The organism is Pseudomonas sp. AL03 (genome assembly GCF_029960815.1).
Lineage (GTDB): Bacteria > Pseudomonadota > Gammaproteobacteria > Pseudomonadales > Pseudomonadaceae > Aquipseudomonas.
The window spans coordinates 1-55,956 of sequence record NZ_JASBRE010000030.1 but is presented as its reverse complement, the minus strand read 5'-3'; the positions used below and the strand labels follow the sequence as shown (position 1 = coordinate 55,956).

The window sequence follows — 55,956 nt, the reverse complement described above, 5'->3', positions numbered from 1 at the left end:
GGTCAACGCAGATTTGAAGGGGTCAATTGTTCACCGCGCCACTCAAACGCCACCGGCGCCAACACCTGATCAATCTGCGCCTCGCGCCACAACATAGCGAAGCTTTTACCTACCCCCGGATGCACTCGATCCGGTGCAATCAGCGACAACGGCCACAGCACGAAGGCATTTTTCAGAATTTCTGCCCGCGGCAAAATCAAACCATCAAAGTTGCCCACCAGATCGCCGAACAGCAGCACGTCGATATCCAGCGGCAAACCCTTGCGGTCCGGTGCATAACGGCCGTTGTCCGCCTCGATGAATTTCAACCGGCGATCCAGTTCCATCAGCGGTAAATCGGTAAACGCCGACACCACAAAATTGAAGAACGGCCCGCTCTTGATCCCCACCGGCTGGCTTTCGAACACCGCCGAGCAGCGTATATCCACCATGAAACCTGCCAAGGCTTCCAGGCCAGCCTGCAAATGGGATTCACGCTCGATATTGCTCCCGAGCCCGAGATACACCTGAGTCAGCGACATCCGCGCTCGATCTCCACGCCCACACCACCCGTGGCAGCCGGGATCGCACCTGGCTTAGTCAGTTTGAGGCGCATCCAGGTGATCTTGAATTCGCTCATCAGCACTTCAGCCAGACGTTCGGCGAAGGTCTCGACCAGCTGGAACTGCGCCTGCTCGGAAAAAGCCTGGATGCGCGACGAAACGCTCGCATAATCGAGCGCCAGCGTCAGGTCATCACCGGCGGCGGCTGGGCGATTATCCCAAGCGAAGCTCAGATCAAGACGCAAGCACTGTCGGATGCCTCGCTCCCAGTCGTAGGCACCAATCACGGTGTCGACTTCCAGGCCCTCGATAAACACTCTGTCCAAGCACTTTTCTCCGCTGCACGACAAGGGCGCATTGCGCCGTTAGAATCAGGGCGTCCTCGCCCGGAATAGTTAGCATGTTTTGGTTATTGGCGATCCTCGCCTACCTGCTCGGCTCTCTGTCCTTCGCCATTTTGCTCAGCCGCCTGACCGGTAACCCCGATCCGCGAATGAGTGGCTCGGGCAATGCCGGCGCCACCAACATGTTGCGCCTGGCCGGCAAGAAACTTGCCGTCCTGACCTTGCTCGGCGACCTCTGCAAAGGCCTGCTGCCGGTGCTGATCGCAGGCATCGCGGGCCTTTCGCTGCAAGAACAGGCCTGGATCGGCGTCAGCGCCGTCATCGGCCACCTGTTCCCGCTGTACTTTCGCTTTCGCGGTGGCAAGGGTGTCGCCACCGCTGCCGGCATGCTGCTGGGCCTCTACCCGCCTGCTGCACTGCTGGCGGTCTGCGCCTGGCTGCTGACGTTCTACCTGACCCGCACCAGCTCACTGGCCGCATTGATCGCCACACCGCTGACCCTGCCGCTGCTGGCCTGGCAAGAACCGGCGGCACTGCTGCCCATGAGCGCACTCACGGGACTGATCGTCTGGCGCCATCGCGGCAATCTACGCGACCTGTTTGCCGGGCGCGAACGGCATTTTTAAATACCGGGCATGAGCGCCGCTCATCCCGCACGTCATCACAGTGCCGACAATTGCTCCATCGGCCAACGCGCCTGCACGCTGATCGCCAGGCTTTCGTGCTGACCGGCCTGCAAGCGCTGGCAGCCGGCAAACGCGATCATCGCGCCGTTGTCGGTGCAGAACTCCGGACGGGCATAAAACACATCGCCCTTCATGTCGCCGAGCATTTTTTCCAGTGAAGTGCGCAGTGCCTTGTTGGCGCTGACGCCGCCAGCGATCACCAGACGCTTCATGCCCGCCTGTTTCAGGGCACGCTTGCACTTGATGGTCAAAGTCTCCACCACGGCCTGCTGGAACGCCAGCGAGATGTCGCAACGGGCTTGCTCGCTGTCGTCCCCGGCGCTGACGCTTTGCTGCCAGGTGTTCAGGGCGAAGGTTTTCAAGCCACTGAAGCTGAAAGCCAGCCCTGGACGGTCGCACATCGGGCGCGGAAAGACGAAACGCCCTGCAACCCCTTGCTCCGCGAGGCGCGCGATTTCCGGGCCACCCGGATAATTGAGGCCCATCATCTTCGCGGTCTTGTCAAAAGCCTCACCGGCGGCATCGTCGAGGGTCTCGCCCAAGAGCGTGTATTGACCGATCCCGTCGACCTGAACCAGCTGCGTATGACCGCCCGACACCAACAAAGCGACGAACGGGAATTGCGGTGGTTGCGGCTCCAGCATGGGCGCCAGCAGGTGACCTTCCATGTGGTGCACACCCAGCGCCGGAATGCCCCAGGCGAAGGCCAGCGCCTGCGCGCAGGAGGCGCCCACCAGCAAGGCACCGACCAGGCCAGGACCCGCGGTATAAGCGATGGCGTCGATCTCGGTCGGCACACAGTCAGCTTCGGCCAACACCTGACGAATCAAGGGCAGCATGCGTTTGACGTGGTCACGCGAGGCCAGCTCCGGCACTACCCCGCCATAGGCGCGGTGCAGGTCGATCTGGCTGAACAGCGCGTCGGCCAGCAGGCCGCGTTCACTGTCATATAATGCGACACCGGTTTCGTCGCAGGAGGTTTCTAATCCCAGTACTAGCATGGGTTTGCGCCTTGTTTAGGCTAAGTTCGAAGGCGCGCATAATAGTCGCCATGGGATGCCCCGACTAGCGGTTTTCGATCAGAGGCTTTGCATTCCGAGCGATGAGGGGTTAACATCCGCAACCCTTAAAAACCGACGTCTTCAAGTGCTCTTTTGCCACGAGGATGTTGACCCCGGTAATGAATGAAGGTAGCTCTGGATGCCAGCCGTCAAAGTAAAAGAGAACGAACCCTTCGACGTAGCTCTGCGTCGTTTCAAGCGCTCCTGCGAAAAAGCCGGTGTACTGGCTGAAGTTCGTAGCCGCGAATTCTACGAGAAGCCTACTTCTGAGCGTAAGCGCAAAGCAGCAGCCGCTGTTAAGCGTCACGCCAAGAAAGTTCAGCGCGAACAGCGCCGCGCCGTTCGTCTGTACTAATACACAGACGTTCGTAGCAAGCTTCTGCCAAGCCCGGCCCTCAGCCGGGCTAATGGCATTTGCGGACAACGCTCGATGCTTCACCGTCAAAGCCGCACACGCGACCGAGACAAATCTGCTTCACAGCGTCAGACCTGGCTCTTTTGCCAGCAGTGCACGTCTTTTCTGACGAGCCTTCCAAGGCTACTGACGAGCACACCCACTGATTCCTCTAACGACGATCAGCCCAAGGCACCTTCTTGCGTGCCAGCTTATGAGCTATCCGAGGCCATCGACAGGCCGCAGCCGGATTCAGCGCAACACTTTCAAATAGTCGAATACTGATTGGTACTAACGTCAGTGGATTTTCGGCAGATACACTTCCCGACAGCGATTACGCAGACGACACTGGTCGAGCCGCATATTTTGCGCGCCTCAAACAACGACCCGCGCTCAGCCGCTCTTCGTTTCGGATTCATTGCAGCGCAGATGACGAGAACGCCATGGCCGGGCTAATTCCCCAGAGCTTCATTGACGACCTTCTGAACCGCACCGACATCGTCGATGTGGTCAGCTCGCGCTTGCAGATGAAAAAGGCTGGCAAGAATTACACCGCCTGCTGCCCGTTTCACAAAGAGAAAACCCCCTCCTTCAGCGTCAGCCCCGACAAGCAGTTTTATTATTGCTTTGGCTGCGGCGCTGGCGGCAACGCCCTCGGCTTCATGATGGACCACGACAACCTGGATTTCGTCCAGGCTGTCGAAGAACTGGCCAAAGCCGCCGGAATGGAAATCCCCCGCGAAGAAAGCGGACGGCCGCACAAACCGCGGCAGCCGACCGATTCGCCGCTCTACCCGCTGCTCACCGCCGCCGCCGACTTTTACCGCCAGGCCCTGAAAAGCCATCCGTCGCGCAAAGCAGCTGTGGATTATTTGAAAGGACGCGGGCTGACCGGCGAGATCGCCCGGGACTTCGGCCTCGGTTTCGCCCCGCCCGGCTGGGACAACCTGTTCAAGCACTTGAGCAGCGATACCCTGCAACAAAAAGCCATGATCGATGCTGGTCTGCTGATCGAGAATGCCGAAACCGGCAAACGCTATGACCGCTTCCGCGATCGCGTGATGTTCCCGATCCGTGACAGCCGCGGACGAATCATCGCTTTCGGCGGCCGGGTATTGGGCGACGACAAACCGAAATACCTGAACTCACCGGAAACCCCGGTTTTCCATAAAGGCCAGGAGCTCTACGGCCTTTATGAAGCGCGCAAGAACAACCGCAACCTCGACGAAATCATCGTCGTCGAAGGCTACATGGATGTTATCGCCCTCGCACAGCAAGGCCTGCGCAATGCTGTCGCGACCTTGGGCACCGCCACCAGCGAAGAACACTTGAAGCGGCTGTTTCGCGTCGTGCCCAACGTGCTGTTCTGTTTCGACGGAGATCAGGCAGGCAGAAATGCCGCCTGGCGGGCATTGGAGGCGGCACTGCCGAGCTTGCAGGATGGGCGGCGCGCACGCTTTCTGTTCCTGCCCGAGGGCGAAGACCCGGACACACTGGTCCGCTCCGAAGGCACTGACGCCTTCCGCGCACGGATTAACCAGCACGCCCAACCGTTAGCGGATTATTTTTTTCAACAGCTGACCGAGGAATCAGACCCACGCTCGCTCGAAGGCAAGGCCCACATGGCCACCCTCGCCGCGCCGCTGATCGACAAAGTCCCGGGCGCCAACCTGCGAATCCTGATGCGTCAGCGCCTGACCGAAATTACCGGGCTCAGCGGTGAGGCCGTGAGCCAACTGGTGCACAGCGCGCCTCAGGAAGCGCCACCGGCTTACGATCCGGGTATCGATTACGACGCCATGTCGGATTACAGCGATTACCATCAGCCGCAGGCACAAGAGATGTACGGGCCGCAGCAGGACTGGACGCCGAAGAAACCCGGTGCGGGCGGCAAGAAGTGGGACAAGAAACCGTGGGACAAGAACGGTAAACGTGGCGGTGATCGCGACCAACACAGCGCCCCACGCACACCGATTGCAGTCGAAGCCCCAACGCTGATAGCGCTGCGCACCCTCATTCATCATCCGGAGCTGGCGGGCAAGGTAGAAACCGCCGATCACTTCGCGAATGAGAGCAACACGTACGCGCAACTGCTGGTAGCCCTCATCGGGGCCGTGCAGAAAAATCCTAAGCTAAACTCTATCCAGCTAATGGCGCGCTGGCATGGGACTGAACAGGGGCGCCTGCTTAAGGCTTTAGCGGAAAAGGAGTGGCTGATTGAAGGCGACAACCTTGAACAACAGTTTTTAGACACCATTACTAGGTTATCGGCAAGTCAACACACAGATAGCCTGGAAGTACTTATCAGAAAAGCAAGGCAGCCAGGATTGACTGCGGAGGAAGCAATTCAGATCGCAAATCAGATGCGCGACCTATTAAAACGCAATATGGCTGTATCAGACCCGACCTCAACTGGCGCGTGAGGTCATAGCTCAGGTATAATCCTCGGCTTGTTTTTTGCCCGCCAAGACCTTCAGTGGATAGGGTGTTATGTCCGGAAAAGCGCAACAGCAGTCTCGTATCAAAGAGTTGATCACACTTGGTCGTGAGCAGGGCTACCTGACTTACGCGGAGGTCAACGACCACCTGCCGGAGGATATTTCAGATCCGGAACAGGTGGAAGACATCATCCGCATGATCAATGACATGGGGATCAACGTATTCGAGGTTGCGCCAGATAAGGATTCCCTTATGCTGGCCGACGCCGATACCGACGAAGCCGCGGCCGAAGAGGCAGCGGCAGCGTTGGCAGCGGTCGAGACCGACATTGGTCGCACCACCGACCCAGTGCGCATGTACATGCGTGAAATGGGTACGGTAGAGCTCCTCACACGTGAAGGCGAAATCGAAATCGCCAAACGTATTGAAGAGGGCATCCGTGAAGTGATGGGCGCAATCGCGCACTTCCCTGGCACGGTTGACCATATTCTCTCCGAGTACACTCGCGTCACCACCGAAGGTGGCCGCCTGTCCGACGTCCTGAGCGGTTATATCGACCCGGACGACGGCATTGCGCCGCCTGCAGCGGAAGTGCCACCGCCTGTCGATCCGAAAGCCGTGAAAGCGGACGACGACACCGAAGACGATGACGCCGAAGCGACGACTGATGACGAAGAAGAAGCCGAAAGCGGTCCGGATCCGGTCATCGCTGCACAGCGCTTTGGTGCTGTCTCCGATCAGATGGAAGTCACCCGCAAGGCGCTGAAAAAGCACGGCCGTGGCAACAAGCTGGCAATTGCCGAGCTGGTGCTCCTGGCTGAGCTGTTCATGCCGATCAAACTGGTTCCGAAGCAATTCGAAGGCCTGGTCGAGCGTGTTCGCAGTGCCCTGGATCGTCTGCGTCAGCAAGAGCGCGCGATCATGCAACTGTGCGTTCGTGATGCTCGTATGCCGCGTGCCGACTTCCTGCGCCAGTTCCCGGGCAATGAAGTCGACGAAAGCTGGACCGACGCACTGGCCAAAGGCAAAAGCAAATACGCTGAAGCCATTGGTCGCCTGCAACCGGACATCATTCGTTGCCAGCAGAAGCTGACCGCGCTGCAAACCGAAACTGGTTTGACGATCGCCGAGATCAAGGACATCAACCGTCGCATGTCGATCGGTGAGGCCAAGGCCCGCCGCGCGAAGAAAGAGATGGTAGAAGCGAACTTGCGTCTGGTGATCTCCATCGCCAAGAAGTACACCAACCGTGGTCTGCAATTCCTCGATCTGATCCAGGAAGGCAACATCGGCTTGATGAAAGCGGTAGACAAGTTCGAATACCGTCGTGGCTACAAATTCTCGACTTATGCCACCTGGTGGATCCGTCAGGCGATCACTCGCTCGATCGCCGACCAGGCCCGCACCATCCGTATTCCGGTGCACATGATCGAGACGATCAACAAGCTCAACCGCATTTCTCGCCAGATGTTGCAGGAAATGGGTCGCGAACCGACCCCGGAAGAGCTGGGCGAACGCATGGAGATGCCTGAGGACAAAATCCGCAAGGTATTGAAGATCGCTAAAGAGCCGATCTCCATGGAAACCCCGATCGGTGATGACGAAGACTCCCACCTGGGTGACTTCATCGAAGACTCGACCATGCAGTCGCCAATCGATGTCGCCACCGTTGAGAGCCTTAAAGAAGCGACTCGCGAAGTTCTGTCCGGCCTCACTGCCCGTGAAGCCAAGGTTCTGCGCATGCGCTTCGGTATCGACATGAATACCGACCACACCCTCGAGGAAGTTGGTAAGCAGTTCGACGTGACCCGTGAACGGATTCGTCAGATCGAAGCCAAGGCGTTGCGCAAGCTGCGCCACCCGACGAGAAGCGAGCATTTGCGCTCCTTCCTCGACGAGTAATAACTAAACCCCCGGCCCAGGCCGGGGGTTTTGCTTTATGCAGATAATATCCCCCGCACTTCGCTCCCGCCGAATTGCCCGTCTACACTCGAAACACTCCCCGAGCCATAACGAGACCGTTATGCCCAGACTGCCGACCGTGCTTTTTTTGCTGTCGCTATTGACCTGGACCGCAACGGCTGGCGCGCTGACTCTGACCGACGAAGAACGTAGCTGGCTGGCGGCACACCCGGATTTACGCCTGGGTGTCGATGCGTCATGGCCTCCCTTCGAGTTTCGCGACGATCAAGGCCGCTATCAGGGCCTTGCGGCAGACTATATCGACCTGATTCGCCAACGCCTGGCCATCAAGCTGACGCCCATCGAGCCCGTTAGCTGGACAGTCGTCCTGGAGCAGGCCAAACAAGCCAAGCTCGACTTGTTGCCGGGCATCATGTCGACACCGGAGCGCCAGACTTACCTGTCATTTACCCGCCCCTACCTGGACTTTCCGATTGTCATCCTTGCCCATGTCGGAGGCCCCCAACCACGCAATCTCGAAGACCTGTACGGCCTGAAAATCGCCGTGGTGGAAAACTACGCCCCCCACGAGCTGTTGCGCACCCACAATCCCGACCTGAATCTGGTGGCGATGCCCAATGTCAGCTCAGCGCTGCAAGCGCTGGCAACCGATGAAGTGGACGCAGTGGTAGGCGATCTCGCCTCCAGCGTCTGGAGCCTGCGCCAGCTCAAGCTCGACGGGCTCTACGTCAGCGGCGAAACCCCCTATCGCTACCAACTGGCCATGGGCGTGCCTCGGGACAACAAATTGCTGGTCGGCATTCTGGATAAAGTCCTGGCCGACATGACCCCGGACGAAATCAATGCCATTCAGGAGCATTGGGTCGGCAACGTTCTCGATCATCGAACCTTCTGGACCGATCTGCTGGTTTACGGTCTACCGGGGTTGCTGGTGCTGATCATCGTGCTGGCAGTAGTTCTCCGGATCAACCGCCGACTGAGTTCAGAAATTGCCCGTCGGGTCGATCTGGAACAAGAACTGCGCAGCAGCGAATACCACTACCGCGGGCTGGTGGAGAGCCTTTCGGCCATCGCCTGGGAAGCGCGGATCAGCGATTTCACTTACAGCTATGTGTCGCCCCATGCCGAGGATCTACTCGGCTACCCCCTGTCTCACTGGCTGATTCCGGGCTTCTGGCGCAACATTATTCACCCGGCCGACCTGACTCGCGCCCAGACCTTCTGCGATCACGAAGTACTGGCCGGGCGCGATCACAGCCTCGATTACCGAGTCATCACCGCCGATGGCCGCTGCATTTGGGTACGCGATATCGTCAGCCTGATTGAGCACGGCCATGAACCGGTGATGCGCGGGCTGATGATCGACATCAGCGAAGCCAAGCGCACTGAAGAGGCGTTGCGCCTGTCGGAACAGAAGTTTGCCTCGGTCTTCCAGCAATGCCCGGACATTCTAGTCATCGCGCGGCTCTCCGACGGCTGCCTGCTGGAGGTCAACGAAGCGTTCGAAGAACAGATCGGCCTCAAGGCCGAAGACGTCATCGGCCAGACGGCCACCGACCTGAACATCTGGGGCATACCCGGCGTCGGGCCGGGTTTGTTGCAGCGTTTGCAGGCCGGCAGCATCCGTAACCTGGAGATGCCCTTTCGCCGCAACAATGGCCAGGTATTTACCGGCCTGATCTCCGCAGAACCTTTCGACCTCGATACAACCCCTGCGCTGGTGGTGGTCGTGCGGGACATCAGCCAACTCAAGGAAACCCAGCAACAGCTGCAGACCTCCGAAGAGAAATTCGCCAAGGCCTTCCATGCCTCCCCCGACGGTTTGCTATTGTCCCGACAGAGCGACGGTTTACTGCTTGAGGTCAATGAGGGTTTCAGTCGCATTACCGGTTTCAATAGCGCGATGTCCGTGGATCGCTCCGTCCTCGAGCTGGGGATCTGGGTCAACCTCAACGAACGCAAACAGATGCTCGATTTGCTTCACCGGGACGGTTTCGTCCGCGACTTCAGTTGCCATATACGCCGCAGCGACGGGCAGATCCGCCTTTGCGAGGTGTCCAGCCGTCCGCTGCCGATCGGCGATGAAGACTGCATGCTGACCATCGCCCGGGACATCACCGAGCGACACCTGATGCAGGAGAAACTGCAACAGGCCGCCACAGTATTCGAGAGCACCGCCGAGGGTGTATTGATCACCGACACTCAACAGCACATCAGCGCGGTCAATCGTGCGTTTACCGAAATCACCGGCTACAGCGAAAGCGAAGCATTGGGTCACACCCCTCGCCTGCTCGCCTCGGGCCTGCACGACAGCGCGTTCTATGCCGCCATGTGGCATCAGCTGACCGCCGAAGGTCATTGGCAGGGCGAAATTTCCAACCGGCGCAAGAATGGCGAGCTCTACCCGAGCTGGCTGACCATCAGTGCGGTGCGCAACCGGGACAAATTTGTCACCCACTTTGTCGCAGTGTTCGCGGACATTTCCAGCCTCAAACACGCCCAGGCCAAGCTCGATTATCAGGCACACCACGACCCGCTGACCGGCCTGCCGAATCGCACGCTGTTCGAGAGCCGATTGCTGACTGCGCTCAACAACCAACAGGAAAACGGCGGCCAGGGCGCGGTGCTGTTCCTGGACCTGGACCGTTTCAAACACATCAACGACAGCTTGGGTCACCCTGTCGGCGACCTGCTGCTCAAGGGCATTGCCGTGCGCCTCAAGGAACAGTTGCGCGACATCGACACTGTGGCGCGCCTGGGCGGCGACGAATTCATCATCCTGCTGCCCGGCCTGCAGCAATCCAGTGACGCCGACAACATCGCGACCAAGTTGCTCAATTGCTTCGGCGCACCGTTCCAGGCCGGCGAACATGAGTTTTTTATCAGCGCCAGTATCGGCACCAGCCTGTATCCCAAGGATGGCTGCGACGTCGCCACGCTGGTTAAAAACGCCGATGCGGCCATGTACCGCTCCAAGGCCAAGGGTCGCAACCGGGTCGAAAGCTACACCCGCGACCTCACCGCTCAAGCCAGCGAGCGAGTGGCACTGGAACATGAACTGCGACGCGCGATCGAGCGCAATGAGCTGCACCTTCATTATCAACCGAAGATCAGCTTGGTCGACCATCGCCTGGTCGGGGCAGAAGCGCTCATTCGCTGGCGCCACCCGACCTTCGGCGATGTGCCGCCGGAGCACTTCATTCCGCTGGCCGAAGAAAACGGCATGATCCTGCAAATCGGCGATTGGGTTCTCGAAACCGCCTGCCGGCAGATGTTTGAGTGGAATCAGGTGTACGAACCCGTCGGCCCGCTGTCGGTCAACCTCGCGGGCGCTCAGTTGCGTCAGCCGAACCTGCTCGGCCGGATCGAACAATTGCTCAAGGACAACCGCCTCAAGCCCGGTTTCCTGCAACTGGAAATTACCGAAAACTTCATCATGAGCCAGGCTGAAGAAGCACTGGCAGTACTGCACCAACTCAAACACCTGGGTGTGCAACTGGCGATCGACGACTTCGGCACCGGTTACTCGTCCTTGAGTTACCTCAAACGTCTGCCGTTGGACATTCTCAAGATCGACCAGTCTTTCGTCCGCGGCCTGCCGGATGATCCCCACGACGCAGCCATCGTTCGCGCCATCATCGCCCTGGGCCGCAGCATGCAATTCACCATCATTGCCGAGGGCGTCGAAACCCTCGCGCAGCAGCAATTTCTCGCTGCCGAAGGCTGTGAACAGATCCAGGGCTACATCGTCAGCCTGCCCTTGCCACCCGACGAATTTTCCGCGACGTTTCTTCGTATAGCCATTTCAGACTTTTCGGATAGCACAGCGGAGAAACCGTCGCTATAATCCGCGGCCTACTGAGGGCCTATAGCTCAGTTGGTTAGAGCAGGGGACTCATAATCCCTTGGTCGTAGGTTCGAGTCCTACTGGGCCCACCAAACAAGAAAGCCGCGCAATGCGCGGCTTTTTCGTACCTGACGTTTTAATTCAGTTTGCTTCGCGTGTCGCTAAGTCGGATGACGCCCGCAGACCTTGTAGGCAAGCTCTGAAACTTGCATTTTGGCGCTTTGCTGCCATGTTGTGCTTTTCTTCGACGGGATACTCTCCGGACGTCGCTGACCATTCAGCGATCGGGCTTGGAAACCCGACGAGCGAATCGCAACAACGCGCCCAACATGACCGCAGACGTTTTACGGCTGCAATCCCTGTGTCATGGCGGCTGTGCGTGGGACGTCTTCGGACGTGCCGGTTTCCTAGGCTCCCGGTTTCCAACCTGCGCACAGCTGCCACCCATTCGCTTGGAAACGAACGTGGCAGCTCCTCAAGCTTAGGAGATACACCATGAGCAAAACAGACTCGTCCCAACCTTCAGAACTGAAACCATCGGCTTCACCCCTTTGATTTATCGCTCGAACCAAGCGCTATTCAACGTCCGCGGCGGCGTCCCTATCAGCTAGCCTGCACGGGCCACATCCGTTCAAGCATTTCCCCCGTCAACACGACCTCATACGTATCCGCCGCCCTACCCCACTGCTCCACGATGACCATGCCGTCCACCAGTGCTCCTGCCAATCCGATAATCGTATCGGCCAATTCCTCTACGATTTCTTGAGTCCGAAACCACACGCGATCGGTAATCTCTTTCAGCTCAGCCGTTACGCGATCAGACGACGCCAGATCCGTATTGGGGTAGGCAATATTGCGCAGCAAGTGCCTTAATTCCCTTATTTTTGCGTAGTCCTGTTCCGCCCCAAGCTCTCCTTTGAGGATGGCTATCACTTTCGACTTATCGACGCGTTTTTCGGCCGAATGTTTTGAAGGTAATGTCTGCCCCATAGCGCCTGCAAGGAGGACCATCATCCGGGCTTCCAAATGCTCCTTCATCGCGTCTATCGACGAAATGGATCGCACCAAGGTGATGGAAGCGCCCCCTTGATGCCTTAAGTCCATGGTCACTGTCAGGGTCACGCCGCCCGTTACAAACCCCAGGGCTCGGGCCATGACGTAATGCCCCATTTCGTGATGGGCAATCTGCAATGCATGGTCCCGTATAGCGGGGGGCATCTTGTTCGTCATTTCAATCGCCTCGCATCCCTTGATGTCGCATTCGACTACGAGTGCTCTGGTGGTGTCCATGTCTAGTCCTGAAATAGGTTTACACCTGTTTCACCCCCCCCCGAGCGCTGCGCGGGCTGTGCCTGTAACATGCCAACCCATTGATCTGTGCCGCTGGAGACGACCTTTGCCTGACACTCGCCCACCCGTTCTTGACGAAATCGACCGCCAGTTGATTGCAGCCCTGCAAATCAATGCCCGCGAGAGCGTCGCCATGCTCGCGCGACAATTGGGCATCGCTCGCACCACCGTCACTTCGCGACTGTCTCGGCTGGAAAAGGCCAGAGTAATCACCGGTTACGGCGTGCGCTTGGGTCAACGTGTCGTGGATGGCGGCTTGCAGGCGTATGTCGGGATCACGGTGCAACCGCGCTCGGGCAAGGAAGTGTTGCGACGTCTCAGTGCGATGGCTCAGGTGCAGCAGTTGTGTGCGGTGAGTGGCGAATTTGATTATGTGGCGTGGTTGCGCACCGATTCACCTGAGCAGCTGGATCAGTTGCTCGATCAAATTGGCAGCGTGGATGGCGTAGAGAAGACCACGACCTCAATCATTCTCAGCAGCAAGATTGATCGCGGCCAGCCGGTTTAATCCAATTTGCTCGTTGCGCTCGTCAAATTGCAGTATTTACAAGCAAAACGACGACACATTGCGTCTTATTAACGTGTTCTAAGCTCTCTAGAATGGCTGCCATCTTTTCCTATACTCAGATGCGCATCCCGCGTCGGGTCGCCAGCAAGGTCAGCCATGAACAAGAACAATCGCCATCCTGCAGACGGTAAAAAACCAGTCACCATTTTCGGCCCGGACTTTCCTTTCGCCTTCGACGACTGGATCGAACACCCGGCCGGCCTGGGCAGCATTCCTTCGCACAATCACGGCGCCGAGGTAGCGATTGTTGGTGCCGGCATCGCCGGCCTGGTGGCGGCGTACGAATTGATGAAACTGGGCCTCAAACCCGTCGTTTACGAAGCCTCGAAGATGGGCGGTCGTCTGCGCTCCCAGGCATTCAACGGCGCTGAAGGCATCGTCGCCGAGCTCGGCGGCATGCGTTTCCCGGTGTCGTCCACCGCGTTTTATCACTACGTCGACAAGCTAGGCCTGCAAACCAAACCCTTCCCGAACCCGCTGACACCTGCCTCGGGCAGCACGGTGATCGACCTCGAAGGCCAGACCCATTACGCACAGAAACTGGCGGATCTTCCTGCACTGTTCCAGGAAGTCGCCGATGCCTGGGCTGATGCGCTGGAAGCCGGTTCGCAGTTCTCTGACATCCAGCAAGCGATCCGCGACCGCGATGTACCGCGCCTCAAAGAGCTGTGGAACACCCTCGTTCCGCTGTGGGACGACCGCACGTTCTATGACTTCGTTGCCACTTCCAAAGCCTTCGCCAAGCTCTCTTTCCATCATCGCGAAGTGTTCGGCCAGGTCGGTTTCGGTACCGGCGGCTGGGACTCGGACTTCCCGAACTCGATGCTGGAAATCTTCCGTGTGGTCATGACCAACTGTGACGATCACCAGCACTTGGTGGTCGGTGGCGTGGAACAAGTGCCGCTGGGCATCTGGCGTCATGTGCCGGAGCGTTGCGTGCATTGGCCTGAAGGCACCAGTCTCAGCTCGTTGCACAGCGGCGCACCGCGTTCCGGTGTGAAAAAAATCGCCCACGCACCGAACGGCCGTTTTACGGTCACTGACAACTACGGCGACACACGCGAATACGCGGCTGTACTGACCACCTGCCAAAGCTGGCTGCTGACCACCCAGATCGAATGCGACGAAACCCTGTTCTCGCAAAAAATGTGGATGGCCCTCGACCGCACGCGCTACATGCAATCGTCGAAAACCTTCGTGATGGTCGACCGGCCGTTCTGGAAGGACAAGGATCCGGAAACCGGCCGCGACCTGATGAGCATGACCCTCACCGATCGCCTGACCCGCGGCACTTACCTCTTCGACAACGGCGACGACAAGCCCGGCGTGATTTGCCTGTCGTACTCGTGGATGAGCGACGCGCTGAAAATGCTCCCGCACCCGGTGGAAAAGCGCGTGAAGCTGGCACTGGATGCGTTGAAAAAGATCTACCCGAAAGTCGACATCGCCGCGCGGATCATCGGCGATCCGATCACCGTGTCCTGGGAAGCCGACCCGCATTTCCTCGGTGCTTTCAAAGGCGCCCTGCCCGGCCATTACCGCTACAACCAACGCATGTACGCGCACTTCATGCAGACCGACATGCCGGCCGAGCAGCGCGGCATCTTCATCGCCGGCGACGACGTTTCGTGGACGCCGGCCTGGGTCGAAGGCGCGGTGCAGACCTCGCTTAACGCGGTGTGGGGCATCATGAAACACTTCGGCGGTGAAACTCACGCCGAGAATCCGGGTCCAGGAGATGTGTTCAACGAAATCGGTCCGATCGCCTTGCCCGAGTAAGAGGAATCCGAAATGCGCGTAGCCCTTTACCAATGTCCACCGCTGCCCCTGGAGGTTGCTGGCAACCTGCAACGTCTGCATCAACTGGCGCTGGAGGCCAAAGGCGCCGATTTGCTGGTGCTGCCGGAGATGTTCCTGACCGGCTACAACATCGGCCACGACGCGGTCAGCGTGCTGGCGGAGGTGCACAACGGTGAGTCGGCGCAACAGATCGCGCGCATTGCCAAGACGGCCGGGATCGCCATTTTGTATGGCTACCCCGAGCGTGCGGAGGACGGGCAGATCTACAACGCCGTACAGTTGATCGACGCTCATGGCGAGCGGTTGTGCAACTACCGCAAGACTCACCTGTTCGGCGACCTCGATCACTCGATGTTCAGCGCCGGAGGGGATGATTTCCCGCTGGTCGAGCTCAATGGCTGGAAGCTCGGTTTCCTGATCTGTTACGACATGGAGTTCCCGGAAAACGCCCGGCGCCTGGCCCTGGCCGGTGCCGAGCTGATTTTGGTGCCGACGGCGAACATGATTCCCTTCGATTTTGTTGCCGATGTCACCGTCCGTGCCCGGGCTTTCGAAAACCAGTGCTATGTGGCTTACGCCAACTATTGCGGCATCGAAGGCGAGATCCAGTATTGCGGCCAGAGCAGCATCGCCGCACCGGATGGCAGCCGTATCGCCCAGGCCGGGCTGGATGAAGCGTTGATTGTGGGCGAGCTGGATCGACAGTTGATGGTCAATTCCCGCGCTGCCAATCGCTATCTGCTTGATCGTCGTCCCGAGCTTTACAGCGAGCTGAACAAGCGCTGATCCGCTAGCATTAGCGCTTCTCTGTTCTGGAAGTGCTCATGCCTGCGCTGAACCACCCCCACCTTCACACTGAAACCCTGGCCAACGGTCTGCGGGTGACGTTGCGTCATGTGCCCGATTTGAAGCGCAGTGCTGCTGCGTTACGAGTCGCTGTCGGCAGCCATGACGTGCCGCTGGCATGGCCCGGGCTGGCGCACTTTCTCGAACACTTGCTGTTTCTCGGTACAGAGCGCTTTCCCGCTGGCCTTGGGCTGATGGCCTACGTCCAGGGTCATGGCGGTCAGGTGAATGCCAAGACCAGCGAACGCACCACGGACTACTTTTTCGAATTACCGCCTCAGGCGTTTTCCGGGGGACTGGAGCGTCTGTCGGATATGCTCGCTCATGCGCGTATGACTTCGGACGATCAATTGCGGGAACGGGAAGTGCTGCACGCAGAATTTGTCGCATGGTCTCGGGATACGGCCGCTCAGCAGCAATTCGCGCTGTTCGACGGTCTTTCAGCGGCGCATCCACTGCGGGCGTTTCATGCCGGCAACCGCTACAGCCTGCCGGTCCCGCAACCTGAGTTTCAGCAAGCCTTGCAGGATTTCTATCAGCGGTTTTACCAGACCGGGCAGATGACCTTGAGCCTGGCCGGGCCGCAGAGTTTCGATGAGTTGAGGGCGATGGCTGAGAGCTTTAGCGCTGCTATTCCCATAGGGGAAAAGGTCCCGCAACAAGCGCCTCCATCGCTGATGGATTTTACGGACAAAAGTTATCAACAAGCTGGAGCGCGCCGACTGGATCAGCTGTTTACCTTCGAAGCGTTGCCGGATTCATCGTCCGAAGCGCTGGCGTTTCTGTGTCATTGGCTGAACGCCGCGAAACCCGGTGGCCTGCTCGCGCAATTGCGTGAGCGCGGGCTGGCTGACAGCCTGAAAGCCGCGCCGCTGTATCAGTTCGCCGGTCAGGCCTTGTTGCACATTGAACTCACGTTGCCTGCCAAAGCGACGCCCACCGGAATCCGCGAGCAGCTACTGGATTGGCTTGGATTCTTTGCCTCGCAGCAACCCTGGACCAGGTTGCGCGAAGAATACGCCGCCCTGCTGCAACGCCAGCAGCAAGTCAGGGGCGCCCTGCAACTGGCCCGACTGGACAGCGAACAGCGCGAAGCCGGGTTATCCGAATCGGGCGTTACAGCGCTCAAGGAAATACTGAAACAAATCGGCGCTGTGGATAACTTCACCGGCCAATGGCAACTGCCAACACCCAATCCGTTTTTGCGCGCCGAGGCCCCGGCACCGAGTGCCGGACTGATCCGCGGCCAGACCAGTAAACACCGAGGCCTGCGGACCTTTGCCCAGGATCGTTCGAGAGGCCGTCGCGAACGTTCGCCCATGCAGTTCAGTCAGGCGTTGCCGGATAACACTGCCGAAGGTGCCGTTTACCTGCGCTGGCGTCTGCACTCGGCACCTCGTAGCAACCTTCAGGCGAGCCTGGAAAACCGTCTTCAGCCATTACGTGAAGACGCTCGTCAGGCAGGTGTCGATTGTTCCTTCAGCGCATCAGGCAATGAATGGCTACTGAAAATGACCGGGCTACAGGAGCCGATGCCGACCGTCCTCGAACATGCGCTGAAAGAACTGACAAAACCTGATGACGATTTCTCGCAAGAAGAGCCGACGAGCGTTGCGCTGATGCCGATTCGACAGCTGCTTAAAGCGCTGCCCGATCATTGCCTTGTGCGCACTGCCGATTCGGGCGATTTGATGCAGCTTTGGTCGAGCGCGCGCTGGGATGGTCTGGCGACCGGTCTGTCCGCCCAGACACAAGCGGCGATAGGCCTTGTCTTGAGTCGTGTGCCCGGCACTGCGGACAATCAACTGACGCCGCCCTCCCCGATAAGCACGCAGCGTCTCTGGAGCGCTGTCGATACCGAGTCCAGCGAACACGCGCTGTTGCTCTTCTGTCCGACCGCAACCCAGGACATCGCTGACGAAGCCGCCTGGCGCTTGCTGGCTCACCTCTGCCAGACGCCGTTTTACCAACGCCTGCGGGTCGAACTGCAGCTCGGTTATGCGGTGTTCAGCGCCCTGCGGCAGATCCATGGACAGACCGCGCTACTGTTCGGCGTGCAATCTCCAAGTGTCGCGCCTCTGGACCTGCTGGAACACATTGAACATTTCCTGAGCGATTTGGCCGGGATGATCAACGACATCGATGACGTGACCTTAATCGACCAACGCCAGGCACTGGCCGATCAATTCGATAGTGCGGCACTACCCGATGCCCAGGTTGCCGAACTGCTCTGGCAAAGCAAACTGGCTGGCCACTCGTCGGATTACCTGGAGCTTCTGCCGCAGACGATTCTGATGATCGACCGTGAAATGTTACTGGCCGCAGCCCATCGACTGAATCAGGCAGAAGGTGGTTGGCGCTGCCTGGCCAGCGGACCGTGCCCAGCCTCGCTTTGGCAAGCGGTAAAATGATCATTACCGGTGCTGCAATTAGCTTTCTCAAAGATTCCCGGCCAATCGCCCTGTAATTTTGAGTAACATAGCCACCTAACTATCTGAACATCTCCGGCGGGAGGTGGACTATATGTATAGATCTCAACTGTCCCATCACCTGAAGGAGCGCTCCTATGTCCTGGTCCAAACCTGCTTACACCGACCTGCGTATCGGCTTTGAAGTCACCATGTACTTCGCAAGCCGCTAAGTTCTGCCGTTTAGGTAGAAAGCTTGGTTCAGCGCCTCGGTTTGCCGAGGCGTTTTTGTTTTCAGCGTTGAAATGATGGAGCACCCATGTTCGTCCAGATTCTAGGTTCCGCCGCCGGGGGCGGTTTCCCCCAGTGGAACTGCAACTGCGTGAATTGCGCAGGTTTTCGCAACGGCAGCCTGCGGGCCAAGGCGCGGACCCAGTCGTCCATCGCGATTTCCGATAACGGCGTGAACTGGGTGTTGTGCAACGCATCGCCGGACATCCGCGCCCAGCTCCAGAGCTTCGCCCCGATGCAACCGGGCCGCGCCCTGCGCGATACCGGCATCAATGCGATCATCCTGATGGACAGCCAGATCGATCACACCACCGGCCTGCTCAGCCTGCGCGAAGGTTGCCCGCACCAGGTCTGGTGCACCGACATGGTCCATGAAGACTTGAGCACCGGTTTCCCACTGTTCCCGATGCTGACCCACTGGAACGGCGGGCTGACCTGGAACCGCATCGAACTTGACCAAAGCTTCACCATCCCGGCCTGTCCGAGCCTGCGCTTCACCCCCTTGCCGCTGCGCAGCGCCGCACCGCCGTACTCGCCGCACCGCTTCGACCCACACCCGGGCGACAACATCGGCCTGATCGTCGAAGACCTCAACACCGGTGGCAAACTGTTCTACGCACCGGGCCTGGGCAAGGTCGACGCACCGCTGCTGGAGATCATGGCCGGCAGCGATTGCCTGCTGGTGGACGGCACGATGTGGGATGACGACGAAATGCAGCGCCGTGGCGTCGGCACTCGTACCGGTCGGGAAATGGGCCACCTGGCGCAGAACGGCCCCGGCGGCATGCTGGAAGTGCTGGAACAACTGCCCAAGCAGCGCAAAGTGCTTATCCACATCAACAACACCAACCCGATTCTCGATGAGGATTCGCCTGAGCGTGCAGAACTGACTCGGCGCAATGTTGAAGTGGCCTACGACGGCATGAGTATTGTGTTGTAGCGGATGGCCCCTTCGCGGGCAAGCCTCGCTCCTACAGAGGAATGCCTTCCAAATGTAGGAGCGAGGCTTGCCCGCGAAGGCGTCCGAACTGACACCTCAGAATCAACCGGTTGTTCCCGGAGAACCGAAATGACTGACACAGCAATGTCCACCGCCGAATTCGAAGCCGCCCTGCGCGCCAAGGGCGCCTACTACCATATCCATCACCCGTATCACGTGGCGATGTATGAAGGCCGGGCGACGCGCGAACAGATCCAGGGCTGGGTCGCCAACCGTTTCTATTATCAGGTGAACATTCCCCTGAAAGACGCCGCGATTCTAGCGAACTGCCCTGATCGAGAAATCCGTCGTGAGTGGATTCAGCGCTTGCTCGACCATGACGGTGCCCCCGGCGAAGACGGCGGCATCGAAGCCTGGCTGCGTCTGGGCCAGGCCGTCGGCCTCGACCCGGATCAGCTGCGCTCTCAGGAATTGGTACTGCCCGGCGTGCGCTTTGCCGTGGACGCCTACGTCAACTTCGCCCGCCGGGCCAGTTGGCAGGAAGCCGCCAGCAGCTCGCTGACCGAACTGTTCGCGCCGCAGATCCACCAGTCGCGCCTGGACAGCTGGCCGCAGCATTACCCGTGGATCGATCCGGCCGGTTACGAGTATTTCCGCACCCGCCTGGGTCAGGCGCGCCGTGATGTAGAACACGGTTTGGCAATCACTTTGCAGCACTACACGACGCGGGTCGGCCAAGAGCGCATGCTGGAAATTCTCCAGTTCAAACTGGACATTCTTTGGAGCATGCTCGATGCCATGAGCATGGCCTACGAATTGAATCGCCCGCCGTACCACAGCGTGACCGAACAACGGGTTTGGCACAAAGGAATCACCTTATGAGTTTCGATCGCAGCAAGACCCCAACCTGGCGTACCGGCTACCGCTTCCAGTACGAACCGGCGCAGAAAGGTCATGTGCTGCTGTACCCGGAAGGCATGATCAAACTCAACGAAAGCGCCGCGCTGATCGGCGGTTTGATCGATGGCGAGCGTGATGTCGCGGCGATCATCGCCGAACTGGGCGCGCAGTTCCCCGGCGTGCCTGAGCTCGGTGAAGACATCGAGCAATTCATGGAGGTCGCCCGTGCTCAGCACTGGATCGAACTTGCCTGATTCCGCGTCAGACAAGTTACCGCCCAAGCCCGAAATCGGTCTGCCTTTGTGGCTGCTCGCCGAGCTGACGTATCGCTGCCCGCTGCAATGCCCGTATTGCTCCAATCCGCTGGACTTCGCCGAGCAAGGTAAAGAACTGAGCACCGAACAGTGGATCAAGGTGTTCCGCGAAGCACGGGAGATGGGCGCGGCGCAGTTGGGCTTTTCCGGCGGCGAACCGCTGGTGCGCCAGGACCTCGCCGAGCTGATTGCCGAGGCGCGCAAGCTGGGCTTCTACACCAACCTGATCACCTCAGGCATCGGCCTGACCGAGCAGAAAATCAGCGCCTTCAAGAAGGCCGGTCTGGACCACATTCAGATCAGCTTTCAGGCCAGCGACGAGCACGTGAACAACTTGCTGGCCGGCTCGAAAAAGGCCTTCGCCCAGAAGCTGGAAATGGCTCGCGCAGTGAAAGCCCATGGCTATCCGATGGTGCTGAATTTCGTAACCCATCGGCACAATATCGACAAGATCGACCGGATCATCGAGTTGTGCATCGCCCTTGAGGCGGACTTTGTGGAACTCGCCACTTGCCAGTTTTACGGTTGGGCCCAGCTCAATCGGGTCGGTCTGTTGCCGACCAAGGAACAACTGGTCCGCGCCGAACGCATCACCAACGAATACCGCGCCAAACTGGAAGCCGAAGGGCATCCGTGCAAACTGATTTTCGTCACCCCGGACTATTACGAAGAGCGCCCGAAAGCCTGCATGAACGGTTGGGGCAGTATTTTTCTGACGGTCACGCCGGACGGAACCGCCCTGCCCTGTCACGGCGCCCGACAGATGCCGGTGCAGTTTCCCAACGTGCGCGACCACAGCATGCAGCACATCTGGTACGACTCGTTCGGCTTCAACCGCTTCCGCGGCTACGACTGGATGCCCGAGCCATGCCGCTCCTGCGACGAGAAAGAAAAGGACTTCGGCGGCTGTCGCTGCCAGGCATTCATGCTCACGGGGGACGCGAGCAATGCCGACCCGGTGTGCAGCAAGTCGGAACATCACGGCGTGATCCTCAAGGCTCGCGAAGAAGCCGAGCACGCGACCCAGACCATCGAACAACTGGCCTTTCGCAATGAACGAAATTCACGACTCATCGCTAAAAGTTGAACCCTTCAGCGCTGCCAGGGCTGTCGCGGCCGGCATCGACTTCGCCGAGTTGCAGGTCGGCCGGCACGGCTTGTTCTGGAACGAGTACCGACCCGAGGACGCCGCCTGCCGGATCTGGCATTGGCGTGATGGCCAGGCGCATTGCCTGACGCCAGCGGGCTTCAGTGCGCGCAGTCGGGTGTACGAATATGGCGGTGGAGCGTTTTGTCTGACCGATGACGGGATCGTGTTCGTCAACGAGGCGGACCAACAGCTGTATCGGCAATCGCTGGCAGGCGAAACACCTGAGTTGCTGAGCTCAGGCGAATGCCGATACGGCGATCTGCAGTTCGCTGATGGGCAGGTATTGGCGGTTGAAGAAAACCGCGATCGGCATCGCCTGGTGGCTATTGATGTGGCTGACGGCGCACGTCATCTGCTGGCCGAAGGCGCCGACTTCTATGCCGCGCCGACGTTGAGTCCCGACGCGCAACGACTGGCGTGGATTGAGTGGAGTCGTCCGGATCAACCATGGACCGCGACTCGCCTGATGGTTGCCGAACGCCAGAACGATGGCAGTTTTGCTCTGCCGCGTTGCGTGGCTGGCGCAGACGCTGAGGAATCGCTGCAACAACCGAGGTTCGATGCAAGTAGCCGCCTGTTTTGCCTGACTGATCGCGGCGGCTACTGGCAGCCTTGGGTGGAATCGACAGACGGTCTGAAACCGCTACCGAGTGCCGCTGCCGATCATGGGCCAGCGCCATGGCAGCTGGGTGGCAGCACCTGGTTGCCGCTGAGCGAAGGCAGCTATCTGGCAAGCTGGACCGAAAACGGGTTTGGCAGACTGGGTCTTTGTGGTGACTCCCGTGAAGATTTCACTGGCGATTACAGCCGGTTCCGCCATCTCGCGCTGGATGAGCGGTTCATTTACTGCATCGCCGCCTCGCCAGTCAGTTCGTCGGCAGTCATTGCCATCGACCGCCAAACCCGGCAGGTCAAAACATTGGCTGGCGGTGTTGCACCGTTGCCCGCCGAACAGATCAGCGTCCCGCAAACCCTGCGCTACCCGAGCGGTTCGGGCGAGGCACACGGCTTTTTCTATCCCGCGATGAACCGTGAGGAAAAACCGCCTCTGGTGGTGTTTATCCACGGTGGCCCGACTTCGGCCTGCTACCCGATGCTCGATCCGCGCATCCAGTATTGGGCACAACGCGGCTTCGCTGTGGCCGACCTCAACTACCGCGGCAGCAGTGGCTATGGCCGGGCTTATCGACAAGCGCTGCATTTGAGCTGGGGCGAAGTGGATGTGGAGGATGCCTGCGCAGTCGTCGCTCATCTTGCCGGACGCGGACTGATCGACGGTAACAAGGCGTTTATTCGCGGCGGCAGTGCCGGCGGCTACACCACACTGTGTGCGCTGGCTTTTCACACAGTCTTCCGCGCTGGCGCCAGCCTGTATGGCGTCAGTGATCCGGCGGCACTGGGCCGGACGACCCACAAGTTCGAAGGCGATTATCTGGATTGGCTGATCGGCGACCCGGTGCAGGATGCCGAACGCTACGCTGCACGAACACCACTGCTGCATGCGGGCAACATCCGTGTGCCGGTGATTTTCTTTCAGGGTGAACTGGACGCCGTGGTGGTTCCTCAACAGACCCGCGACATGGTCACGGCGGTGCAGGACAACGGCATTCTGGTTGAAGCGCATTATTACGCTGACGAACGCCATGGCTTTCGCAAGGCCGGCAATCAGGCCCACGCACTGGAGCAGGAGTGGTTGTTTTATCGAAGGGTGATGGCGCTGTCGGAATGAAATCGCAGCGCTCCATTCGCGGGCAAGCCTTGCCCGCGAAACTCAGCGCTTGGCGATGATGTACACCGCATGCACGATCCCAGGGATGTAACCGCACAACGTCAGCAGAATATTCAGCCAGAACGCGCCGGCGAAACCGACTTGCAGAAACACACCCAGTGGCGGCAATAGAATGGCGATGATGATGCGAATAAAGTCCATGGGGTAGCTCCTGATTTAAAGTTGGCTCGTGTGAGCCTACAGCTAATCGACCTGTACCGTTCGTCAGGGTTCAGTGCGGTTCTTCAGGCCAGTATCTCAAGACCGTGTTTCTGAACGATGCTCAGCAACTTCAGCGCCATGCCACTGGGGTGCTTGTCTCCCGCTTCCCATTGTTTAAGACAACAAGCCTCGCTGGCGTTATGGCGTACGCTGCTGGAAGAAGTGATGAATGGCTCGGAGGGCGTTTGAACAGCCCGGCAAGACTGGATGATATAGGCTGAACACTTTTCTGCAGGTAAAAGAAAACCCCGCCGAAGCGGGGCTTTACAGACTGTTTCCCTGACATCCATTTCACTCCACCGTCCTGGCAGAATCCTACGTGTCCGTGTTGTTGCTTTGCGCTTCCTGCGCGACGTCCATGTAAAGTAGATTAGCTGTGGATCCAATTTTCTTCTATGGGAGAAGAGCAGCACGTCATGTAAGAAAATGCTTACACGACGTTACATTGTCAGAACTGTCCTGCGTCCAGCAGAAACAACGACTCGCTGCCGGCCTTCACCGACGCGCTCAATGAGTGAATACGCGGCAGCAGGCGTGCGAAATAGAACCGCGCCGTGCCCAGCTTGCTTGCGTAGAAATCGTCCTGCGCTTCTTTACCCAAGGCCGCCTTGGCCATCAGTGCCCACATGTAGGCGTAGGCCACATAACCGAATGCTTGCAGGTACTCGACCGAGGCCGCACCGATTTCGTTCGGGTTGTTTTTCGCACGGTCGAGCAACCAGGCCGTCAGCTCGTCGAGGGTGGTCACCGCTTCGTTCAGCGGCTTGGTGAACTCCACCAGGTCAGCGCTGGCGGTCGCGGTGAAATGACGGATCTCGTCAGCGAACAGGTTGTAGAACGCCCCGCCGGTGCCGACGATCTTGCGTCCTACAAGGTCCAGCGCCTGAATGCCGTTGGTGCCTTCGTAGATCTGGGTGATGCGCACGTCGCGCACCAGTTGCTCCTGGCCCCACTCACGGATGTAACCGTGACCGCCGAAAATCTGCTGGCCGTGAACCGTGGTTTCCAGACCCAGGTCGGTCAGGAACGCCTTGGCCACCGGAGTCAGCAGGGCCACCAAATCTTCCGCGCGTTTGCGGGTCGTGGCGTCTTCACTGAATTTGGCGGTGTCCAGTTGCATGGCCACGTAGGTCGAGAAGGCACGGCCGCCTTCGTTCGAGGCTTTCATGGTCAGCAGCATGCGACGCACGTCCGGGTGGACGATGATCGGGTCAGCGACCTTGTCCTTGTTCTGCGCACCGGTCGGCGAACGGCTTTGCAGACGGTCGCGGGCGTACTCGACGGCGTTCTGGTACGAGCGCTCGCCGGTGGCCAGGCCCTGGATACCCACACCCAGACGCTCGTAGTTCATCATGGTGAACATCGCCGCCAGGCCTTTGTTCGGCCCGCCGACCAGATAACCCACGGCCTCGTCGAAGTTCATCACACAGGTCGCGGACGCCTGGATGCCCATCTTGTGCTCGATCGAACCGCAGTTAGCCGGGTTGCGCGCGCCCAGGCTGCCGTCGGCATTGACCATGAACTTGGGCACCAGGAACAACGAGATGCCTTTCGGGCCTGCGGGTGCATCCGGCAGTTTGGCCAGCACTAGGTGGATGATGTTTTCGGTCAGGTCGTGCTCACCACCGGTGATGAAGATCTTGGTGCCACTGACTTTGTAGGAACCGTCGGCCTGCGGTTCGGCCTTGGTGCGGATGATGCCCAGATCAGTACCGGCGTGCGACTCGGTCAGGCACATGGAGCCGGCCCAGACGCCGGCGTACATGTTCGGCAGGTACGCGGCTTTCAGCGCTTCGCTGGCGTGGGCGTTGATCGACAGGCAGGCGCCGGCGGTCAACATCGGATACAGACCAAACGACAGACTGGCGGAGTTGACCATTTCTTCGACCTGAGCCGAAACCGCCTTGGGCATGCCCATGCCGCCGTAGGTCGGATCGCCACCGACACCGACCCAACCGCCTTCAGCGTAAGTCTGATAAGCCTGTGGGAAACCGGCCGGCGTGGTGACGGCACCATCGGCCCAATGGCAACCCTCTTCGTCAGACGCACGGCTCAGGGGCGCGATACTTTTGCTGGTGACCTTGCCGGCTTCTTCAAGAATGGCTTCAACCGTTTCCGCATCGACAGTCTCGGCGAGCGCAGGCAGTTCGGCCCAGAGTTTAGCGACCTCGAACACTTCATTGAGGACGAAGCGCATATCGCGCAGGGGCGCTTTGTAGTCAGCCATGGCAAACCTCGCAAGATCTAAACAGGTGATTCGTAGGAATGTTGCTTTCGTTGGGTTCGAGTGTAACCCAACAACTTTTACGACACATAGGGTCAGCACGTGACCGTTTTGTTATTTTTAGTCACCAATAATTCGACCATTAAAGAAGCCCGCAGCTAGGCGGGCTCTTTTCCGACGGTTTGAAAAACTATAGCGCGAACAACTCCGCAGGCAGCTTCATCAGGCAATCGCTGCCCGCTTCGATGGCCGCGCGATGAGCAGCCGTGCGTGGCAACAAACGTTTGAAGTAAAACTCGCTGGTCGCCAGTTTCGCCTGGCAGTAATCGGCATCATCACTGCCCGAATCGAGCTGTGCCTGAGCGACCAACGCCATGCGCAGCCACAGATAGCCGAGGATGATGTAACCGCTGTACATCAGGTAATCCACCGAGGCCGCGCCCACTTCATCCGGATTTTTCATCGCGGCCATGCCGACCTTGGCGGTCACCTCTCCCCACTGCTGATTCAGGTCGTTGAGCTGCGCCACGTAGCTGGCGAGTTGCGGATGCCCGGCGTTTGCCGCACAGAACTTGTGGACGATTTTGGTGAACCCGCGCAGCAATTTCCCTTGGCTGCCGAGGACTTTTCTTCCAAGCAAGTCCAGCGCCTGAATGCCGTTGGTGCCTTCATAGATCGGTGCGATCCGGCAGTCACGAACCAACTGCTCCATGCCCCACTCGCGGATGAATCCGTGACCACCAAACACCTGCATGCCGTGGTTGGTCACTTCCAGTCCGGTATCGGTCATGAAGGCTTTGCAGATCGGCGTGAGGAACGCCAGCAGGTCTTCGGCCTCCTGACGCGCCGTTTCATCCGGGCTCAAATGCGCCACGTCCAGCAACTGCGCGGTGAAGTAAGTCAGCGCCCGATTGCCTTCGTTGAAGGCCTTCATGGTCAGTAACATCCTGCGCACGTCAGGATGAACAATGATTGGATCAGCGGCTTTTTCCGGTGCTTTCGGACCGGTCAGCGAGCGCATCTGCAGACGGTCGTTGGCGTACTTGATCGCGCCCTGAAAGCTCGCCTCCCCCAGACACAAACCCTGCATGCCGGTACCCAGCCGCGCATGATTCATCATGGTGAACATGCAGTTCAGGCCCTTGTTCGGCTCACCGATCAAGAAACCCCTGGCGTCGTCGAAATTCAGTACGCAGGTGGCTGAAGCCTTGATGCCCATTTTGTGTTCAATCGAGCCGCAGGAAACGCCGTTGCGCTCGCCAGCATCACCCTCGTCATTGGGTAGGAATTTAGGAACGATAAACAGCGAAATGCCCTTGGTGCCGGCCGGAGCATCCGGCAGTTTCGCCAGCACCAGGTGAATAATGTTGTCGCTCATGTCGTGCTCGCCGGCGGAGATGAAAATCTTGCTGCCGGAGATCGCGTAACTGCCATCGGCCGCAGGCACCGCGCGGGTTTTGATGATGCCCAGGTCGGTGCCGCAATGGGCTTCGGTCAGGCACATGGTGCCGGTCCATTGGCCTGCAGTGAGTTTGCTCAGGTAAGTCTGTTTTTGTTCTTCAGTGCCATGGGCGTGAATTGCCGACATCGCGCCGTGGGTCAGGCCGGGGTACATGCCCCAGGAGGTGTTGCTGGAGCCGACCATTTCGCTGATGACCAGCCCCAGTGAACTCGGCAAACCCTGGCCACCGTAAACCGGATCAGCCGCCAGGCCATGCCAGCCGCCTTCAACGTATTGTGCGAATGCCTGCTTGAAGCCTGTAGGCGTCGTGACCACACCATTGTCGAAATGGCAGCCTTCTTCGTCGCCGCTGCGGTTCAGCGGTGCGAGAACGTTCTCACAGAATTTGGCACCTTCCTCGAGGATCACATTGACCATGTCCGGGCTGGCATCGGTGGCGCCCAGCGCGGCGTAGTTGCTGTGAAAATCGAAGACGTGGTCGATCAAAAAGCGCATGTCGCGCAGGGGAGCTTTGTACTCAGGCATGGTCATTTCTCCGGCAGCAGATTCCCCAAACCTACTGCCGCGCACCCGCCCTCACAATCACAGTCCAGACGCTGAATGCGTCATCATCACTCAATCATTAGCGGCGTCCATGCGCACCGCGCCACGGCGGTTCTGACCGAACGCCACCACACAGTTTCGCCCCGCTCCCTTGGCGCTGTAGAGCGCCTCGTCAGCGGACTTGAGCACTTTTTCGGGGGTACGCTGCTCCAGTCGTTCGGCGACACCAATACTGACGGTGACCGACACACTTGAGGCGCCCGAACCCGCCCGGCGCTGGCGACCTTGCTGGTCATCCTGGGGGCGGCTGTCCTGATTGCGCAGCTGAATGTTGTAGGTGGCGATGGACTCGCGGATGACTTCCAGGTGCGGCATGCACTCTTCTAGGGTCTTGCCCGCGAACACCAGGGCGAATTCCTCACCGCCGTAGCGATATGCCTTACCGCCTCCGCCGATTTTCGACAGTTTGCTGGCGACAAGTCGCAGCACCTGGTCGCCGACATCGTGGCCGTGGGTGTCGTTGAATTTCTTGAAGTGGTCGACGTCGCTCATTGCCAGCACGTAATTGCGCCCCAACCGCTGCATCCGCTCGTTCAAGGCGCGGCGGCCCGGCAGACCGGTAAGCTCGTCACGGAAGGCCATTTGATAGGCCTCATGGGCGACCGCTGCGGCAATCATCAACATCACCTGACTGCACATGATGTTCAGGGTGAACGGCAGGATGAACGTTTTCGGCAACATCCAGAACAACCCGAGCAAGCCCACCAATTGGGCAGCATGCAAGGGTCTCGGGTTGCGCCAGTATTGCCAGGCCAGTAACGCAAACGAGGCGATGAACACTGGATAAGACAACTGGATCAAGCTCATCCAGGCGCCATGCAAGGCTGGCCAACGGATCTGCGACAGCCACATCAACAGCGCTTGTGGGTAACTTTGTTCCAGCCCCAACGCTACGCTACCGAAGGCCATCAATACCGCGAAGCGCGCCACCATGTCCTGGAACAGGTGGGTGCGCTCCTGCCAGGCGGCGAACACGCCAAAGAGCAGCGGCAGCAACAGGCAGCACAGATGGAAGACCACCGCGGCGTCTTCACGGACTTTGCCATTGTCGCGGTAGTAATCCGTCTGCGTGTCGAGCAGGAAGTAGGCGATATACACCGTGACCATCAGAAACAGCTCACGCTGACGTCGGTAAACCGCGCAGTAAGCACCGCCGAGCAACAACACCAGCGTTGGCAGTACGTTGAACAGCGAGGTGAAAAAGACGTTCAGATCCTTCACGTACGCAGCCGCAAGCCCCGCAAGCAAAAGCACTAATGACGGCAGGAAATGGCTGTAACGCACAGCGGAAGAACGCGGCAAGGGTAAAGCTCCAACCCGGCAAACAGGATGGCATTGTGCCTGCTCCTTGAGCAGCATGTCACATCGCCATCCTCTTTAACGGCAGCAAAGGCGTTCTTCTTAGCGTTTTAGTCAGGAATATTTACGCGTTGATATCGCGCACAAAAAAACCGCTGCTCCCGAGGAAACAGCGGCTTTATGAAGCGACAGCGTGGGGCTTAGTAGCCCAGCGCGAAGTTCTCTTCTTTCATGTCCATCAGGTTGTTGGCGCCCGATAGCATGGTGACAACATGAGTGCGAGTACGCGGCAGGATGCGCTGGAAGTAGAAGCGCGCAGTCTGCAGCTTGGCGGTGTAGAACGCCTCTTCGGTAGTACCGGCAGCCAGTTTCTCGGCAGCCAGACGCGCCATGTCAGCCCAGAAATAAGCCAGGCAGGCGTAACCGGAGTACATCAGGTAGTCCACCGACGCCGCGCCGACTTCTTCGCGGTCTTTCATGGCAGCCATACCGACCTTCATGGTCAGCTCGCCCCACTCTTTGTTCAGCGCCGCCAATGGCTCGACGAACTCTTTGACCGCTTCGTTGCCTTCGTTGGTCTGGCAGAACTTGTGGACGATCTTGGTGAAGCCTTTCAGAGCCTCGCCTTGAGTCATCAGCACTTTACGGCCCAGCAGGTCGAGTGCCTGGATACCGGTGGTGCCTTCGTACAGCATCGAAATGCGGCTGTCGCGAACGTTCTGCTCCATGCCCCACTCGGCGATGAAGCCGTGGCCGCCATAGATTTGTACGCCGTGGTTGGCGGACTCGAAGCCGACTTCAGTCATGAAGGCTTTGGCGATTGGCGTCATGAACGCCAGCAATGCGTCGGCTTTCTTCTTCTCTTCTTCGTCCACGCCGTATTTGACGATGTCGACTTGCTTGGCGGTGAAGTAAACCATCGCACGGTTGCCTTCGGCGAAGGCTTTCATGGTCAACAGCATGCGACGTACATCAGGGTGAACGATGATCGGGTCAGCGGCTTTTTCTGGTGCTTTCGGGCCGGTCAGGGAGCGCATTTGCAGACGATCGCGAGCGTATTTCAGGCCGCCCTGGAAGCCGATCTCGGCATGAGCCAGACCTTGCAGCGCAGTCCCCAGGCGTGCGGTGTTCATGAAGGTGAACATGCAGTTCAGGCCTTTGTTTGCCGGGCCGATGAGGAAACCGGTCGCCGCGTCGAAGTTCATCACGCACGTGGCGTTACCGTGGATACCCATCTTGTGTTCCAGGGAACCACAGGTCACGGCGTTGCGAGCGCCGATCGAACCGTCTTCGTTCGGCATGAACTTGGGAACGATGAACAGCGAAATGCCTTTGGTGCCAGCCGGTGCATCCGGCAGGCGTGCCAGCACGATGTGGACGATGTTGTCGGCCATGTCATGTTCGCCGGCCGAGATGAAGATCTTGGTGCCGGATACTTTGTAGGAACCGTCGGCCTGAGGTTCAGCCTTGGTACGCAGCATGCCCAGGTCGGTGCCGCAGTGCGGTTCGGTCAGGCACATAGTGCCGGTCCACTCGCCGGAAACCAGTTTGGTCAGGTAAGCCTCTTGCTGCTCAGGCGTGCCGTGCTCGGAAATGGTGTTCATCGCGCCATGGGACAGACCTGGGTACATGCCCCACGACCAGTTGGCTTCGCCAACCATTTCGCTGACAGCCAGACCCAGAGACTCCGGCAGGCCCTGGCCACCGTGCTCTACGTCGTGGGCCAGGCTTGGCCAGCCGCCTTCGACGAATTGTTTGTAGGCTTCTTTGAAGCCAGTCGGGGTTTTAACGCCGGACTCGCTCCAGGTGCAACCTTCGGTGTCACCCACGCGGTTCAGCGGAGCCAGCACCTGCTCACAAAACTTGGCGCCTTCTTCGAGAATGGCGTCAACCATGTCTGGAGTTGCGTCCTGGCAAGCCGGAAGGCTCTGATAGTGGGCTTCGTAGCCGAGCAGTTCGTCACGAACGAAGCGAATATCACGCAAGGGGGCCTTGTAGTCAGGCATAGCGATAAACCTCTGCTGATGTAACCGGGAATGAACGACCGTGTTGATTTGTTGTGACGGTCAAACAGTTGTTTGAAACATACGTTTACGCCTAAATCTTGTCAAGCGCCGATCTTTTGCCATTCGTCATCACGCCGTGGGAATACCGGGCACAGCGCAGGGCAACACCGTTGACTGAGCAACACGCTGTGCAGGAAAGATTAGTTGAGCGAGAAAGACTTACGCAGAAAAACGCCGCGAAAAGTCGCGGCGTCGAAGAAGCGGATTGAGCGAGGGATCAGGCGAACGTATCGATCAACGTACCGAGCACTTCGTCGGATGCCTTGGCGACTTTGACACCCAGCTCAACCTGAAATTTACCTTGGGACATCTCGACCATGTTACTGGCCAGGTCCGACTGCTGACTGCGATCTACCGAACGCAGACGATCAACCTGAGCCTCGGAAGACTGGCTGGTCACCGAGCGCTCGATCGTCGTGTTGGCGATCTGGCCAGAGGCTTGATCGACACGGTTCTGCCCTGTCTGAATAGTGCTCAGACCGGCATAAAAAGCGGTGTTTCCTGAGATTTCCATGGGGGAACTCGTCCTTGCAAAGGATCAACAGCAGCCATTGAACCAGACCCGCCGGCAAAAGGCCCGACAAAAACACTAATGGCACAGTGCCTTGTCATAGTTAAAGCCCACCCAAAAAATTTCAGTCCAGCAAATCCAGTTGAAGATGCTCGGCCACCGCCTCGGCGGTCACCAACTTGAGTTTCGGCACCCGCCCCAGGCACGGTGCCGGGATCCGCTCGGCCAGGGTCGCAAGGTTTTCTTCCAGACGTGAAGTCTTCGCATCAATGATATTGGCCACCCACCCCGCCAACTGCAAACCGTCCTGAGCAATTGCCTCAGCCGTCAGCAGCGCATGGTTGATGCAACCCAGGCGCACACCCACCACCAGGATCACCGGCAGATCCAGCGCCATCGCCAGGTCCGACAGATTATCCTGATCTGCCAAAGGCACCCGCCAGCCGCCAGCACCTTCGATCAAGGTAAAATCCGCCTGCATATTGAGAATTTCCCGCATGGGCGCCAACAATGATTGCACCGTCAATGCCACACCGGCCTCCCGTGCCGCCAGATGCGGAGCGATGGCGGGCTCGAACGCCACAGGGTTGACCTGTGCATAAGTCAAAGGCATCGAACACTCCGCCAGCAACGCCAATGCATCGGCATTGCGCAAGCCCTTGGGCGTCACATCGCAACCGGAGGCGACCGGCTTGCCCGCCGCCGTACTCAATCCCGCCAACCGCGCGGCATGCAGCAAGCCTGCGGCAACCGTGGTCTTGCCAACATCGGTGTCCGTACCGGTGATGAAATACGCTGCGCTCATTAGGGTTTCTCCAAAACGGCGTACACCACTTGATAAGTCGCCGGCAGACCTTCGGCCTGACGAAATTGCTCATAAGCCTCGATCAAGCCGAGGATCCGCGCCCTGCCGGTCAAACCACCCGGCCGACCGGGGTTCAGGTTGTGCGCGCCCAGCGCCTTGAGTTCATGGGTCAGGCTGCGCACATCCGGGTAATGCGACACGTGCGGTCGGGTTTCCAGGCTTGCGACGCTCAAACCGCTGGCCGCGCACAGCTGTTGATAAACCCCGAACTCGCGGAAGCGGTTGACGTGCACCATGCCGTCCACCTGACGCCAGCTGTCACGCAGCTCAAACAACGTGCCCACGCACAGACTAGCAAACGCGAAAATTCCGCCCGGTTTCAGCACCCGATGCGCCTCACTGAGCACCGAGGCGAAGTCTGCACACCACTGCACCGCCAGGCTGGAGAAGATCAAATCGCAGGTCGAATCCTGCAACGGCAACCGCTCGGCATCGCCTGCGATGAAATGCGTTGCCCCCCCCAATGGCCGGGCGTGATTGAGCATGCCTTCGGCGATATCCAATGCCAGTCCGTTACTGGCAGGAAATCGCTCGCCCAATGCACGGCTGAAATGCCCGGTGCCGCAGCCCAGGTCCAGCCAGACACCCGGCACAAAGTCCGCTGGCAAACGACTCGACAATTCACTGCCAACATCACGCTGCAATTCGGCCACGCTGTCATAGCTCGCCGCCGCGCGGGAAAAGGATGCCGCCACCTGGCGTTTGTCGGGCAAGCCGCCGGGCAGGTTGGGAAGGGATAAATCAGTCATCACCGAACTCATGCAAAAAGGCCTGGATCGCCCCCGCCACACCGTGGGGGTCTTCCAGGAGAAACGCGTGACTGGCCTGCTCAATCAGACCGATTTCGACGTCCGGCAGTAGCGCCAAAAGCTCCCCGGCAGCTTCTGCCGGGACTAGCCCGTCGAGGCCGGCGAACAAATGCAGTTGCGGCCCTTGAAAGTCCAGTAAGGCCTGACGCGTGCCCAACCCACCCAACAGTTCCAAGCCACTGAGCAGCACAGGTGCCGTAGTTTTGGGGGCTGCCGCTAATAAAAGCCGAGCAAGCGACCGCGGGTCAGTAGATCCTTGGGAGCAAAGCAGGCTGAAGCGTTTCAAGGTCGCGCCTGGGTCAAGACGACAGGCGTTAAGGAACGCAGTGAAATCCTCTTCGTGCATGGCATTGGTCCAGCCAGCCCAAGCCACGAAGCTTGGATTGCTCGCCAGCGTCAGCAAGCCGCAGCAACGATCGCCGCGCCGCGCCGCCAACTCGGAAGCGAGCATACCGCCCAGGGACCAGCCACCGAGCCAGACATCCTGTGGCACCGTCGAATCCAACTCATCAAGCCACTCCTCAAGATCGCTTGATTCCAGTTCCGGCAACGGTTCGATCTCGACCCGCAGGTGTTCATCCAGCCCTTGTAACGCGGCCGCCAAGGGCTCCAGAGGAGAAATCCCGAGACCCCAGCCGGGTAGCAGAATCAAACGATTACGCATGGCTTGGCTCCGGTCCAAGTTGTTGAAAACAATCGGCCAGTCCCTTTAACAATAGCTGCACCTGCGCCTCGCTGTGGGCGGCGGTCAGGGTCACGCGCAGACGAGCGCTGCCGGCGGGCACGGTCGGTGGGCGGATCGCCGTCACCATCAGACCGCGTTCGCGCAACATCTGCGACAGTCGAACCGCACGCCCGGCATCGCCGATCATGATCGGTTGGATCGGCGTGAAGCTGTCCATCAACTCCAGGCCGATCTGCTCGGCACCGTGGCGGAATTGGCAGATCAGCGTTTTCAGATGCTCACGTCGCCAGTGTTCGCTACGCAGCAGTTCAAGGCTTTTCAGCGTCGCGCAAGCCAGCGCCGGCGGCTGGCTGGTGGTGTAAATGTAGGGACGGGCGAACTGGATCAGGCTCTCGATCAGCTCCTCGCTGCCAGCCACAAAAGCCCCGGCCGTACCGAACGCCTTGCCGAGGGTGCCGACCAATACCGGCACGTCTTCCTGACTCAGGCCGAAATGCTCGACAATCCCGCCGCCATGGGCGCCCAGCGGACCAAACCCGTGAGCGTCATCGACCATCAACCATGCACCTTTGGCTTTTGCCTCCCGAGCCAGCGCCGGCAGGTCGGCGATGTCGCCGTCCATGCTGAACACGCCGTCGGTGACGATCAGAGTGTTGCCGGTCGCCTTCTCGAGACGCTTGGCCAGACTCGCCGCGTCGTTGTGCAGGTAGCGATTGAAGCGCGCACCGGACAACAGCCCCGCATCCAGCAACGACGCGTGATTGAGCCGGTCTTCCAGCACCGTATCGCCCTGCCCGACCAGCGCGGTGACCGCGCCGAGGTTGGCCATGTACCCCGTGGTGAACAACAGCGCGCGCGGGCGACCGGTGAAATCGGCCAAGGCCTCTTCCAGCGCGTGATGCGGGCTGCTGTGGCCGATGACCAAATGCGACGCCCCGCCGCCGACGCCCCAACGAGTTGCTCCGGCGCGCCAGGCTTCGATCACTTGCGGGTGATTGGCGAGGCCCAGGTAGTCGTTGTTACAGAACGCCAGCAACGGCTGACCATCAACCACCACTTCCGGGCCTTGAGGGCTTTCGAGCAATGGGCGATGGCGATAAAGATTTTCGGCACGACGGGCAGCAAGGCGCGCGGCGAGATCGAAAGACATGCAGGCCTCGCGAGTAAGAAAAAACACACGATCCCTGTAGGAACGCCGAACCGCTCGCTCCTACAGGGCGGGGGAAGTCAGACCGCAGCGTTATAAAACTGCTCGCTGCTCTTCTGCTCAACCAACGCCTGCTCGATAGCCGCCTGATGGACTTCGTCAGCGTGCTCTTCGCGCGCTTCCGGCAGGATCCCTAAGCGCCCGAACAGTTGCATGTCCTTGTCGGCCTGCGGGTTGACGGTGGTCAGCAATTTATCGCCGTAGAAAATCGAGTTGGCACCGGCGAAGAACGCCAGGGCCTGCATCTGCTCGTTCATCGCTTCGCGGCCGGCGGACAGGCGCACGTGGGATTGCGGCATCAGGATGCGGGCGACAGCAAGCATGCGGATGAAGTCGAACGGGTCGATATCGTCGGCGTTTTCCAGCGGCGTACCGGCGACTTTCACCAGCATGTTGATTGGCACCGACTCAGGATGCTCTGGCAGGTTGGCCAGCTGGATCAGCAGATTGGCGCGGTCATCAAGCGACTCGCCCATGCCGAGGATCCCGCCGGAGCAGATCTTCATTCCCGAGTCACGCACGTAGGCCAGGGTCTGCAGGCGCTCGCTGTAAGTGCGGGTGGTGATGATGCTGCCGTAGAACTCAGGCGAGGTATCGAGGTTGTGGTTGTAGTAGTCGAGGCCGGCTTGGGCCAGCGCTTCGGTCTGATCCTGATCCAGACGACCGAGGGTCATGCAGGTTTCCAGGCCCATGGCTTTCACGCCTTTGACCATTTCCAGTACATACGGCATGTCTTTAACCGACGGGTGCTTCCACGCCGCGCCCATGCAGAAACGGGTCGAACCGATGGCCTTGGCGCGAGCGGCCTCTTCGAGGACCTTCTGCACTTCCATCAGTTTTTCTTTTTCCAGGCCGGTGTTGTAGTGACCGGACTGCGGACAATATTTGCAATCTTCCGGGCAGGCGCCGGTTTTGATCGACAGCAGCGTCGACACCTGGACCCGGTTGGCGTCGAAATGTGCGCGGTGCACCGTCTGCGCCTGGAACAACAGGTCGTTGAATGGCTGAACGAAGAGTGCTTTGACTTCGGCCAAAGACCAGTCATGACGCAGGGTTGCAGTGGTGCTGGCGCTCATGGGCGTTTCCTTGTTTTATGCATGGCTTGCGGCTGGGGAATGGAATACCCACAGACGCGACACGGATGTTCGGCATATTTAAGGAAGAGCGATGCGCTGTCAACCACGATACGCAGGACCGGTCTACATCTGGTTAAACAATGACCAACACTGTTTACTCTGCAGTGAAGCAACCGAAGGACCCACGCCCATCTGCATGGCGTGCGAAACCGATCTGCCCTGGCTTGGCGATCATTGCCAAACCTGCGCGCTGCCGCTGCCCACCGCAGGCCTGACCTGTGGCCAATGCCTGAAACAACCGCCCGCCTTCGAGCGAGTGGCCGCGCCATGGACGTACAGCTTTCCGGTAGACACGTTGATCATGCGCTTCAAACATTCTGCGAAGTGGCCGTTTGGCCGCCTGCTCGCCGAACTTCTCGCGCAATTCCTGCAAAATTGCTTCGATGAGGATCTAGAACGGCCCGACGCTCTGGTCCCGGTGCCGCTGGCCGCCAGGCGCCTGCGCCAACGGGGTTTCAATCAGGCCGCAATGCTGGCCCGCTGGCTCAGCGCCAGCCTCGACATTCCTTGTGATGAAACGCTGCTGTTGAGGATTCAGGACACCCGCGCGCAACAGGAGCTGAATGCCGACGCCCGCAAAAAAAACCTGCGCAATGCCTTCACTCTTACGCCCGATGCGTCCATCAAGGGTCGACATTTGGCAGTGGTCGACGACGTGCTCACCACCGGCGCCACAGCCCAGGCCCTCGCTCGGCTGTTGATGGACGCCGGCGCTGCGCGGGTGGACGTCTATTGCCTGGCCCGCACACCCAAACCCGGCGATGTGCCCTGACTTGACTCCCGGGCCCCAAGCCGCCAACGTCCTTCTCATCGCCACAGCCCAAAGCGTCTTGCCATGTCCTTGCCTACGTTGTTGTCCCAGCACATCGTCCGTCGTCCACAGCGCATCGCGTTACTGCAGCACATCGCCGAACAGGGCTCGATCACCCGCGCCGCCAAAAGCGCGGGCCTGAGTTACAAAGCGGCCTGGGACGCCATCGATGAGTTGAACAACCTCGCGCAAAAGCCGTTGGTGGAGCGCAGTGTCGGCGGTAAGGGCGGTGGCGGCGCCAAACTCTCCAGCGAAGGCGAGCGCGTATTGCGCCTGTATCAAAAGCTGCAAGCCTTGCAGGCTCAGGTGCTGGAAGCCGCCGAAGATGCCAGCGACTTGGACCTGCTCGGTCGGCTGATGCTCAGAACCAGCGCGCGCAATCAATTGCATGGCAAGGTTGTGGCGATCGATAACCAAGGGCACAACGACCGGATTCGTCTTGAATTGGCAGAAGGCTTGACCATCGATGCGCAGATCACCCACGACAGCACTCTGCGGCTGGAATTGGAAACCGGCACCGAAGTGGTCGCCCTGATCAAGGCTGGTTGGCTCGACCTGCTGGGTATCGAGGACGACGCAACGCCGGGACACAATTGCCTGGCGGGCATCATCGAAGAAATTCTCGACGCCGAGAACGGCCCCAGCGAAGTGCGCGTCGGCTTGCCCAACGGCCAGACACTGTGCGCGCTGGCCGAACCGCTGCACTTGAAAACCCTCGGCCTCGCCGCCGATAAACCGGTGCGGGTGCAATTCGCGCCGTCCAACATCTTGCTCGGTACACCGCTCTGAAACATTAGCGTCATTAACGCGCTTTAAGGTGACTGCAAAAACCCGCAGGGAGCTTGATATGAGCCTATTAGAAGACAACCAATCCACCGACCTCGAGAATATGGTCGGCCTCAGCCGTCGAGGCTTCATCAGCGCCGGCGCCCTTTGCGGTGCAGCAATGTTCCTGGGTGGCAACCTGCTGAGCCGCAGCGTGCTGGCCGCCAGCGTCAGCGCCGGCTCCAGCAAACTGTTGGGTTTTGACAGTATTTCCGCCGCCACCAGCGACGCCATCAGCCTGCCGCCAGGCTACACATCTTCGGTGTTGATCAGCTGGGGGCAGCCCCTGCAGAACAACGGCCCGGCGTTCGACGCGAGTGGCAACGGCACGGCCGAGCATCAGGAAATCCAGTTCGGCGACAACAACGACGGCATGAGCCTGTTCGAATTCCCCGATGACAACAACCGGGCGCTGATGGCGATCAACAACGAATACACCAACTATCGCTACCTCTACGCTCACGGCGGCATGCCGCAGTCGGCTGCAGACGTGCGCAAGGCGTTGGCCTGTGAAGGCGTGTCAGTGATCGAAGTGCAGCGCAAGAACGGCCAGTGGCATTTCGTCCAGGGCTCGCGCTACAACCGGCGCATTCACGGCAACGCGCCGATCAGTCTGAGCGGCCCGGCCGCTGGCCACGAGCTGTTGAAAACCAGTGCCGACCCACACGGCAAGAACGTCCTTGGCACCTTCCAGAACTGCGCCAACGGCAAGACGCCGTGGGGCACGTATCTGACCTGCGAAGAGAACTTCACCGACTGCTTTGGCAGCAGTAATGCCGAGCAAAAGTTCGACGCCGCGCAGAAACGCTACGGCGCGGTGGCGGCCAGCAAAGAGATCAACTGGCACCCGCACGACGAGCGCTTCGACTTGGCGAAAAACCCCAACGAACTCAACCGTCACGGCTGGGTGGTGGAAATCGACCCGTTCGACCCGCAATCGACGCCAGTCAAACGCACCGCGCTGGGTCGTTTCAAACATGAAAACGCCGCCCTTGCCGAAACCAATGACGGTCACGCCGTGGTGTACATGGGCGACGACGAGCGCGGCGAGTTCATCTACAAATTCGTCAGCCGCGACAAGATCAACCACAAAAACCCCAAGGCCAACCGCGACCTGCTGGACCACGGCACTCTGTACGTGGCGCGTTTCGACGCGGGTGACGGCAATGCCGATCACCCGAAAGGCCAGGGCGAGTGGGTCGAGCTGACCCACGGCAAAAACGGCCTCGACGCCAGCAGCGGTTTTGCCAGTCAGGCCGAAGTGCTGATTCACGCGCGCCTCGCGGCCACGGTGGTGAAAGCCACGCGTATGGACCGTCCGGAGTGGATCGTCGTCAGCCCCAAGGATGGCCAGGTGTATTGCACGCTGACCAACAACGCCAAGCGTGGCGAGGATGGCCAGCCGGTGGGCGGACCTAACCCGCGCGAGAAAAACGTCTATGGGCAGATTCTGCGCTGGCGCACCGACCGTGACGATCACGGTGCCAAAAGCTTTTCCTGGGATCTGTTCGTGGTCGCCGGTAACCCGGGCGTCCACGCCGGCACGCCGAAGGGCGGTTCGTCGAACATCACGCCACAGAACATGTTCAACAGCCCGGATGGGTTGGCTTTCGATGATGCCGGACGGTTGTGGATTCAAACCGATGGCGACTCGAGCAATGCCGGTGATTTCGCGGGTATGGGCAACAATCAGATGCTCTGCGCTGACCCGGTAACCGGAGAGATTCGGCGCTTCATGGTCGGGCCGGTGGGCTGTGAGGTGACGGGGATCAGCTTCTCGCCCGACCAGAAAACCTTGTTTGTCGGGATTCAGCATCCGGGGGAGAACGGTGGGTCGACGTTCCCTGAGCATCTGCCGAATGGCAAGCCACGGTCTTCGGTGATGGCGATTTCCCGGGAAGATGGCGGGATCGTCGGCGCCTGACCGGGCCTCTTGATGATCGTTCCCACGCTGCGTGGGAACGATCCCACTAAAGAAGCCCCGTCTGCGCTACCATGCTTGGCCGGACGCGGCAGCCTGCCGCGCGCAGGAGTCAGCATGGCCCACCCGTTTGCAACCCTCACCCCAGACCTCGTGCTCGATGCCGTCGAAAGCATTGGCTTTCTCAGCGACGCGCGCATTCTGGCGCTCAACAGCTATGAGAACCGTGTCTATCAGGTCGGCATCGAAGACTCCGAGCCGCTGATCGCCAAGTTCTACCGTCCGCAGCGCTGGACCAACGAAGCGATTCTCGAAGAGCACCAATTCACCTTCGAACTCGCCGAGTGCGACGTGCCGGTGGTCGCGCCGATGATTCACAACGGTGCCAGCCTGCATGAACACGCCGGTTTCCGATTCACCCTGTTCCCCCGCCGTGGTGGCCGTGCGCCAGAGCCTGGCAATCTCGATCAGCTGTATCGCCTGGGGCAACTGCTCGGTCGCCTGCACGCCGTCGGCGCTACAAAGCCGTTCGAACACCGCGAAGCGCTGGGCGTGAAGAATTTCGGTCATGACTCGCTGACGACATTGCTCGAAGGGAATTTCATACCGCGCAGTTTGCTGCCAGCCTACGAGTCGGTGGCCCGCGACCTGCTCAAGCGTGTGGAAGAGGTTTACAACGTTACGCCGCACAAGAACATCCGCATGCACGGCGACTGCCACCCCGGCAACATGATGTGCCGCGACGAGATGTTCCATATCGTCGACCTGGACGACTGTCGCATGGGCCCGGCGGTGCAGGACATCTGGATGATGCTCGCCGGTGATCGTCAGGAATGTCTCGGTCAGTTGTCGGAATTGATGGACGGCTACAGTGAGTTCCACGACTTCGATCCGCGGGAACTCGCGTTGATCGAACCCCTGCGCGCCTTGCGCCTGATGCACTACAGCGCCTGGCTCGCCCGCCGCTGGGACGACCCGGCATTCCCGCACAGTTTTCCGTGGTTCGGCACGGAGCGGTATTGGGGTGATCAAGTGTTGGCGTTGCGCGAACAACTGGCCGCACTCAACGAAGAGCCATTAAAACTTTTCTGACAACCGCATCTCCTGTAGGAGCGAGGCTTGCCCGCGAAGAACGATAACGCGGACTGCCTGATATACCGCGCTATCCTTCTTCGCGGGCAAGCCTCGCTCCTACAAGGGATTGTTAGCTGCCTAAGCAAGGATTCTGCATGCAAGCCGCCAACCCGCGTCGCGGGTACATCCTGGGCCTGAGTGCCTACATCATCTGGGGACTTTTCCCGCTCTACTTCAAAGCCATCGCCAACGTGCCCGCCGTGGAGATCATCATCCACCGCGTGCTCTGGTCCGCGCTGTTCGGCGCCTTGCTACTGATGGTGTGGAAACATCCGGGCTGGTGGCGCGAGTTGCGTGACAACCCGAAACGCCTGGCGATCCTGGCCCTGAGCGGCACGCTGATTGCGGCCAACTGGCTGACCTACGTCTGGTCGGTGAACAACGGGCGCATGCTCGAGGCCAGCCTCGGTTACTACATCAACCCGCTGGTGAACGTGCTGTTGGGCATGCTGATCCTTGGCGAACGGCTGCGGCGCATGCAATGGCTGGCGGTTGGGCTCGCGGCGGTTGGCGTTGCGCAACAGGTCTGGCAAGTCGGCAGCCTGCCGTGGGTGTCACTGGTGCTGGCGCTGACCTTCGGTTTTTACGGACTGATCCGCAAGCAGGCACCGGTCAAAGCATTACCTGGACTGGTGGTGGAAACCTGGATGCTGGTGCCGATTGCCGTCGCGTGGTTGCTGTTCAACCCCACCGCGAGCAGCGCTCAAGCCGAATTCTGGACCACGTCCGAAGCCTGGTGGCTGGTGGCCGCCGGTCCGGTGACGCTGGTGCCGCTGGTGTGTTTCAACGCCGCTGCACGGCATTTGCCTTACACGACGCTGGGATTTCTCCAGTACTTGGCGCCGACGCTGGTATTGCTGCAAGCCGTTCTGCTGTTTGATGAACACTTGTCATCCAGCACCCTCGTGGCGTTCATCTTTATCTGGGCTGGCCTGGCGGTTTACAGCGTCGATGCGATGATAAGTTTGCGTCGCCGCCGCTGATCAAAAAACACACAAACCCCTGCAGGCCTCGGTTCCCGTGGCCTGTACCGATCCGTCCCAAGGTTATCCACAGCGTGATCCCCGGCGTTTGTGCGCAAGTCCCTGAAACTGCTGGTTTTTTGATCATATTCTGAAGAGCCCCGGCCGACGTGGCCTGGCGGGCTGTCTCTACAGGTTATCCACAGGCAGGTGCACGTATAACTTGGATAACCTTTTCAGGATTCACTGCGCAGTACCAATTCGACCATCAAATCGTCCGCCAGGGTTTCCAGTCGCGATTGCAGCACGTCCAGAGACAGCGTCAGCGGCACGGCGAGAATCGCTTCAGCGTGGAACAAAGGCTCGCTGCTCATCGGCGCCGGACGTACTTCGGTCACCAGACGCTCCAGGTTCACCCCCTGCTCACTCAGCAAACGCGTGATGTCGCGCACGATCCCAGGGCGATCATTGCCCACCAATTCCATGGCAATCGGCTTCCAGGTGCACGATTGCTCGATGCCGCTTTCGGCAATCAGCACGCGAATGCCATGGGCGGACAACGCCTGTAGGGCATCCACCAGTTCATCGTAGGCCTCGGCCGGCACGCCCACACGAAGAATCCCGGCGAACTGCCCGGCCATGCGTGACATCCGACTTTCCAGCCAGTTACCGCCGTGCTCGGCAATGCACTGGGCGATGCGCTCGACCTGCCCTGGCTTGTCTGGAGCGAATACAGTGAGTACGAGGTGGTCCATGGCGCAGCCCTCTTATCATGACTTTTGTTATAGAAGACCAAGTATAGGCAAGGGTCGGGAATCGGCTCGGCGCCTCAGAAAACCAAAGCGCCATAGCAGTGAACGGAAGATTATGTGTACAACTTTTTATATTTAACTGGAACAATCCAATAGTTTTTTGAGAACATCCCGCTCCCCGACATGACTGCAATGCGTCATGGGGTCGCAGAACGACGTAATTAGTCTAATTTTCACAACCGCAATTCATCATGTAGTATGCCGCAGCGCGCACTACATAACGTTGGATCGATGTCTGCCACAGGCACAGTCGCAACCCTGAAAGCCCCGTCAGCAAGGCATCCAAGCCGTTGATTGGACCTAACCCAGCCGCCCGAACGGGCATGTACTGGCAGACGGGTTTGTGGTTTAAATGGCCAGAGGCTTCATTGTCAAAATTGAAGAGCTGAAAAGCGAAATAGCTGAGCAGAGTGAGGCAAGCAATGACTGAACACGTTCAAGTCGGTGGCCTGCAGGTCGCCAAAGTCCTGTTCGACTTCGTGAACAACGAAGCCATTCCCGGTACCGGCCTCACCGCCGATAAGTTCTGGGCCGGTGCCGACAAGGTCATTCATGACCTGGCGCCGAAGAACAAAGCCCTACTCGCCAAACGCGATGATTTCAAGGCTCGTATCGATGGCTGGCACCAATCCCGTGCCGGTCAACCACACGACGCCGTGGCCTATAAAGCCTTCTTGCAAGACATCGGTTATCTGCTGCCAGAAGCGGCTGATTTCCAGGCAACGACGCAAAACGTCGATGACGAAATCGCCCGCATGGCCGGTCCACAGCTCGTGGTTCCGGTGATGAACGCCCGCTTCGCGCTCAATGCCTCGAACGCCCGTTGGGGTTCGCTGTATGACGCGCTCTACGGCACCGACGCCATCAGCGAGGCTGACGGCGCGGAAAAAGGCAAAGGCTACAACAAGGTTCGCGGTGACAAGGTCATCGCCTTCGCCCGCGCCTTCCTCGACGAAGCGGCGCCATTGGCTGCCGGTACTCACGTCGATTCCACCGCCTACAAGATCGTTGACGGCAAACTGGTGGTCGCCCTTAAAGGCGGCAGCAACACCGGCCTGCGCGACGATGCCCAACTGATCGGTTTCCACGGCGATGCAGCCGCACCGACCGCGATCCTGCTGAAGAATAATGGCTTGCACTTCGAAATCCAGGTCGACGCCAGCACCCCGGTCGGACAGACCGACGCTGCCGGTGTCAAAGACATCCTGATGGAAGCCGCGCTGACCACCATCATGGACTGCGAAGACTCCGTCGCCGCCGTCGATGCCGATGACAAAGTGGTGATCTACCGCAACTGGCTTGGCCTGATGAAGGGCGATCTGTCGGAAGAAGTCTCCAAGGGCGGTCAGACCTTTACCCGCACCATGAACGCCGATCGCACTTATACCGGTGTCGATGGTAAAGAACTGAGCCTGCACGGTCGTTCGTTGTTATTCGTGCGTAACGTTGGTCACCTGATGACCATCGACGCAATCCTCGATAAGGACGGCAATGAAGTGCCGGAAGGCATTCTCGACGGCCTGGTCACCAGCCTGGCAGCGATCCACAGCCTCAACGGCAACAACTCGCGCAAGAACAGCCGTACTGGCTCGGTCTACATCGTGAAACCGAAGATGCACGGACCGGAAGAAGCGGCGTTCACCAACGAGCTGTTCGGTCGCATCGAAGACGCGCTGGGCCTGGCGCGCAACACCCTCAAAGTCGGGATCATGGACGAGGAGCGTCGTACCACGATCAACCTCAAGGCCTGCATCAAGGCCGCCAGCGAGCGTGTAGTGTTCATCAACACCGGTTTCCTCGACCGTACCGGCGATGAAATCCACACCTCCATGGAAGCCGGCCCGATGGTGCGCAAGGCGGACATGAAGGCTGAGAAGTGGATCGGCGCCTACGAAAACTGGAACGTCGATATCGGGTTGAGTACCGGCCTGCAAGGTCGCGCCCAGATCGGTAAAGGCATGTGGGCCATGCCGGACCTGATGGCAGCGATGCTCGAACAGAAAATCGCTCACCCGACGGCCGGCGCCAACACCGCTTGGGTTCCGTCGCCGACCGCTGCTGCGCTGCACGCGCTGCACTACCACAAGGTCGACGTGTTCGCCCGTCAGGCCGAACTGGCCAAACGCGCGCGCGCTTCGGTGGATGACATCCTGACCATCCCGTTGGCCGTCAATCCAGACTGGACTGCAGAGCAGATCAAGAACGAACTGGACAATAACGCCCAGGGCATTCTCGGTTACGTGGTGCGCTGGATCGACCAGGGCGTCGGTTGCTCGAAAGTGCCGGACATCAATGACATCGGCCTGATGGAAGACCGTGCGACGCTGCGGATTTCCAGCCAGCACATCGCCAACTGGCTGCGCCACGGCATCGTCACCGAAGACCAGGTCATGGAAAGCCTCAAGCGCATGGCGCCAGTGGTTGACCGTCAGAACGCCAATGACGCGCTGTATCGTCCGCTGGCACCGAACTTCGACAGCAACATCGCCTTTCAGGCGGCGGTCGAACTGGTGGTCGAAGGCACGAAGCAGCCGAACGGCTACACCGAGCCGGTTCTGCACCGTCGCCGCCGCGAGTTCAAGGCTGCCAATGGCCTGTAACTGAGCGCTGACGCGGGACAAAAAAAGCCCTGATCGAAAGATCAGGGCTTTTTTGTTTGTGGATTAGATCGTTCCCACGCTCTGCGTGGGAATGCCTCCACGGACGCTCCGCGTTCGGCACTGAATGGGACGCGGAGCGTCCCGGGCTGCATTCCCACGCAGAGCGTGGGAATGATCATCAGAACCTACACATCCATTCCCAACTCATGCTTGACCAGCGCCACCAGCTTGCCGGTATCGACAGGCTTGAGCAGGAAGTCGACCACGCTCAAATGCATCGCAGCGATCGCATCTTTCACGTCGGCGTCACCGGAAACAATGATGATCGGCATTGCCGCCCGAACCGACTCACGCACCTGGCGGATCAGGTCCAGGCCATCGACATTCCTCATCCGCAGATCCGTAATGACCAGACCGATCGATGGCGTCGTCTCCAACATCTTGAGTGCAGTTTCGCCACTGGCCGCCGTCATGCAGCGAATCCCGTCCAGCGCAAGAATCTCCGACAGCAACTCGCGTGCGTCTTTATCGTCGTCGACGATCAGTACCCGCTGCGGCGGCAGGTCAGGTTCCTGCATGACGGCACTCAGCGCCTCGCGCTCGGCGTCGCTCAAAATATCGTGGTCGGACATGGCTTTCTCTGCGTTTTCAATTCAATTGCCTATCACTTCCGTGTGACATCACCCAGCAGACCTTCAGGGTGCACTTCGTCGGAAAGTTTTCCTATAGCCAATGCAGGAGGTTTTTCCCACAGTTGCGTCAGACATTTCCCAAATACCGACAGCTTCATTGCCTACCTAGACTTACGTCCAATGGGCACCCTGCACGCAGGGGCCGACCATGTGTGAGTCATCCGACAACAACAATTCAAAAAAGACTGCGGTAATAGTTATGAGTAAAGCGGACGCCTTCACACAGGCAGGGAAAACCGCGGTGTTGCAGAACATCCAGGGCACTTTGCAATTCCTTCAGCGCTTCCCGCCCTTCAATCAAATGGAACACGCCCACCTGGCGTACCTGGTCGAGCAGTGTCAGCTGCGCTTTTATGCCCCCGGCGAGAGCATCATCAAGCCCGCCGACGGCCCGGTTGAACATTTCTACATCGTCAAACAAGGCCGGGTCGTGGGTGAACGTCCCCACACGGCCAAGGGCGGGACCGAAACCACCTTCGAAATCACCACCGGCGAGTGTTTTCCCCTCGCCGCGCTGCTGGGGGAGCGTGCAACCCGCACCGAACACCTCGCGGCCGAAGACACCTTTTGCCTACAGCTGAACAAGCTGGCGTTCATCAAATTGTTCGCACTTTCCAACGCGTTTCGCGACTTTTCCCTACGCGGCGTGAGCAGCCTGCTGGATCAGGTTAACCAGCAAGTCCAGCAAAAAGCCGTGGAAACCCTTGGCACCCAGTACTCGCTTAATACCCGACTGGGCGAATTGGCCATGCGCCACCCGGTGACCTGCAGCCCGACCACGCCGCTGCGTGAAGCCGTGACCCTGATGCACGAGCAGCAGGTCGGTAGCATCGTGGTCGTCGACGAACAGAAAGCGCCGCTGGGGATTTTCACCCTGCGCGACCTGCGCCATGTGGTGGCCGACGGCACTAACGACTTCAACGAAGCCATCGAACGGCACATGACCCAAGCGCCGTTTTTCCTGTCGCCGGACCACAGCGCCTTCGATGCGGCGATTGCCATGACCGAGCGGCACATCGCCCACGTCTGCCTGGTGAAGGATCATCGCCTGTGCGGCGTGGTCTCGGAACGAGACCTGTTTTCCCTGCAACGGGTCGACCTGGTGCATCTGGCGCGGACCCTCCGCAGCGCCCAGCGCGTAGAAAACCTGGTGGCGATGCGCGGCGAAATCGGCCAACTGGTGGAGCGCATGCTGGCCCACGGCGCCTCTTCAACCCAGATCACTCACATCATCACCCTGCTCAACGACCACACCGTGTGCCGGGTGATCGAACTGACCCTCGCCGAAAAAGGTGACCCCGGCATTCCGTTCAGCTGGCTGTGCTTTGGTAGCGAAGGTCGCCGCGAACAGACACTGCACACCGATCAGGACAACGGCATTCTGTTCGAAGCCCGGGACGCGGCCCATGCCGCCGAGATTCGCGGCAAGTTGTTGCCCATCGCCCAGCAGATCAACCAGAGCCTGGCGCTCTGCGGTTTCACCCTGTGCAAGGGCAACATCATGGCCGGCAACCCAGAGTTGTGTCTGTCCCGGGCCGAATGGTCGCGACGTTTTGCGGCGTTTATCCGCGAGGCAACGCCGGAGAACCTGCTGGGCTCGAGCATTTATTTCGACTTACGCGTGGTCTGGGGGGACGAGCAAGGCTGCGAGCAGCTGCGTCAGGGCATTCTCGATCAGGTGAATGACAACCGACTGTTCCAACGGATGATGGCCGAGAACGCCCTGCGCAATCGTCCGCCCGTAGGACGTTTCCGTGAGTTCGTACTGGCTCGCAAGAATGGCGAGAAAGCCACCCTGGACTTGAAAGTCCAAGGGTTGACCCCTTTTGTCGACGGTGCCCGACTGCTCGCGTTGGCCCATGGGATCGAGGCAAACAATACGTTGGAGCGCTTTCGCCAACTGGTGGAAAAAGAAGTCATCGAACGGCTGGACGGTGCGGCGTACGAAGAGGCTTATCACTTCATCCAGCAAGCCCGCATGCAGCAACATCAGCTACAGACCCGGGAGAACTTGCCCTACTCCAACCGGGTCGACCCTGACAGCCTCAATCATCTGGATCGACGGATCCTGCGTGAATCCCTGCGCCAGGCACAACGCCTGCAAAGCAGCCTGGCCCTGCGGTATCAGCTATGAGCCTGTTTTCATGGCTGCGCCCGGCAGGTCCGAGCCTTCCCGGCGAACTTCAACAACGTCTGCAACGCTTGCCCTTGGCGGCAGAGCTTGGCGAATGCAGCCTGCGCGAACAGCGCTGGGTGGTACTCGACCTGGAAACCACCGGGTTGAACCTGAACAAGGATCGGGTGTTGTCCATCGGCGCGGTGGTGATCGAGGACGGCGCGATCGATTTCAGCCAGCAGTTCGAACGCACGTTGCGATGCGCCGACATGAAGTTGGCGCCCAGCGTGTTGATCCATGGCTTGGGGCCGAGCGCGATTGCCGCTGGCAGCGATCCGGCTCAGGCCTTGGTCGAGTTTATGGAGTTCGTCGGCGACAGCCCGGTGCTGGCGTTTCATGCGCCGTTCGATCAGCACATGCTCGGGCGCGCGCTGAAAGACCATCTGGGCTACAAGTTGCAGCATCCGTTTCTGGATGTAGCAGACATCGCGCCGCTGCTTTGCCCTCAGGCGCACATTCGCGATGCCGGGCTGGATGAGTGGATCGACTGGTTCAAACTGGAAGTGTTCGAGCGCCACAATGCCAGTGCCGATGCGTTGGCCACCGCTGAGCTGGCGTTGATTTTGTTCAGCCGGGCGCGGCAGTTGCAGATTCATAGCCCGTTGAATCTGCAGCAGCGGATGAATCAGTGGAAGCGGCGGCAGCGAGCGCCTTCCTTTTAGATCCGCTGCGCCTGTTCCGGCCCCTTCGCGGGCAAGTCGGATCGCCGCACCGCTCGCTCCTACAGGATTTACGCAAGCTCTTTGTAGGAGCGAGGCTTGCCCGCGAAGAACGATGACGCGGTCCAACTGAACACTTCGTCAAAACCACCCGACCAGCGCCAATTGCTTACCTCCCCCGCCTCTGCCACAATCGCGAACAATTCTCGTTAGTTAACACTTCCCAATCGGTGATGCTGCGTGTCGTCAGTCCAAAGCCTTCAAAGTGAGCTCGTTGGTGCGTTATATCGCGACCATCGCGGTTGGCTATTGGCTTGGCTGCGACGCAACGTGGCCTGTCCGCAACGAGCCGAAGACCTGAGTCAGGACACTTTTGTGCGCTTGCTGGGGCGTGAAGAGCTGAAGGAACCACGCGAGCCACGCGCGTTTCTGGTGGCGATTGCCAAGGGTCTGCTGTTCGACTATTTCCGCCGCGCCGCGCTGGAGCAGGCCTACCTCACGGAACTGATGCTGATCCCTGAAGGTGAACAACCGTCAGTGGAGGAACAGCACATGACCCTCGAAGACCTCAAAGCCATCGACCGTCTGCTCGGCAAACTCTCAAGCAAGGCCCGGGCGGCGTTTCTCTATAACCGTCTCGACGGCCTCGGCCACTCAGAAATCGCCGAGCGTTTGGGTGTGTCAGTGCCGCGAGTTCGTCAGTACCTGGCTCAGGGCATTCGTCAGTGCTACAGCGCTTTGTACGGTGAGCCGGTATGAGTCCGGTCAGCTCCAAACCCGTCTCGGCGCAGGTGCTGGATGCCGCGATTGCCTGGCAATTGTCCCTGGACTCTGGCAACCCGGTGGAGCGCGAAGAATTCGCCAAATGGCATGCCGCCCACGAAGAACATGCGCGGGCATGGCGCCAACTGGGCATGCTCGACCAGCGCTTCAGCGTTGCCAGCGGCCCGGCACGCACCGCGTTACTGCAATCGCGGGAGAGTATCCGCCGTCGAGTGCGCAAACTCGGCAGCGGCGTGGCCAGCATCGTCGCGGTGATCGGGTTGGCGCTGTTCGCCGGTGATCGTTATCTGCCGATCGACTATTGGCTGGCCGACCAGCGCACCGCCACCGGTGAGCAACGCACCCTGCACCTGACCGACGGCACGCTGATCAACCTCAATACCCACAGTGCCGTGGACGTGCGTTTCGATGAAACGCAGCGACTAATCATCCTCCATGAAGGGGAAATCCTCGTCGAAACCGGCCATGGTGACGCCCGGCCGTTCATCGTCGAAACCCGCGAAGGCAGCCTGCGCGCACTGGGGACAAGGTTTCTGGTCAAGCGCGAAGAACAAGGTACGCGCTTGAGCGTGCTGAAATCGGCAGTGGCGGCTCATCCCGAGTCGAGTCCTGAAGAACAGGTTCTGCGTGAAGGCCAGCAAGTCCTGATGCGCAGCAATGGCCTCGGGCCGATCGTCGCGCTCAACCTCGGCGCCGATGCGTGGACCCGCGGCATGCTGGTGGTGGACAACACACGGCTGGAAGACCTGGTCCATGAACTCGGTCGCTATCGCCGCGGGCATTTGGGTGTTGCACCCGAGATTGCCGACCTGCGAATCACCGGCAGCTTCCCGCTGCATGACACCGACAAGGCGCTGAGCGCGCTGTTGCCGACCCTGCCGGTGCAGATCGAACAGCACACGCCGTGGTGGGTGACGGTCGTGGCGAAGACTGACCCCAAGTGATGTGATTGATCGTTCCCACGCTCCTGCGTGGGAATGCAGCCCGTGACGCTCCGCGTCACATGCCGTAGCGGACGCAGAGCGCCCATTGAGGCATTCCCACGCAGAGCGTGGGAACGATCTTTATAAAGACTTTACTGAATCGAAATTATTTTCAATCAGCCCTATCACTTTTGAATTCTCGTTCGGCACCTAGGCAATTGAGAAATATTTCCATTCAGGAGCCGCCTTATGTCCCGTTCGCTAGACACCTTGTTGCGCCCCAGTTTGCTGGCAATCGCCATTGCCCTTTGCGCCCCTCTGGCCAGCAGTCAGCTGATCGCCGCTGAACAGGCGTCCAGCGTTCGCGCCTACAACCTGCCGGCCGCGCCATTGGCCAGCACCCTGAACCAGATCGCCAGCCAGGCGGGCCTGGCGCTGTCGTTGAATCCTTCACTGGCGGCGGGCAAGACCTCGGCACCGGTCAAAGGCCAGTTCGACGCAGCTGGCGCCCTGCGTGAGGCCTTGCGCGGCACCGGTCTGCAACTGGAACAGAGCAGCGCTGGCACCTACAGCCTGGTGGCCGTGCCCGAAGGCGTGATGGCCCTGCCGGAAACCGCCGTCATTGGCGTTGAAAACACTGAAAGTGCCTGGGGCCCGGTGGAGGGTTATTTGGCCACCCGCACCGCCGCCGGTACCAAGACCGATACCGCGCTGGTCGAAGCGCCGCGCTCGATTTCGGTCGCCACCCGCGAGCAAATGGACGACCGCAGCGTGCATAGCCTCGATGACGCGGTGCGCTACATGCCCGGCATCACCGCCAGCAGCTACGGCAGCGACACCCGCACCGACTGGTTGCGCGTGCGCGGTTTCGAGCCGACTCAATTCCTCGATGGCCTGCCGCTACCAAAAGGCGTGTACGCCAACCCGAAACAGGAAACCTGGAACCTGGACCGCCTCGCCCTGCTGCGCGGCCCGGCCTCGTCGGTTTACGGCCAGACCCCGCCAGGCGGCTTGCTCGACATGGTCAGCCGGCGCCCCAGCGCCGAGTCGAGCAATGAAATCCAGGTGCAATATGGCAGTGACAACCATCGCCAGATCAACTTCGCCAGCACCGGCAAGATCGACGACGAAGGCCAGTTCCTCTACGGTCTGAGCGGTGTGGTGCGCGACAGCGGCACGCAGATCGACCACGTCGACAACAAGCGCTACAACATTGCGCCGAGCCTGACCTGGAACATCGACGAAGACACCCGGTTCACCCTGCTCACCCAGTTCACCCGTGACGATACCGGCATCACCAGCCAGTTCTTGCCGGTGCAGGGCACCAAGATCCATTCGCCCCTCGGCAAGATCTCCCACCACAAGAATCTGGGCGACCCGGACTGGGAGTTCTACGACCGCACCTACTACGCGCTGGGCTACGCCTTTGAACATCGTTTGAACGATGTCTGGCAGTTCAAGCAGAACCTGCGTTACACAAAATCGGACCTGTCCTTCCAGGCCCTCACCCCCGGCGCCTATCCGTTCACCCAAGTCGATGCCGAGGGCAATGTGGGTCGTTCGAGCACCCGTGTCGACGAGGACATCAGTCAGTTCGCCGTGGACAACAACTTTCAGGGCGACTTCGCGACCGGCGACCTCCGTCACACCCTGTTGATCGGCCTCGATCACCAACGCACCAACACCCACTACACCTCGATCTTCGGCGACGGTCTGACCACCAACGTCAACAACCCGATCTATGGCCAGCCCATCGTTCGTCCGCCACGCTCGGCGGCGTTCTACGATTACGACCAGAAGACCTACCAAACCGGTCTGTACATCCAGGACCAGATGGCCCTCGACCAATGGCGCCTGACGTTGGGAGGTCGTGAAGACTGGGTTCACACCAGCACCCAGTTCTTCAACAAGGGCGACGCCACCAACACCGAACGGGACAAGCACTTCAGCGGCAACGCGGCGATCAGCTACGTGTTCGACTCGGGCTTCGTGCCCTACTTGTCCTACGCCGAGTCGTTCCAGCCGACCAGCAACGCCACGGCATCACCGACCGATTCGTTCAAGCCGACTGAAGGCAAGCAATGGGAACTGGGCATCAAGTACCAACCGCCTGGCAGCAGCACCCTGCTGACCGCTGCGGTCTACGACCTGACCCAGAAAAACGTCTCCGTCACCACGACCCAATCGAACGGCGTTTCGATCACCAGCCAGACCGGTGAAGTGAAAGTCAAAGGTCTGGAACTGGAAGCCGTCTCCGACGTGACCGAGAACCTCAAGGTCATCGCCGCTTACACCCTGGCCAAATCCGAAGTGCAGAAAGGCGACTTCAAAGGCAACCGCCTGCAACTGATGCCCAACCAACAGGCTTCGCTGTGGGCCGATTACACCTGGCACAACGGCGTACTGGATGGTTTCGGCATTGGCGCCGGCGCTCGTTACACCGGCAATACTTACGGTGACCAGGGCAATACCTCGCTCGGCAAGGCTGACGCTTACACCGTGTTCGACGCCGCTGTTCATTACGACCTGGGCCGTCTGGACAACAGCCTGAAAGGCGCCTCCCTGGCACTGAACGCCACCAACCTGTTTGACAAGGATTACATCTCCACCTGTGACAGCTTTTATTGCTACTACGGTGACCAACGCAGCGTCGTCGCCAGTGCAACTTACACGTGGTAATCGCCTGACCTGACACGCCAATGACCAAGCCGTCTTTCGAGGACGGCTTTGGTTTTTCTGAAGGCCAAGAAATGAAAAGTAAAACAATTCGCCGCTGGTCCTTCGTCCACACCTGGACCAGCCTGATCTGTACGGTGTTCCTGCTGATGCTGGCGCTGACCGGCTTGCCGTTGATCTTCCATCACGAGATCGACCACCTGCTGGGCGATGCTGCTGAATTGAAGCAAATGCCGGCCGACACCCCGCAGCTGGACTTGCAGCAGTTGGTACTGGCCGCCGAAAAACATCGCCCCGGCGAGGTGATGCAGTACTTCGGCTGGGAAGAAGAAGACCCCAACGGCGTGATCGCGATCATGGCCCCCACCGCCGGCACTGAACCGAACTCGTCTCACACCTTCATGCTCGACGCCCGCACCGGTGAGGCGCTGGAGATGCCGTCGGCCAACGGCGGTTTCATGATGATCATGTTGCGCCTGCACGTGGACATGTTCGCCGGTCTGCCGGGCAAGCTGCTGCTGGCGTTCATGGGCATTCTGTTCGTGGTGGCGATGGTGTCCGGGACGGTGCTGTACCTGCCGTTCATGCGCCGGTTGAAATTCGCCACCGTGCGCCAGAACAAATCCACCCGCCTGCGATGGCTCGACCTCCACAACTTGATCGGCGTGGTGACCTTGACCTGGGCCTTGGTGGTTGGCGTCACCGGCGTTATCAGCGCCTGCGCCGACCTGTTGATCGCGGCGTGGCGCAACGACAGTCTGAGCGCGATGATCGCACCGTACCGCGACGCGCCGCCGCTGATACAACTGGCGCCCGCGACCCGTTTGCTCGACATCGCCAAGGACGTCGCACCGGGCATGCAGCCGGACTTTATCGCCTTCCCCGGCACACGATTCTCCAGCGAACATCATTACGCGGTGTTCATGAAAGGCAGCACTCACCTGACCTCGCACCTGCTGACACCGGTGCTGATCGACGCCAGCACCCTGCAAGTCACCGCCGTGGCCGAACGGCCGTGGTACATGGACGCCATGGGCATGTCACAACCGCTGCACTTCGGTGATTACGGCGGCATGCCGATGAAGATCCTTTGGGCGACCCTGGATGGGCTGACCATTATCCTGCTCGGCAGCGGGGTTTACCTCTGGCTGGTGCGGCGCAAGGCGGCGAAACCTGTGCTCGAGAACTCGGAGCGTCCAGCATGAGGCCACGTCAGTCGAGTTTCTGGAGGGTCTTCTCCACCCCCACCGTTATCGCCCTGCTTAGCGCTGCGGGGCTGTTCGCCGCCTTGCTGGGCGATGGCGTGTGGGATGCCTTGGGCTGGCTTGGCCTGGGTGTTCCCGCAATCCTCGCCCTGCGCGGTCTCTTGCAACGTCGCTGATCCAAATCGATTGGCGGACTCCTGTAGCAGCTGCCGAGCAGCGCGAGGCTGCGTCCGGCTGCGCAGCAGTCGTGAATCCCGCGACCGAGTTGTTTCAGACAAATCGCGTTCGCCGGGCTGCGGCCGCTCCGCAGCCGAACGCAGCCTCGCGCTGCTCGGCAGCTGCTACAGAGCCGCAGATCACTGGAGTCACACGACGACATCCGCTTTGGGTTCGACGCCAACTGCTTGAGCTCCCGGACCAACGCGCTATGCTGCCCAGCACTGCCCTAGACCGAGACGCTGCCATGTCCGCCCCCAGCATGACCCTGTTCCACAACCCTTTGTCGCCCTTCGTTCGCAAAGTCATGATGCTGTTGCACGAAACCGGTCAACAGGACCGCGTGGCGCTGCAAACCAGCGTGCTCACGCCGGTCAGCCCGGACCTTACCCTCAACGAAGACAACCCGCTGGGTAAAATCCCGGCCCTGCGCCTGGCCGATGGCAACGTCATCCATGACAGCCGGGTGATCCTCGATTACCTCGATCACCAGCACGTCGGCAACCCGCTGATACCGCGCGACGGCTCGGCCCGCTGGCGGCGCCTGACCCTGGCCTCTCTGGCCGACGGGATCATGGACGCTGCGGTGCTGATTCGTTATGAAGTCGCACTGCGTGCCCCGGAAAAACACTGGGACGAGTGGCTTGATGGCCAACGCGACAAGATTCGTCGTGGCCTGGCAGTGCTGGAAGCCGACGCGATTGCCGAGCTGACCAGCCATTTCGATGTGGCGGCAATCAGTGTGGCGTGTGCTTTGGGCTACCTGGATTTGCGCCATCCTGATCTGGAATGGCGCACGGCGAATCCGAAGCTGGCCGAGTGGTTTTTCGAGGTGAGCCAGCGGGCTTCGATGCTGGCGACGATGCCGAAGGTTTAATTTTTTGCGGTGACGATGCGGCCG

At 59.6% G+C, this 55,956-nt stretch carries 46 protein-coding genes, 1 tRNA gene and 1 pseudogene; 30 read left to right on the top strand and 18 right to left on the bottom strand.

Going from position 1 to position 55,956, the window contains the following annotated elements; translation table 11 throughout:
- Positions 1-2: 2 nt before the first annotated feature.
- Complete coding sequence (gene folK / locus QK293_RS23105; RefSeq protein ID WP_282381452.1) at positions 3-521, bottom strand: 2-amino-4-hydroxy-6-hydroxymethyldihydropteridine diphosphokinase; 519 nt, start codon at positions 519-521, stop codon at positions 3-5.
- Positions 512-868: a dihydroneopterin aldolase gene (folB, locus tag QK293_RS23100; protein ID WP_282381450.1), complete on the bottom strand. Its 357-nt coding sequence runs from the start codon at positions 866-868 to the stop codon at positions 512-514. The genes folK and folB overlap by 10 nt, the downstream gene beginning before the upstream one ends.
- A gap of 74 nt (positions 869-942) precedes the next feature.
- Here folB and plsY point away from each other — a divergent pair, with 74 nt between their 5' ends.
- Positions 943-1,512: a glycerol-3-phosphate 1-O-acyltransferase PlsY gene (plsY, locus tag QK293_RS23095; protein WP_282381447.1), complete on the top strand. Its 570-nt coding sequence runs from the start codon at positions 943-945 to the stop codon at positions 1,510-1,512.
- Between the two features lie 35 nt (positions 1,513-1,547).
- On the opposite strand, the gene tsaD is transcribed toward plsY, so the two are convergent.
- Positions 1,548-2,573: a tRNA (adenosine(37)-N6)-threonylcarbamoyltransferase complex transferase subunit TsaD gene (gene tsaD, locus QK293_RS23090; protein ID WP_282381444.1), complete on the bottom strand. Its 1,026-nt coding sequence runs from the start codon at positions 2,571-2,573 to the stop codon at positions 1,548-1,550.
- 199 nt (positions 2,574-2,772) lie between these two features.
- On the opposite strand from tsaD, the gene rpsU reads away from it, so the two are divergent.
- The 5 genes from rpsU (at position 2,773) to QK293_RS23065 (ending at position 11,328) form a co-directional block, all read left to right on the top strand.
- Entirely contained in the window at positions 2,773-2,988 is a 216-nt protein-coding gene (rpsU, locus tag QK293_RS23085; protein WP_002551877.1) for a 30S ribosomal protein S21, read from the top strand.
- A 482-nt stretch (positions 2,989-3,470) separates the two neighbouring features.
- Positions 3,471-5,450 (top strand): DNA primase, encoded by a 1,980-nt coding sequence (gene dnaG, locus QK293_RS23080; RefSeq protein WP_282381440.1) that lies wholly within the window; start codon positions 3,471-3,473, stop codon positions 5,448-5,450.
- Positions 5,451-5,517: 67 nt separating this feature from the next.
- Positions 5,518-7,368 carry an RNA polymerase sigma factor RpoD gene (gene rpoD, locus QK293_RS23075; protein ID WP_282381437.1) on the top strand — a complete coding sequence of 617 codons (1,851 nt, stop codon included), beginning with the start codon at positions 5,518-5,520 and terminating at the stop codon, positions 7,366-7,368.
- A 121-nt stretch (positions 7,369-7,489) separates the two neighbouring features.
- Positions 7,490-11,236 carry an EAL domain-containing protein gene (locus tag QK293_RS23070; RefSeq protein WP_282381434.1) on the top strand — a complete coding sequence of 1,249 codons (3,747 nt, stop codon included), beginning with the start codon at positions 7,490-7,492 and terminating at the stop codon, positions 11,234-11,236.
- 15 nt (positions 11,237-11,251) lie between these two features.
- A tRNA-Ile gene (locus tag QK293_RS23065) sits at positions 11,252-11,328 on the top strand.
- A 511-nt stretch (positions 11,329-11,839) separates the two neighbouring features.
- Here the strand turns inward: QK293_RS23065 and QK293_RS23060 are convergent.
- Positions 11,840-12,466 carry a peptidase M41 gene (locus QK293_RS23060; protein ID WP_282381460.1) on the bottom strand — a complete coding sequence of 209 codons (627 nt, stop codon included), beginning with the start codon at positions 12,464-12,466 and terminating at the stop codon, positions 11,840-11,842.
- Positions 12,467-12,632: 166 nt separating this feature from the next.
- Here QK293_RS23060 and QK293_RS23055 point away from each other — a divergent pair, with 166 nt between their 5' ends.
- From QK293_RS23055 to QK293_RS23010, 10 genes are all read left to right on the top strand, one after another.
- A complete protein-coding gene (locus QK293_RS23055) occupies positions 12,633-13,094 on the top strand; it encodes an Lrp/AsnC family transcriptional regulator (protein WP_008027020.1) in 462 nt (153 codons plus the stop codon).
- Positions 13,095-13,250: 156 nt separating this feature from the next.
- Positions 13,251-14,933 (top strand): NAD(P)/FAD-dependent oxidoreductase, encoded by a 1,683-nt coding sequence (locus tag QK293_RS23050; protein WP_282381427.1) that lies wholly within the window; start codon positions 13,251-13,253, stop codon positions 14,931-14,933.
- Positions 14,934-14,945: 12 nt separating this feature from the next.
- Positions 14,946-15,740 (top strand): carbon-nitrogen hydrolase family protein, encoded by a 795-nt coding sequence (locus QK293_RS23045; RefSeq protein ID WP_282381425.1) that lies wholly within the window; start codon positions 14,946-14,948, stop codon positions 15,738-15,740.
- 38 nt (positions 15,741-15,778) lie between these two features.
- A complete protein-coding gene (gene pqqF, locus QK293_RS23040) occupies positions 15,779-18,211 on the top strand; it encodes a pyrroloquinoline quinone biosynthesis protein PqqF (protein WP_282381423.1) in 2,433 nt (810 codons plus the stop codon).
- A 155-nt stretch (positions 18,212-18,366) separates the two neighbouring features.
- A complete protein-coding gene (gene pqqA, locus QK293_RS23035; protein WP_009045898.1) occupies positions 18,367-18,441 on the top strand; it encodes a pyrroloquinoline quinone precursor peptide PqqA in 75 nt (24 codons plus the stop codon).
- 86 nt (positions 18,442-18,527) lie between these two features.
- Positions 18,528-19,439: a pyrroloquinoline quinone biosynthesis protein PqqB gene (gene pqqB / locus QK293_RS23030; RefSeq protein ID WP_282381421.1), complete on the top strand. Its 912-nt coding sequence runs from the start codon at positions 18,528-18,530 to the stop codon at positions 19,437-19,439.
- 129 nt (positions 19,440-19,568) lie between these two features.
- Positions 19,569-20,321, top strand: a complete 753-nt coding sequence (gene pqqC, locus QK293_RS23025) for a pyrroloquinoline-quinone synthase PqqC (RefSeq protein WP_282381419.1) — start codon at positions 19,569-19,571, stop codon at positions 20,319-20,321.
- The gene (gene pqqD / locus QK293_RS23020; protein ID WP_282381417.1) at positions 20,318-20,593 is read left to right on the top strand and encodes a pyrroloquinoline quinone biosynthesis peptide chaperone PqqD; all 276 of its coding nucleotides are present in this window, start codon (positions 20,318-20,320) and stop codon (positions 20,591-20,593) included. The genes pqqC and pqqD overlap by 4 nt, the downstream gene beginning before the upstream one ends.
- A complete protein-coding gene (gene pqqE / locus QK293_RS23015) occupies positions 20,586-21,740 on the top strand; it encodes a pyrroloquinoline quinone biosynthesis protein PqqE (RefSeq protein ID WP_282381454.1) in 1,155 nt (384 codons plus the stop codon). Before pqqD ends, pqqE begins: the two co-directional genes overlap by 8 nt.
- On the top strand, positions 21,706-23,532 hold the full coding sequence (locus tag QK293_RS23010; protein ID WP_282381415.1) for a S9 family peptidase: 1,827 nt from the start codon (positions 21,706-21,708) through the stop codon (positions 23,530-23,532). The genes pqqE and QK293_RS23010 overlap by 35 nt, the downstream gene beginning before the upstream one ends.
- 42 nt (positions 23,533-23,574) lie before the next feature.
- Here QK293_RS23010 and QK293_RS23005 read toward each other — a convergent pair whose 3' ends face one another.
- The 12 genes and pseudogenes from QK293_RS23005 to bioB form a co-directional block, all read right to left on the bottom strand.
- A complete protein-coding gene (locus QK293_RS23005; protein ID WP_007904205.1) occupies positions 23,575-23,733 on the bottom strand; it encodes a YqaE/Pmp3 family membrane protein in 159 nt (52 codons plus the stop codon).
- A gap of 83 nt (positions 23,734-23,816) precedes the next feature.
- Positions 23,817-23,912, bottom strand: a pseudogene (locus QK293_RS23000) (transcriptional regulator); the annotation flags it as partial.
- Between the two features lie 329 nt (positions 23,913-24,241).
- Complete coding sequence (locus QK293_RS22995; protein WP_282381413.1) at positions 24,242-26,020, bottom strand: acyl-CoA dehydrogenase C-terminal domain-containing protein; 1,779 nt, start codon at positions 26,018-26,020, stop codon at positions 24,242-24,244.
- 187 nt (positions 26,021-26,207) lie between these two features.
- A complete protein-coding gene (locus tag QK293_RS22990; protein WP_282381410.1) occupies positions 26,208-28,004 on the bottom strand; it encodes an acyl-CoA dehydrogenase C-terminal domain-containing protein in 1,797 nt (598 codons plus the stop codon).
- Positions 28,005-28,094: 90 nt separating this feature from the next.
- Positions 28,095-29,384: a GGDEF domain-containing protein gene (locus QK293_RS22985; protein WP_282381408.1), complete on the bottom strand. Its 1,290-nt coding sequence runs from the start codon at positions 29,382-29,384 to the stop codon at positions 28,095-28,097.
- A gap of 197 nt (positions 29,385-29,581) precedes the next feature.
- Positions 29,582-31,387, bottom strand: coding sequence for a phenylacyl-CoA dehydrogenase (locus QK293_RS22980; RefSeq protein ID WP_282381406.1), 1,806 nt, complete (start codon positions 31,385-31,387; stop codon positions 29,582-29,584).
- 277 nt (positions 31,388-31,664) lie between these two features.
- Positions 31,665-31,961, bottom strand: coding sequence for a pyrroloquinoline quinone biosynthesis protein PqqE (locus tag QK293_RS22975; protein WP_150658478.1), 297 nt, complete (start codon positions 31,959-31,961; stop codon positions 31,665-31,667).
- A gap of 121 nt (positions 31,962-32,082) precedes the next feature.
- Positions 32,083-32,763, bottom strand: coding sequence for a dethiobiotin synthase (gene bioD / locus QK293_RS22970; protein WP_282381396.1), 681 nt, complete (start codon positions 32,761-32,763; stop codon positions 32,083-32,085).
- Positions 32,763-33,572 (bottom strand): malonyl-ACP O-methyltransferase BioC, encoded by an 810-nt coding sequence (gene bioC, locus QK293_RS22965; protein ID WP_282381394.1) that lies wholly within the window; start codon positions 33,570-33,572, stop codon positions 32,763-32,765. Before bioC ends, bioD begins: the two co-directional genes overlap by 1 nt.
- Positions 33,565-34,296 (bottom strand): alpha/beta fold hydrolase, encoded by a 732-nt coding sequence (locus QK293_RS22960; RefSeq protein ID WP_282381392.1) that lies wholly within the window; start codon positions 34,294-34,296, stop codon positions 33,565-33,567. Before QK293_RS22960 ends, bioC begins: the two co-directional genes overlap by 8 nt.
- Positions 34,289-35,467, bottom strand: a complete 1,179-nt coding sequence (gene bioF / locus QK293_RS22955; protein ID WP_282381390.1) for an 8-amino-7-oxononanoate synthase — start codon at positions 35,465-35,467, stop codon at positions 34,289-34,291. The genes QK293_RS22960 and bioF overlap by 8 nt, the downstream gene beginning before the upstream one ends.
- A gap of 77 nt (positions 35,468-35,544) precedes the next feature.
- Entirely contained in the window at positions 35,545-36,600 is a 1,056-nt protein-coding gene (gene bioB, locus QK293_RS22950; RefSeq protein ID WP_282381388.1) for a biotin synthase BioB, read from the bottom strand.
- 91 nt (positions 36,601-36,691) lie between these two features.
- Between bioB and QK293_RS22945 the strand changes: the two genes are divergently transcribed.
- The 5 genes from QK293_RS22945 (at position 36,692) to rarD (ending at position 42,334) form a co-directional block, all read left to right on the top strand.
- Positions 36,692-37,432 (top strand): ComF family protein, encoded by a 741-nt coding sequence (locus tag QK293_RS22945; protein ID WP_282381386.1) that lies wholly within the window; start codon positions 36,692-36,694, stop codon positions 37,430-37,432.
- A 63-nt stretch (positions 37,433-37,495) separates the two neighbouring features.
- Positions 37,496-38,260 (top strand): TOBE domain-containing protein, encoded by a 765-nt coding sequence (locus QK293_RS22940; RefSeq protein WP_282381384.1) that lies wholly within the window; start codon positions 37,496-37,498, stop codon positions 38,258-38,260.
- Positions 38,261-38,318: 58 nt separating this feature from the next.
- Positions 38,319-40,220 (top strand): PhoX family phosphatase, encoded by a 1,902-nt coding sequence (locus QK293_RS22935; RefSeq protein WP_282381382.1) that lies wholly within the window; start codon positions 38,319-38,321, stop codon positions 40,218-40,220.
- A 114-nt stretch (positions 40,221-40,334) separates the two neighbouring features.
- Positions 40,335-41,309, top strand: coding sequence for a serine/threonine protein kinase (locus QK293_RS22930; protein ID WP_282381380.1), 975 nt, complete (start codon positions 40,335-40,337; stop codon positions 41,307-41,309).
- A gap of 137 nt (positions 41,310-41,446) precedes the next feature.
- The gene (gene rarD, locus QK293_RS22925; RefSeq protein WP_282381378.1) at positions 41,447-42,334 is read left to right on the top strand and encodes an EamA family transporter RarD; all 888 of its coding nucleotides are present in this window, start codon (positions 41,447-41,449) and stop codon (positions 42,332-42,334) included.
- A 215-nt stretch (positions 42,335-42,549) separates the two neighbouring features.
- Here the strand turns inward: rarD and QK293_RS22920 are convergent, their stop codons facing one another.
- Positions 42,550-43,068, bottom strand: a complete 519-nt coding sequence (locus QK293_RS22920) for a glycine cleavage system protein R (protein ID WP_282381376.1) — start codon at positions 43,066-43,068, stop codon at positions 42,550-42,552.
- 479 nt (positions 43,069-43,547) lie between these two features.
- Here QK293_RS22920 and QK293_RS22915 point away from each other — a divergent pair, with 479 nt between their 5' ends.
- A complete protein-coding gene (locus tag QK293_RS22915; protein WP_282381375.1) occupies positions 43,548-45,725 on the top strand; it encodes a malate synthase G in 2,178 nt (725 codons plus the stop codon).
- Positions 45,726-45,910: 185 nt separating this feature from the next.
- On the opposite strand, the gene QK293_RS22910 is transcribed toward QK293_RS22915, so the two are convergent.
- A complete protein-coding gene (locus QK293_RS22910) occupies positions 45,911-46,357 on the bottom strand; it encodes a response regulator (protein WP_282381373.1) in 447 nt (148 codons plus the stop codon).
- A 259-nt stretch (positions 46,358-46,616) separates the two neighbouring features.
- Here QK293_RS22910 and QK293_RS22905 point away from each other — a divergent pair, with 259 nt between their 5' ends.
- The 8 genes from QK293_RS22905 (at position 46,617) to QK293_RS22870 (ending at position 55,932) form a co-directional block, all read left to right on the top strand.
- Positions 46,617-48,551, top strand: coding sequence for a putative nucleotidyltransferase substrate binding domain-containing protein (locus QK293_RS22905; RefSeq protein WP_282381371.1), 1,935 nt, complete (start codon positions 46,617-46,619; stop codon positions 48,549-48,551).
- Complete coding sequence (locus QK293_RS22900; RefSeq protein WP_282381370.1) at positions 48,548-49,255, top strand: 3'-5' exonuclease; 708 nt, start codon at positions 48,548-48,550, stop codon at positions 49,253-49,255. The genes QK293_RS22905 and QK293_RS22900 overlap by 4 nt, the downstream gene beginning before the upstream one ends.
- 237 nt (positions 49,256-49,492) lie before the next feature.
- Positions 49,493-50,011 (top strand): RNA polymerase sigma factor, encoded by a 519-nt coding sequence (locus QK293_RS22895; RefSeq protein ID WP_282381367.1) that lies wholly within the window; start codon positions 49,493-49,495, stop codon positions 50,009-50,011.
- The gene (locus QK293_RS22890; RefSeq protein ID WP_282381365.1) at positions 50,008-50,979 is read left to right on the top strand and encodes a FecR family protein; all 972 of its coding nucleotides are present in this window, start codon (positions 50,008-50,010) and stop codon (positions 50,977-50,979) included. The genes QK293_RS22895 and QK293_RS22890 overlap by 4 nt, the downstream gene beginning before the upstream one ends.
- A gap of 228 nt (positions 50,980-51,207) precedes the next feature.
- Positions 51,208-53,637 carry a TonB-dependent siderophore receptor gene (locus QK293_RS22885; protein WP_282381363.1) on the top strand — a complete coding sequence of 810 codons (2,430 nt, stop codon included), beginning with the start codon at positions 51,208-51,210 and terminating at the stop codon, positions 53,635-53,637.
- Positions 53,638-53,708: 71 nt separating this feature from the next.
- Positions 53,709-54,839: a PepSY-associated TM helix domain-containing protein gene (locus tag QK293_RS22880; RefSeq protein ID WP_282381361.1), complete on the top strand. Its 1,131-nt coding sequence runs from the start codon at positions 53,709-53,711 to the stop codon at positions 54,837-54,839.
- Positions 54,836-55,015 (top strand): hypothetical protein, encoded by a 180-nt coding sequence (locus tag QK293_RS22875; protein WP_282381359.1) that lies wholly within the window; start codon positions 54,836-54,838, stop codon positions 55,013-55,015. The genes QK293_RS22880 and QK293_RS22875 overlap by 4 nt, the downstream gene beginning before the upstream one ends.
- Before the next feature lie 287 nt (positions 55,016-55,302).
- Positions 55,303-55,932, top strand: a complete 630-nt coding sequence (locus QK293_RS22870; RefSeq protein WP_282381356.1) for a glutathione S-transferase — start codon at positions 55,303-55,305, stop codon at positions 55,930-55,932.
- Positions 55,933-55,956: the final 24 nt, after the last annotated feature.

Coding starts and splice junctions, on each gene's coding strand:
- QK293_RS22995 (WP_282381413.1), bottom strand. CDS start 26,020: ATGGCTGACTACAAAGCGCCCCTGCGCGATATGCGCTTCGTCCTCAAT.
- QK293_RS22960 (WP_282381392.1), bottom strand. CDS start 34,296: ATGCGTAATCGTTTGATTCTGCTACCCGGCTGGGGTCTCGGGATTTCT.
- QK293_RS22975 (WP_150658478.1), bottom strand. CDS start 31,961: ATGGAAATCTCAGGAAACACCGCTTTTTATGCCGGTCTGAGCACTATT.
- pqqC (WP_282381419.1), top strand. CDS start 19,569: ATGACTGACACAGCAATGTCCACCGCCGAATTCGAAGCCGCCCTGCGC.
- QK293_RS22910 (WP_282381373.1), bottom strand. CDS start 46,357: ATGTCCGACCACGATATTTTGAGCGACGCCGAGCGCGAGGCGCTGAGT.
- QK293_RS22885 (WP_282381363.1), top strand. CDS start 51,208: ATGTCCCGTTCGCTAGACACCTTGTTGCGCCCCAGTTTGCTGGCAATC.
- pqqF (WP_282381423.1), top strand. CDS start 15,779: ATGCCTGCGCTGAACCACCCCCACCTTCACACTGAAACCCTGGCCAAC.
- QK293_RS22875 (WP_282381359.1), top strand. CDS start 54,836: ATGAGGCCACGTCAGTCGAGTTTCTGGAGGGTCTTCTCCACCCCCACC.
- QK293_RS23005 (WP_007904205.1), bottom strand. CDS start 23,733: ATGGACTTTATTCGCATCATCATCGCCATTCTATTGCCGCCACTGGGT.
- pqqD (WP_282381417.1), top strand. CDS start 20,318: ATGAGTTTCGATCGCAGCAAGACCCCAACCTGGCGTACCGGCTACCGC.
- QK293_RS22920 (WP_282381376.1), bottom strand. CDS start 43,068: ATGGACCACCTCGTACTCACTGTATTCGCTCCAGACAAGCCAGGGCAG.
- tsaD (WP_282381444.1), bottom strand. CDS start 2,573: ATGCTAGTACTGGGATTAGAAACCTCCTGCGACGAAACCGGTGTCGCA.
- QK293_RS23045 (WP_282381425.1), top strand. CDS start 14,946: ATGCGCGTAGCCCTTTACCAATGTCCACCGCTGCCCCTGGAGGTTGCT.
- QK293_RS22890 (WP_282381365.1), top strand. CDS start 50,008: ATGAGTCCGGTCAGCTCCAAACCCGTCTCGGCGCAGGTGCTGGATGCC.
- QK293_RS22870 (WP_282381356.1), top strand. CDS start 55,303: ATGTCCGCCCCCAGCATGACCCTGTTCCACAACCCTTTGTCGCCCTTC.
- QK293_RS23060 (WP_282381460.1), bottom strand. CDS start 12,466: ATGACGAACAAGATGCCCCCCGCTATACGGGACCATGCATTGCAGATT.
- QK293_RS22930 (WP_282381380.1), top strand. CDS start 40,335: ATGGCCCACCCGTTTGCAACCCTCACCCCAGACCTCGTGCTCGATGCC.
- QK293_RS22880 (WP_282381361.1), top strand. CDS start 53,709: ATGAAAAGTAAAACAATTCGCCGCTGGTCCTTCGTCCACACCTGGACC.
- QK293_RS22940 (WP_282381384.1), top strand. CDS start 37,496: ATGTCCTTGCCTACGTTGTTGTCCCAGCACATCGTCCGTCGTCCACAG.
- QK293_RS22945 (WP_282381386.1), top strand. CDS start 36,692: ATGCGCTGTCAACCACGATACGCAGGACCGGTCTACATCTGGTTAAAC.
- QK293_RS22905 (WP_282381371.1), top strand. CDS start 46,617: ATGAGTAAAGCGGACGCCTTCACACAGGCAGGGAAAACCGCGGTGTTG.
- rpoD (WP_282381437.1), top strand. CDS start 5,518: ATGTCCGGAAAAGCGCAACAGCAGTCTCGTATCAAAGAGTTGATCACA.
- QK293_RS22980 (WP_282381406.1), bottom strand. CDS start 31,387: ATGCCTGACTACAAGGCCCCCTTGCGTGATATTCGCTTCGTTCGTGAC.
- rpsU (WP_002551877.1), top strand. CDS start 2,773: ATGCCAGCCGTCAAAGTAAAAGAGAACGAACCCTTCGACGTAGCTCTG.
- bioB (WP_282381388.1), bottom strand. CDS start 36,600: ATGAGCGCCAGCACCACTGCAACCCTGCGTCATGACTGGTCTTTGGCC.
- QK293_RS23050 (WP_282381427.1), top strand. CDS start 13,251: ATGAACAAGAACAATCGCCATCCTGCAGACGGTAAAAAACCAGTCACC.
- pqqB (WP_282381421.1), top strand. CDS start 18,528: ATGTTCGTCCAGATTCTAGGTTCCGCCGCCGGGGGCGGTTTCCCCCAG.
- QK293_RS22990 (WP_282381410.1), bottom strand. CDS start 28,004: ATGCCTGAGTACAAAGCTCCCCTGCGCGACATGCGCTTTTTGATCGAC.
- QK293_RS22900 (WP_282381370.1), top strand. CDS start 48,548: ATGAGCCTGTTTTCATGGCTGCGCCCGGCAGGTCCGAGCCTTCCCGGC.
- QK293_RS22915 (WP_282381375.1), top strand. CDS start 43,548: ATGACTGAACACGTTCAAGTCGGTGGCCTGCAGGTCGCCAAAGTCCTG.
- rarD (WP_282381378.1), top strand. CDS start 41,447: ATGCAAGCCGCCAACCCGCGTCGCGGGTACATCCTGGGCCTGAGTGCC.
- bioF (WP_282381390.1), bottom strand. CDS start 35,467: ATGTCTTTCGATCTCGCCGCGCGCCTTGCTGCCCGTCGTGCCGAAAAT.
- dnaG (WP_282381440.1), top strand. CDS start 3,471: ATGGCCGGGCTAATTCCCCAGAGCTTCATTGACGACCTTCTGAACCGC.
- QK293_RS23070 (WP_282381434.1), top strand. CDS start 7,490: ATGCCCAGACTGCCGACCGTGCTTTTTTTGCTGTCGCTATTGACCTGG.
- plsY (WP_282381447.1), top strand. CDS start 943: ATGTTTTGGTTATTGGCGATCCTCGCCTACCTGCTCGGCTCTCTGTCC.
- bioC (WP_282381394.1), bottom strand. CDS start 33,572: ATGACTGATTTATCCCTTCCCAACCTGCCCGGCGGCTTGCCCGACAAA.
- folK (WP_282381452.1), bottom strand. CDS start 521: ATGTCGCTGACTCAGGTGTATCTCGGGCTCGGGAGCAATATCGAGCGT.
- bioD (WP_282381396.1), bottom strand. CDS start 32,763: ATGAGCGCAGCGTATTTCATCACCGGTACGGACACCGATGTTGGCAAG.
- QK293_RS22935 (WP_282381382.1), top strand. CDS start 38,319: ATGAGCCTATTAGAAGACAACCAATCCACCGACCTCGAGAATATGGTC.
- QK293_RS23010 (WP_282381415.1), top strand. CDS start 21,706: ATGAACGAAATTCACGACTCATCGCTAAAAGTTGAACCCTTCAGCGCT.